Source organism: Cohnella sp. GCM10020058, from assembly GCF_042683485.1.
In the GTDB taxonomy this organism is placed as follows: domain Bacteria; phylum Bacillota; class Bacilli; order Paenibacillales; family Paenibacillaceae; genus Cohnella.
Genome location: NZ_JBHUJV010000020.1, coordinates 1 through 56332 on the forward strand (window position 1 = coordinate 1; position 56332 = coordinate 56332).

Sequence of the window (56332 nt, forward strand, 5' to 3'; positions counted from 1 at the left end):
AACATCGGAAAGCCGGATGAGGGAAAACCTCAAGTCCGGTTTGATGCAGGGGGTGCTGGAAAGTAAAAGGAGGGCTTGCGCCCTCCGATGAAATTTCAGTTCTCTACTCTACATGGTATGAACTGAAACGGCCAATCGTCCTAAGTCTTGCCTTGATTCAGGGTGAATGGCTAGGGGTACGATTGTAACAATTGCTGCTGAGCCGTCCAGGACTTGCTTCAGAAATTCGGGAATTGACATGCAATAAAGAGCAATTACGTATGGTCTGCCTCGCGTGCATGCGCAAGAAGCGGACGCGCTCCGGGAATGAACGCGCCGCGCCGGATGCATAATACAGGCGATGCGGTCAGATCCTGCCGCATGCGTCTCTGACGGAAGGAGCTAAATAGATGGCCATGGCCGATCTGACTCTCCATACGGACAAGTACCAGATTAATATGATGTACGCGCACTGGGTGCAGGGCACGCTCAACGAGCGGGCCGTGTTTGAGATTTACTTCCGCAAGCTGCCGTTCGGTAACGGCTATGCCGTATGCGCCGGTCTCGAGCGGATCGTCCGGTATATCGAGGCGCTCCGATTCGGAGACCGCGAGCTTGCGTATCTGAAACGGCAAGAGGAAAACTATGCGCCAGGTTTTCTAGAAGCGCTCCGCTCCTTCCGCTTCACGGGCAGCCTGCATGCGATGCCGGAGGGAACGCTGGCTTTTCCTAACGAACCGCTCGTTCGGGTCGAAGCGCGCCTCTTCGAAGCGCATCTGATCGAGACGGCCATGCTCAATTTCCTCAATTATCAGACGTTGATCGCAACGAAGGCTTCGCGTATTCGGCAGGTCGCTCCTGACGATATGCTCCTGGAATTCGGCACCCGCAGGGCGCAGGAAGCGGATGCGGCCGTATGGGGAGCGCGCGCCGCCTACGTCGCGGGCTTCCATGCCACCTCGAACATGCGGGCCGGCATGCTGTTCGGGATTCCGTCCAAGGGTACGCATGCGCATGCCTGGGTTCAGGCGTTCGGAACCGAGGAGGAGGCATTCCGCAAATACGCCGAGGCGCTGCCGGATCAGGTGACGCTGCTTGTAGATACGTACGACACGCTTCGCAGCGGCGTGCCCAACGCCATTCGGATCGGCCGTATGCTCGAGGCCTCCGGCAAGCGCATGGTCGGCATCCGGCTTGATAGCGGCGATCTGGCTTACCTTTCGCAGCAGGCGAGAAAGATGCTTGACGATGCAGGGCTCTCCTACGTCAAGATCACCGCGTCCAACGATCTGGACGAGCACATCATCGACAACTTGAAAAGCCAACGCGCGCAAATCGACGTCTGGGGCGTCGGCACGAAGCTGATCACGGCCGCCGATCAGCCTTCGCTCGGCGGCGTGTACAAGATGGTCGCCATCTCGAGAGACGGTACTTACGAACCCGTAATCAAGATCTCGGCCAACCCGGAAAAGGTGACGACTCCCGGTCTTAAGGATGTATATCGCATCATCGGCCGCGACACCGGCAAGGCGGAGGGTGATTATATCGCCCTCAAAGACGAAGAAGACATCCGCGAAGGCCGTCGGATCAAGCTTTTCGATCCGGTGCATCCATACATTCACAAGTACATCGACCGTTACGACGCCCTACCTCTGCTGAAGCCGGTCATCGTGGACGGCGAGCTGGCAGGACCGCTGCCCTCGCTCGAGGAAATCCGCGCATACCACGACGAGCAGATCGGTCAATTTTGGCCGCAATACTTGCGCAAGCTTAATCCTGAGCTTTATCGGGTCAATTTGAGCGAGAAGGCTTGGAAGCTGAAGATGGATTTAATCGCCAGGCATACACAAATTGAACATTTGTAATTTCCATTTACAAACATTAAATGGTAACTGACATATTGATGACATGTAATAGGATAGGGGATCTATAGATTGTGGATAAATCACAAAAGAATTCGCTTTCATTTATCACTTTGCATTGGTAAAGAGAAAACGCGTTAAAGAATAGCCGCTTTTATACACTAAAACGTGTAAAAATTATTTCAACGTTTGATTAAAAAATGTGCAAAATATCATAGATTTCTTAAGAATCTTGCTTTATAATCGCCTAGGAGAGAGAGCATCCGCTAGAAAACTGGAAAAAGTATATGCGATTTATGCTCGATCAAAAATCTGGGGAGGCCAGTACATGAAGACAAGGAAGATTGTGTCAGGTATTCTTACGTTGACGCTGCTCGGTGCTTCGTTGGTTGCTTGCGGCAACAACAATAACAACGCAGGCAGCAGCGCAACCGCCAGCTCCGGTGCAAGCTCGTCCGCGAGCGCGCCAGCCAGCTCCTCCGGCAAGACCGAACTCGTAATGAACTACCGTGCGGATCCGCCGGCGCTTGACGTATCGATCGCGGAGAGCGCTGCATCGTTTACGATTCTCGGCGCTATCAGCGAAGGTCTGTATCGTTTGGATAAAGATTTGCAGCCGCAGCCGGCGCTTGCCGACGGCATGCCGACGATCTCCGATGACGGCTTGGTCTACACGATCAAGCTGAAGTCCGGTCTGACCTGGGCGAACGGCGATCCGCTGACTGCGAAGGACTTTGTTTATTCCTTCAAGCGTACCGTCGATCCGCGCACGAAGGCGACTTACGCTTTCATGGTCGCATGGGTCAAGGGCGGCAACGATGTACTGGCCGCCAAGGACGATGCCGCGATCAAGGCTGCGCAGGACAAGATGGGCGTCGTCGCGAAGGACGACACGACACTGGAGATTACTTTGGACCACCCGGTCCCGTTCTTCACGGCTCAACTGGCGTTCCTGAACTTCTACCCGCAGAACGAGAAGTTCGTCTCCGCGCAAGGCGAGAAGAGCGGCGCAGATGCGGACAAGGTGCTCGGCGCAGGTCCGTTCAAGCTGACCAAGTGGGACCACGAGCAGCAGCTCGTGCTTGAAAAGAACGACAAGTATTGGGATGCTGCCAACGTTAAGCTGACGAAGGTCACGCTGAACATCGTCAAGGATACGTCCACTGGCCTTAACCTGTATGAGACTGGTGCGACAGATTATGCCGACGTCAAGGGCGACCAAATGCTCGCTTACGACGGCAAGCCGGATTTGCAAATGAAGAAGGAGCTCGTGACGGGCTACCTGAACTTCCAAGCGACAAAGGTTCCTGCTTTTGCCAACGCCAAGGTTCGCCAAGCATTCACGATGGCGATCGACCGCGCAGGCGTAGCTAACCTCGTTCTGAAGAACGGCTCCGTTCCTGCGACCGGCTTCGTACCGGCCGGCAACCAGGACGGCAACGGCCAGGACTTCCGTACGGTCGTAGGCGACACCGAGGCTGCTTTCGACGCAGCCAAGGCGAAGCAACTGCTTGCCGAAGGCCTGCAAGAATCCGGCGCTACGCTGCCTAAGCTGTCCATCATGGGCGACGACACGGAGACCGGCAAGAAAATGCTCGAGTACCTCGTTTCCCAATGGAAAACGAACCTGGGCGTAGACGTAACGACCGAACCGCTGCCGCACGCGAACCGTCTGGATCGCGAGCTGTCCAAGAACTACCAGATCGTCAGCACCCTGTGGGGTGCCGATTACAACGATCCGATGACCTGGCTCGACATGTTCCTGACCGGCGGTTCGTTCAACACGCAAGACTGGTCGAACGCCGAGTACGACAAGCTGATCAAGGCCGCTCAACTCGAGACCGACAACGCGAAGCGCGCCGACGAAATGGCGCAAGCGGAGAAGATCCTGCTGAGCGAAGCTGCCGTTACGCCGCTGTACTTCCGTTCCTCGCCGTTCGTCATCAACCCTAAGCTGAAGGATCTGATCCTGCCGCCTTACGGTCCCGATTTCGAATTGAAGTGGGCTCACTTCGAAGGATAAGACAAGCGTCAAGCTTGCTTCACGACTAACGCATCTGGTACAGTCAACGCCAACCATGAGGGAGGCCGTTCTTGAACGGCTTCCTTCATGTGCTTGACGCTCGTAAATTCCTATGAAGGGAGGGTTTTCCATGCTGAAGTTCATCGTGCGCAGATTTATTTATATGGTTATTACGCTCTGGGTCGTCGTTACAGTCACGTTTTTTCTGATGAAGTTGCTGCCGGGCAATCCGTTCGGCGAGAACGCATCGAAGCTGTCGCCCGAGAATCTGCAGATCTTGCGGGAGCAATATGGCCTGGACAAACCCGTCTGGCAGCAATACCTGAAGTATATGGGGAAAGTCGTACAAGGAGACCTTGGCGTCTCTTATCAATACCCGACACGCGAAGTCGTAGGGATCATCAAGCATAATTTCCCGGCATCGCTCGAGCTTGGGATCGAATCGTTGATTTTTGCCGTTATTATCGGCTTATTACTTGGCATTTTCGCGGCGCTTAGGCACAACAAGGCCGGAGACTATACCGCGATGCTCATCGCGATCATCGGCATCTCCGTACCTTCGTTCGTCATCGGGCCGCTGCTCTCATACTTTGTCGGCGTTAAACTCGGCTGGCTGCCTCCCGGCTTATGGACGGGACCTGAACACCGGGTGCTGCCGGCGCTTGCGCTCTCTTTCGGCACGATCGCGATTCTGGCCCGCATGATGCGCGCGTCGATGCTCGACGTTGCCAGCCAGGATTATATCAAGACCGCCAAGTCCAAGGGCATCGGCGGCAATGCGATCGTCTGGAATCACATGATCCGCAACGCCATTTTGCCGGTCGTCACCATTCTTGGTCCGATCGCGGCCAACGTCGTCACGGGAACGCTCGTCGTCGAGACGATCTTCTCCGTGCCGGGACTCGGCCATCAGTTCGTGCAGTCGATTCTGACGACGGACTACACGATGATTGCCGGCCTCGCGATTTTTTACGCGGCTATTCTGATCTTCGTCATGTTCATCACGGATATCGCGTACGGCTTGGTCGATCCGCGTATTCGGTTAGGGAAGGGGAGATAAGGGATGGACAACATCGCCAAGAGCCAATTCGAGCCGGCGGTCAAGTCTGGCGACAGAGAAGCGATTCTTCGCCCTTCCGTCAGTTATTGGCAGGATGCCTGGAGACGCCTTAAGAAAAACAAGCTGGCCATGGCCGGACTTGTCGTCATGATCATCGTCACACTGCTCGCCCTCATCGTGCCTGTCGTCAGCGGCTACGACTACGAGACGCAAAACGCCAGCGCCGTCAACCTTCGTCCGTCCGCCGCCCACTACTTTGGCACGGACGATTTCGGCCGCGATCTGTGGACGCGCGTTTGGTGGGGCGCCCGCATTTCCTTGTTCATCGGCATTATGGCCGCACTGCTCGACCTCGTGATCGGCGTCCTTTACGGTGGCATCTCCGCCTACTTTGGCGGCAAGGTCGACAACATCATGCAACGTTTCATCGAAGTTATTTACTCGATCCCGTACCTGCTGCTCTCCATCCTGCTGTTGATGGTGCTCGGGCCGGGCGTATCGACCATTATATTGGCTTATGCAATCACCGGCTGGGTCTCGATGGCCAGGCTCGTGCGCGGGCAGATGCTCGTGCTCAAGGAGCAGGAGTTCGTGTTGGCCGCCAGAGCGCTGGGCGCGAAGCCGTTCCGCATCATTTTGAAGCATCTGATTCCGAACGCGCTCGGCGTCATCGTCGTGCAGATCACGTTCGTCGTGCCGACGGCCATCTTTGCGGAAGCCTTCCTGAGCTTCATCGGCCTCGGCATCAAGCCGCCGCTTGCATCGCTGGGCAACCTGCTGAGCGACGGCGCGGCCTATATGCGCTATCATCCGCACCGGCTCGTGTTCCCGACGATCGTATTCAGCATGATTTTGCTAAGCTTCAACCTGCTCGGGGACGGCCTGCGGGACGCGCTCGATCCCAAGATGAGAAAATAAGGAGGAGAGTCCGATGAGCACGCCTCTATTGGAAGTAAACAACCTGCGCGTATCGTTCAAGATGCATGCGGGCGAGGTACAAGCGGTTCGCGGCGTCTCCTTTAAATTAGATAAAGGCGAAGTGCTCGCGATCGTGGGAGAATCGGGCAGCGGCAAGTCCGTCACGGCCCAGACGATCATGCGTCTGACGCCGACGCCTCCCAGCTATATTAAAGAAGGTTCGATCGTATACGAAGGCAAGACCGATATCACCAAGCTGAGCGAGTCTCAGATGGGCAAGGTTCGCGGCGCCGAGATGGGCATGATCTTCCAGGACCCGATGACGTCGCTGAATCCGACGATGACCGTCGGCATGCAGATCGCCGAAGGCATCCGCAAGCACGAGAAGCTGTCGAAAAGCGAGGCGCTCTTCCGCGCTGTCGAGCTGCTCAAGCTCGTCGGCATGTCGAATCCGGAAGGCCGCATTCATCAATATCCGCATGAGCTGTCCGGCGGCATGCGTCAGCGCGTCATGATCGCGATCGCGCTGGCTTGCCATCCGAAGCTGCTCATCGCCGACGAGCCCACGACGGCGCTCGACGTGACGATCCAGGCACAGATTATGGACGTCATGCGCGACGTACAGGAGAAGACCGGTACGTCTATCATTTTGATCACGCACGATCTCGGTGTCGTCGCCGAGCTAGCGCAGCGCGTCATCGTCATGTACGCGGGACAGGTTGCCGAACAGGGCAGCCTGCACGATATCTTTTATAATCCTCGTCATCCTTATACCTGGGGACTGCTGAACTCGGTGCCGCGTCTCGACTCCGACAAGAAGAGCGAGCTGTCGTCCATTCCGGGCACGCCGCCGGACCTGTACGCGCCTCCGAAGGGCTGCGCGTTCGCGGCACGTTGTCCGTATGCCATGAAGGTGTGCATGGAGAACGATCCGCCGCTATTCGAGATCGACGGACCGGCTCATACGGCCAAGTGCTGGCTGAACCATCCGGACGCCCCCAAGGTAGAAAGGCCGATCGAGACAGGGGGTGCCGCAAATGTCTAATGCGCCAATTCTGGAACTGACGGATCTGCGCAAGCATTTTAATCTGTCCGGCGGCCGCGTGCTTAAGGCTGTCGACGGCTTGAACTTCAACGTGAAGCGCGGCGAGACGTTCGGCCTCGTCGGCGAGTCCGGCTGCGGCAAGTCGACCGCCGGCCGCACGATCATGCAGCTGTACGAACCGACGTCCGGCAGCATCAAGTTCGACGGCCGCGACGTGAGCAAGCTTACGAAGTCGGAGCGGATCAAGTTCACCAAGGAAATGCAAATGGTGTTCCAGGACCCGTATGCATCGCTTAATCCGCGGATGACGGTCGGCAAGATCATCGGCGAAGGCTTAGAAATTCACGGGCTGGCCTCCGGCCGCAAACGCACGGAACGCGTCGCCGAGCTGCTGGACGCCGTCGGCCTGAACGAAGAACACGCCAACCGGTTCCCGCACGAATTTTCCGGCGGTCAGCGCCAGCGGATCGGCATCGCGCGCGCGCTGGCCATCGAGCCCAAGTTCATCGTGGCGGACGAGCCGATCTCCGCGCTCGACGTATCGGTGCAGGCGCAGGTCGTCAACCTGTTCAAGAAGCTCCAACGCGAGCGCGACCTGACCTATCTGTTCATCGCGCATGACCTGGCGATGGTCAAGCACATCTCGGACCGCATCGGCGTCATGTATCTGGGCAAGCTGGTCGAGGTTGCCGAGTCCGACGAGCTCAATGAGAACCCGCTGCACCCGTACACGCAGTCGCTGCTGTCCGCGATCCCGCTGCCCGATCCCGAGCAGCAAAAGTCGCGCGAGCGTATCATCCTGAAAGGCGAGATTCCGAGCCCGCTGAATCCGCCGAGCGGCTGCCCTTTCCGCACGCGATGCCCGCACGCGATGGACGTCTGCGCCAAGACGATGCCCGAGTTCAAAGAAGCCAAACCAGGCCACTACGTTGCCTGCCATCTCTATTAAAGTAATCGCACGACCCGCGTCGGAGGATACGCCTCCGGCGCGTTTTTTTGTCGCTGCCCCTCTCGGAACCCGTCAACCGGGGCAACCCAGTCAACCGGGGCAACCCCGTCAACCCGTGCGACCCCGTCAACCGGGGCAACCCCGTCAACCGGGGCAACCCCGTCAACCGGGGCAACCCCGTCAACCGGGGCAACCCCGTCAACCGGGGCAACCCCGTCAACCGGGGCAACCCCGTCAACCGGGGCAACCCCGTCAACCGGGGCAACCCCGTCAACCCGGGCGACCCCGACAACCCCGGCATCTCCCAGGCACCCATACTCTTTATGTACTAGTAAGCCTCCTAGGTCCGGTTCCGTAACCTCCGGTAGCTCCGCAAGCTAAACTAGCCCCGAGTAACGTCGAGTAACGCCGAGTAACGCCGAGTAACGCCGAGTAACGCCGAGTAACGCCGAGTAACGCCGAGTAACGCCGAGTAACGCCGAGTAACGCCGAGTAACGCCGAGTAACGCCGAGTAACGCCGAGTAACGCCGAGTAACGCCGAGTAACGCCGAGTAACGCCGAGTAACGCCGAGTAACGCCGAGTAACGCCGAGTAACGCCGAGTAACGCCGAGTAACGCCGAGTAACTCCGAGTAACGCCGAGTAACTCCGAGTAACTCCGAGTAACCCCGATTAACCCCAGTAACCCCGAGTAACCCTCTCCCGCGGGCTCCATTTCAAATAAGTGTCAAAAGGCATTTATTTTTTTCTTCTTCATCAAAATTTGAGGGATAAGGATCAAAAGGCAGTTAATCGTTCAATAATGACTCGTTTTTCGAAGATTTCGTCGAATTAACTGCCTTTTAACAACTATCGCATCCGAAATCACATTTATTCGCTGAATTAACTGCCTTTTGACAACTAATCAATTACTCTGAACGATGTGACTCCACAACGAAAGCCGATGAACGATGAACACAGTAAAGATAATGAGCAACACGAGCACAATAAGCATCATGAGCAGCAATACGACCACAATGAGCATCATGAGCACAATGAGCACGGCCATTCAAAGCCATTTCCAAGCAGCGTCCGTTGCTGCGTACTTTACGATTCGATTTCCTTCCGGCCCGCGAATCTCGGTAAACAAACCTGCCTCACACAACGCGGTAAGCGCACGTTGCGCGGTCCGGTGACCGAGACGCAAATGTGTCAAGACATCGACCGGCCGCAACGGACGTGCGAGTGTAGCAGCCATTCGAATGATCTCGCGCTCGATGAGCTTATCCGTGCCGATCGGGAGCGATTGCGCATGGAAGCGGGCGAGCAGTAGACGCAATAGCGTCACGCACAATTCCGGCCTCGCCGCCACGTCATCATACGCGAAGCTGATGACGTGATAGCCCATCGCGGTCAGAAACGTCTCGCGATTCAGCTCGTTGCAGTATTTCTGCCGGTCCATGTCGCGCACATGCGGACCGAAGCCCTTAATTTCGATGACCAGCTTCACCGCAACGCCGATCCATACAAAATCGCAAAAGTAAGACAAGCCGCGCCAATCCCTCACCTCGTACTCCGGGTGCAGCCCGTCAAAGTGTCCATGCAGCTTCCACCATACGTTTTGACAAAACAGCTTCTCCGCCTCCCGATGTCCGCGTTCCAGTCTACCTCTGCGCTCGCCCGATCTCGCAGACAAATGCTGCGCGATAAAGGCTTTGTGCGCTTGCTCAAATCCCATCGACCCCAACCTCCCGGCAAATAAAAAACGCCCCGCGGCAATCCCCGAAGGGGATGCAGGCGGGACGTTCTTCGTCTCGATAGTTACATTATAGAAGGGGAGCCGCACGACGGCAACCTGTTATTGAACTTGCTCGCTAACTCGTCTTGCTCGCTAGCTCGACTTGCTCGCTAACTCGACTTGCTCGCTAACTCGACTTGCTTGCTAACTCGACTTGCTCGCTAGCTCGACTTGCACGCCTAGCTCGCCTGACAGTCAGATCTTACTTCAACCCCGCCCAAGCCGGCTCCTGGATCTCCAGCCAGCGGTTGCGGATGTCGAGGATCTCGCGGTCGGGGAGCTTGCTCTTGGCAGCATATCCGATATTTTGCCGGAAATGCGCCAGGTTGGTCGTACCTACGATGGCGGTGTCGACGTAAGGGACGGAGAGCACGAAGCGCAGCGCCTTCTCGGCGATGGCGTCGGAGTCGTTTTTCAGGAACGGATAATCGAGCTTTTCCAGCCGCTCCACATAAGGGTCGGGCGCGTTCTCGAGCCCCTGCCGCACCCACACCGCGTTGGCGATCGGCCGCTTCGCGATGATGCCCATATCGCGTTTGGCCGCCTCGCTCACGGTGAGCTGCAGCGCTTCCTGGTCGGCGATGTTGATCGACGTCTCGAGCGCGTCGAAGACGCCTGTGTTCACCGCGTACAACGCATCCGTGCTGTCGCCGCTGTATCCGATATAGCGCGTCAGGCCTTCCCGCTTCAGATCGCGCAGCGCCTCAATCAAATCGCCTTGCCGCAGCACGGCTTCCGAGCAGCTGTGGATCATCATGAGGTCGACGTAGTCGGTCCGCAGGTCCCGCAGCGTACGCTCGATGCTTGGCCGTACGTTGCGCACGTCCCAATCCGGATAGGGAAGGCCGACGCTCTCGCCTTCGCCGAGCTTGCTGAAGACGTAGTATTCGCTGCGCCGGCTCGAGACGAGCTGGCCGATCAGGCTCTCGCTGCGTTTGTAGCTCGATGCGGAATCCAGCACGTTGACGCCCTCATCCAGCAGCGCGTTGAGCAGATCGCCGACCTCGCGGTCCGTCGCCTTTGAGCTATCCATGCCGATCTCGGCGCTGCCGAAGCCGAGCACGGACACCTTCATATCGGTTTTGCCGAATTTACGCGTCTCCAAATCCAATTCCCTCCCGTAATTCGATTGTTGGTCTTGCTACCCCATTTGTACCCTTGATGGCTGCACCTAACGCATAAAAACAGGCATAATGCCGCACAAGCCGCTCACCTCTGGGCTGGTCCCCGCATATGCTGAATCCAGAAACATAGTCGCCTGCCTTTCCTTCCAGCGCGTTTCCCGTTCGTATCCATACAGGGTCGGTTTCGCTTTTCAGAGCGCCAGTGTTAAAATGGAAAGAGCTAGTCCGCATTTCGGAAGGAGATCTGCAAGATGGCGAACACCTATGTGTACACCCGCAGAGAAGAAGTGGCCAACGCCATTACGCATGGATTGGGCGCAGTCCTCAGCGTCTCGGCGCTGACGATTCTAATCGTCTACGCGAGTCTGTACGGGACGGCCTGGCATGTGACGAGCTTCGCGATCTACGGCACGACCATGCTTCTTTTGTATACGGCTTCGACGCTCGTTCACGCGCTCCAGGAGGGTCGACTGAAGGACTTGTTCGAGACCTTCGACCATTCTTGCATTTATTTGTTCATTGCCGGCACATACACGCCGATCTTATTGACCGTGCTTCGCAGCCCGTTGGGGTGGACGCTGTTCGGCCTTGTATGGGGGCTTGCGATCGGCGGCGTTATTTTTAAAGCGTTTTTTACGAAAAAGTTCCTCTACTTGTCCACGTTAGTCTACATTTTAATGGGATGGATGATCGTATTCGCCTGGGGGCCGCTTACTGCGGCTTTGTCGACGGGAGGCATGCAGCTGCTTATCGGCGGCGGATTGCTGTATACGATCGGCGCGATCTTCTACGTTTGGCGCGGCTTTCCTTACCATCACGCGATCTGGCATCTGTTCGTTCTCGGCGGCTCGATCGCGCACTTTTTCGCAATTCTGTTGTTCGTTCTGCGAATTTACTAATATTTCCCCGGAAATTGTAGTAGAATGGCCCATTATACCGTTATTTTTACCGGGGGCAGCGCATGATTAACACATTGATCGCCAACTTTGCTTTGTTGACCGCTTTCCTGTTTTTCTTTAACGCCTTGTACGGCAAATATGAAGCGGACGGCCACAAACCGCGGCGGATTGTCGCCTCCGGAGCCGTCTCGCACGGCGCGTTCGCCCTCGTGCTCATGTACTTCAGCGTACGGCTTGACGCGCATGTGCTTCTCGACTTTAGACAGCTGATGATAATTTGCTCGGCGGCTTTCGGCGGACCGGTTGCAGCGTTGATTACGGCGGGGATCGTCATGCTTGGCCGCATCCTGATGTTTGGAGGAATCAACGAAGCTTCGCTGATCGCATGCGCCTCGGCGCTCGTAGTGGCTGCAGGCAGCGGCGCCATAAGCCGCTGGCTGCCAAGGCGGTACGGGCGCTTCTGGCTGTTGTCGATCGCGCTCTGCATGCTATGCACGACGATTACGTTCAGCATCCTGCTTGGCAAGCAAGCTATGGATGTTTTGCCTCCGTTTTTTCTCATTATGGCGATCGGCGGGATCATTGTCAGCGGTCTGACGGCTTACTTCTCGACGGCCAACCGGCTGCAGCTGGAGCTGCGTTCGAGCGAGCGGCGTTACAGGCAATTACATGGGCTGCAACAATCGATTCTGCAGTCCGCGTCCGACGTGGCGATCGTGGCGGCGGACCTTGCGGGGCGCGTCACGCTGTTCAACAAGGGCGCCGAGAAGCTGCTTGGTTACGATGCCGACGATGTGGTCGGACGCACGATGCCTGAGGTGCATGCGGCTGCCGGCCATGATCGCGCGTCGTCGGACAAGCCCGGCAAGGCAAATACGGGTGCGAGGGACGTCGATGCGCTCGCCGTCTTCGTGCAGCGGATGATGTACGGCAGCGCGGACGAGCAGGAAAGGACGATCGGACGCAGCGACGGAACCGCTTTTGTGGCTAATGTGATCGTGTCGCACGTGCTCGATTCCGATGGCGAAATCATCGGATATATGAGCGTGTCCACGGATATCACGGAGCGCAAGCTCGCCGAGGAAAAGCTGAAGGAGGCGAACAGCCTGCTGCAGAGGCTCTCCCTGCTGGACGGTCTGACGGGCATCGCGAATCGTCGGCGCTTCGATCAGGCGTTGACCGCCGCCTGGGCGTCGTCCGTCTCGGAGGGCTCGCCGCTCGCGCTCATTTTGTTCGATATCGACTACTTTAAAAAGTTTAACGACGCATACGGCCACCAGGCCGGCGACGATTGCCTGGTTCAGGTCGCGGCCGCCGCGACGGCATCCCTGCGTACAGGTGCAGATACCGTGGCCCGTTACGGCGGCGAAGAGTTCGGCGTCATCTTGCCCGGAGCGGAGGCGGCAGAGGCGTTGGTCGTCGCCGAGCGGATCCGCGCCGCCATCCTGGACCTCGCGATTCCGCACATCGGCTCGTCCGAGGGGGTCGTGACGCTTAGTCTCGGCATCGCTTGCCAGGTTCACGGCAGTGCCGACAGCGAGCAGCGACTGATCGCCCAGGCGGATGCGGCTCTTTACGAGGCCAAGCAGTCCGGCAGAAACCGTACCATGGCCGCCAAGGAATCCCTCGGCACGCCTGCGGTCCGCTGACCGCAATTGGATTCATTCTCTCGAATAGGTTTGGAATGCGCTTTCCGCGTTTAATTAGGGGTATGCGCTTTGACCATGCTCGGCGGAGGGGGCGATCGGAATGAAGCATCATGTCAACAGCTGGTCATTTGAAAAATGGATGGGTCCGCTGACTTACGTGGAATGGGATGCGGGCGCTTCGGCACTGACGACGAGCGTCGAGACACATCCCGAGCGGTGGGGGCTGCCCGAGCTGATCGCTCGTCTCGGCGCCGAAGGCTATGGCGGGATCGAGCTTGCTTATCCGCATCTAAAGGACAGCTCGGCCGAGGGCCTGTCCGAATTGAGACGGATCGCGGCGCTTGCGGGGGTGGAGCTGAATTCCCTGCTGCTCGACTTCGGCGATCCGGGAACTGGCGACGCGGCCAGGCGCGACGCGGAAATGGCGCTGTATCGCGAATGGATCGACGCTGCTGCGGAGGCGGGGTTCCGCAGAGTCCGCATCGGAGCGGGCGACGGCGACGACGAGGCGTCGTTTGCCCGCGCTGCCAAGACGCTCTCGCTGCTGGCGGCTTACGCGGGGAATGTCGGCGTCCGGGTCGTCACGGAAAATCTCGGCGGCTTGCTGAGCCGTTCCGAGCGCGTGCTGCGCATGCTGAGCGAGACGGGCGGCAGCGTCGGGCTAACGGCGGACTTCGGCAATTTTAAGCAGGACAAGTATCGTCAGCTGGAAGCCATTCTTCCGCAAGCCGAGACCGTCCACGCCAAGGCGCGGGAGGATGGAGGCGGCCAGCTGGATTCCATGGACTTCAGGCGATGCATTGAACTCGCCAGGCAAGCCGGATACGAGGGGCCGCTCTCGTTGACGTATTTGGGCGAGCGGGATCCGTGGCCGGCGCTTGCCGAGATGCGGGAGCTGGCCGCGCTCAAGCCGGCTGCAGTCCCAAGACCGTTATAGCGCCTGGCACTGCCATCATTCGAAAAACCTCATACCTGCAAGACCGCATCCTGCCCGCGCGCTTCGTCCCTGGAAGTCGCATACATGCGCGTCTTGAACGTCCGCGGGCATAAGTCCGCGGTTTTTTGCTACAATCCGACGCAGTCCGTTGCCTGCACACTTTACAACCAAGGAGGAGATTGGCATGCAGAGAGGATCGACCGCCTTACAGACGCCGGCATTCGTCGCTTCGTACGATTATCGCGCCCAGGAAGGGACGGAGCGTTACTTTGACTACGCGAGGACCGTCGCGAGAATCGCCGGCTTGCTCTCGGAACGCTTCGGCTGCGAATTCAAGCTTTACGACCAGGCGGATCAAGGAGACGTATGGGACGGCTTGGCCGAAGACATCGAATCGGATTATCCGGGACTCGTCCACGTTGCATCCGTCTTCGACCTTGTCGAATCCAGGCAAATCTCCTTTCAGCCGAAGCTCGGCGAGACGATCTACCGGATGCGGCCCTCGGTCCGCAACAATCTGTTCGCTTACCCGGAATACCGCGTCGCGCTGGTCAGGATGCCGATGCTCGTTCATCTGGGGCTGCTCTCTACCGAGGACCTGATCTTTGCGTCCGACGACGAACAGCTCAGCGCCTGTCTGCAGGCGATGCAGCTGCGGCGTTCGGAGGAGCGCAAGATGCATGTTTACACCGACACGCGCGAAGGGCTCCAGCATTGCCGCGAGCCGATCTCCCAGGCGATTCCCCGGGAAGACGTCGTGATGGACGAGACGCTCAAGCAGCAGATTTTCCGCTCCGTGGACGAATTTTTCGGCGGCGACCGGACGTTTTTCGAGCAATACCAGATTCCGTACAAGCGAGGCATCCTTCTTTACGGCAAGCCTGGCAACGGCAAGACGACGCTGGTCCAATCAATCGCCGGCAGCGTAGAGTCGCCGGTTTTCTACTGGCAGATCACCGAATATACGAACAGCGAGTCGATCCGCGAGGTGTTCGCCGCCGCCGTCAAGCAAGCGCCTTCCGTGCTTGTCATCGAGGACATCGATTCGATGCCCGACTCGTGCCGGTCGTTTTTCCTTAATATATTGGACGGCGCGACGGCCAAGGAAGGCGTATTCCTGATCGGAACGACCAATTATCCGCAAAAAATCGATCCTGCGCTGATCAATCGCGCCGGCCGGTTCGATCGGGCTTACGAAGTCAAGCTACCGGACGATGCGCTGCGTCTGGCGTACTTGCGGCGCAAGGGACTCGCCGAATTGGCCGGGGAGGAGCAGGCCGCTCATGCCGCGGAACGTACCCAAGGCTTTTCGCTCGCGCAGCTCAACGAGCTGTACGTATCCGCGGCGTTGCAGAAGCGTTACGACGATCATATCGATCTGGAGCAGCTGGTGCTCGGACTTCGCAACGATCTGGACAAGGCACGCAAGCGGGATTGGCTGAACGGCACGGACTGGGGCGGCGCCTCTAATCGCATTGGATTCCAATGAAATTACTAGGAATTATAAAGGTGTTGCAGGAATTTAGCGATAAGGATCGAATTGTTACATTGTCGAATCTTACCAATTCCCGAGGAGCGTGACTTTACTCATGTCCGAGCAACAATATCAACCCGAAACGCTAGCGGTCCATGCAGGCCAACAGATCGATCCGACGACCTTGTCGCGCGCTGTGCCGATCTACCAAACTTCCTCCTACGGCTTCCGCGACGCGGAGCACGCGGCGAACCTGTTTGCGCTGAAGGAATTCGGCAACATTTACACGCGGCTCATGAACCCGACCTCGGACGTATTCGAAAACCGCATTGCGGCGCTCGAAGGCGGCGCTGCCGCGCTTGCGACGGCATCCGGCCAGGCGGCTATTACTTATTCGATCCTGAATATCGCCGGCGTCGGCGACGAGGTCGTGTCGTCCTCGACGCTGTACGGCGGCACTTATAATCTGTTCTCTACGACCCTGCCCAAGCTGGGTGTCAACGTGAAGTTCGTCGATGCGGCCGACCCGGAGAATTTCCGCGCGGCGATCACCGACAAGACGAAGGCGCTGTACGCCGAGACGATCGGCAATCCGAAAGGCGACGTGCTCGATATCGAAGCAGTCGCCAAGATTGCGCACGAGAACGGCATTCCGCTTATCGTGGACAACACGTTCCCGAGCCCGTATCTTCTCCGTCCGATCGAGTGGGGGGCGGATATCGTCGTGCACTCGGCGACGAAGTTCATCGGCGGCCACGGCACCTCGATCGGCGGCGTGATCGTCGACGGCGGCAAGTTCGACTGGGCGGCCAGCGGCAAGTTCCCTGGACTCACGACGCCCGACCCGAGCTATCACGGCGTCGTCTACAGCGAGGCGGTCGGTCCGATTGCGTACATCATCAAAGCGCGCGTGCAGCTGATGCGCGACATGGGCGCCGCGATCTCGCCGTTCAACTCGTTCCTGCTGCTGCAGGGCCTCGAGACGCTGCATCTGCGGATGGAGCGCCACAGCAGCAATGCGCTTGAGGTGGCCCGTTACCTCGAGAATCACCCGCATGTCGAGTGGGTGAGCTACACCGGCCTGCCTAGCCACGAGTCGTACGAGCTCGCCAAGAAGTACCTGCCGAAGGGGCAGGGCGCGATTCTGACGTTCGGCATCAAGGGCGGCGTCGAAGCGGGCAAAAAGGTCATCTCTAACGTGAAGCTGCTGTCCCACCTGGCGAACGTCGGCGACTCCAAGTCGCTGATCATCCACCCGGCCAGCACGACGCACCAGCAGCTCTCGGAAGAACAACAGAACGCGAGCGGCGTCAGCCCGAACCTGATCCGCTTGTCGATCGGCACCGAGTCGATCGTCGATATTCTGGCGGATCTCGGACAAGCGATCGAAGCGAGCCAGCAATAATTCATCTTTTTTGATTCGAAGACGATCTCTTCGGCTGCCCGTCGGCCGCGGAGGTCGTTTTCCTTTGCGCGGGGAATATATAATGGTTAGGCCTGCAATCGGCGAATGGAAGGCGGTTCGGATATGGAGAGCAAGCTGCGATACCGCAAGGACGGAACGTTTAAGATCGTACAATTTACCGATCTGCACTGGCAGAACGGCGAGTCCGAGGATGGGAAGACGAAGCGGTTGATGGAGCGGATTCTTGGCGAGGAAAAGCCGGACCTGGTCGTCTTTACAGGAGACATCGTCTTCAGTCTGGGCTGCCGGGATCCATACGCATCCATTGCGCAAGCGGTGTCGACGGTAGCGCAGAGCGGGACGCCTTGGGCTGCCGTCTTCGGCAACCACGACAGCGAAGGCGACGTGTCGCGCGCGCGGCTTATGGAAACGCTGGTCGGGCAGCGTGGATGCCTTGCCAGCGCGGGACCAGACGCGATCCACGGCGTCGGCAACTATGCGCTTACAATTGACAATGCAAACGGCGAAACACGTCACGCGCTCTATTTTTTGGACTCCGGCAGCTATTCCGAGCTGGACCGGATCCCTGGCTACGACTGGATCCGCGAGGACCAGATCGACTGGTTCAGAGAGAAGGCCGCGTCATTAAGTTCGAAGAGCGCAGCGCAGCTGAACTCACTCGTCTTTTTTCATATTCCGCTGCCCGAGTACAAGGAAGCCTGGCTGACGCGTCGGTGCGACGGGCGCAGATTCGAAGACATTTCTTGTCCCAAGCTGAATTCGGGCATGTTCGCGGCCATGGCGGAGGCGGGCGGCGTGCTCGGCACGTTCTGCGGGCACGATCATATCAACGACTTTGAAGGGACGCTGCACGGCATCCGGCTGACTTACGGGAGATCGACAGGCTATCATACTTACGGCAGGCTGGGGTTCAAACGGGGAGCGAGGGTGATCGAGCTGCAGGAGGAAGGCGCGCGGTATACCACTTGGATCAGGCTGGCCAACGGCCGGAAGCTGTCCGCACCGAGAATCCACAAGCCCCGCAAAAAGCGGCGGTAAATAAAGGATCAGCGCCCTCGCTTGTGCCCGGCTTGCGGCAGAAGGAGCGGCGCTGATCGGCCTTCCTATTCGGTTGGATCTGGGTATACGGCTTGCGGACCCACTCGCTCCGCAGCGCTTCCGGATTTAACTTGCCTTCGCGTACAGCTTTGCGCCTTGCCTTTTTCGAACCTGACATTCCCATTCGGAAACACCTCCGCTTATCAAGATTAAGCTCGATTGTAACGCATCCTTCCATGTTGGGCAATAGGCATCGGCACGAAGGAGACGCGGTTAAACTTATCGGGCCGATTCGCCCTTTATACCCTTCGCGGACTATAATAGGGAGAACGATAGAGCGAGGAGCGCTGCTTAACGATGCCCCACTTATACTTTAGAGGCCTGTCCGTCGAACAGGTCCAAGCCATCGGCGGTTCGCTGGAGACCGAGCTGTCCGCGATTATCGGCTGCGAGCCGAGCGATCTCATGCTGGAAATCATTCCTACGACATGCGTGTCCGGAGGCCGGATCGCGCCTTCCTATCCCTTTGTCGAGGTCGCCTGGTTCGAGCGCGGCCGGGAGATTCGCGACGCGGTCGCCCGCTGCCTGGACAAGCATATCCGCGACAGCGACGTGCCGGAAGCCGAGGTTGCGTTCCGCAGCTACCGGCCGTCCGACTATTATGCGAACGGCAAGCCGTTCGGCGTCGATCCTGCGGAGGCGGAGCTCGAAGCGCTGCGCGCGGACAACGCCAAGCTGAAGGATGATCTGGCCCGCGCGCGTAAAGCCGCGGCCGCCGCGGCCGCAGGCTCGATGTCGACCCGTCTGCGGGACGCGCTGAGAGAGTAGCCACCGGGAGGATTCGTACATGATCGTTTTTTATTACCTGCTGGCGGTCAATCTGATCGCCTTCATCATTATGGGCTACGACAAGACGAAGGCCATGCACAAGGAACGACGCGTACCCGAGAAGCGGCTGTTCCTGATCGCGACGATCGGCGGTGCGCTCGGCATGCTGCTAGGCATGCGCTTTTTCCGCCACAAAACAAAGCACCGCTCCTTCACGGCTGGCATTCCTGCCTTGCTCGTGCTGAACGCGGTGCTGGTCATGGTTTGGTTCGGTCGCTAGTTTAGCGAGAGGCGGCGAAGTTATCTGGCGTCGTCGGGATCCGGGGCCGGGTCGGTGCCGACGACATCGGCCAGCTTCAGGTCACTCGGCTCATGAATGCCGGCCTCGGCGCGAAGGGCATCGAGCGCTTGCTCTAGATCGTCTTCCTTGACGATAATATAAGGGCTCTCCCAACGGCTCTCGAGCGGCAGCACGTTCAGCGTGTCCGGCTTCATGTCCTTCACGTTATAAATATAATCGCGGAGGATCGATTCGGGAATGTCGGTCTGCACGTTTTTGCCGAGCAGGTCGAGCACCTTGCCCCACTGCAGCATCCCCTGGAACGAAGCGAGCTTGTCGGTGAGCTGGTTGAGCACTTGCTGCTGGCGCGCGTTGCGGGCAATGTCCGAGGATTCGGCGGTGCCGCGGTTCGATTTGCGGTACCGGACGAAGTCGAGCGCTTTGGCGCCGTCCAGATGCTGGTAGCCTTTTTTCAGATCGATGTCGGTGCCGTCTGCGTTATCCACGTAACGCATATCCATGTCGACGTCGATGTCGACGCCGCCGACCGCGTCCACCAGCTTGCGCAACCCGTCGAAGTTGATCATGATCATATAGTCGATTGGGAAGTCGAACAGGTCGCTGTAGAATTCCTTCGTATTCTCCATCGCCGTATCTTTGTCTTTGTTGTAAAAATAGGCGTAGTAGTAGTTTGCCTTGTGAGAGCCTAGGTCCTCCGGCTTAAGCTGAAGGTCGCGGGGCAGGGAGATCAAGCTGGCCGAATTGGTCACCGGATTAAGGCTGCCGAGCATCAGGACGTCCGTATTAAGCGTGCCGCCGCTCCCTTCCCTGTTGTCGATGCCTGCCAGCAGGAAGGTGACGGGCTTCTTGATCAGCGTGCTGTCGCTTGCGTAATCGGCGTCTTCTTGCTGCTCTCCGGACGCCGTGGCGGACGGAGCAGGGGATGGGGCGGGCTCGTTGCCGGCCATGAGCGTGATGGCATGATTCGCTTTGTACACCAGGTATCCGGCGTAGCTTCCGACGACGATCACGAGAGCGCCGACGACAATTCCCGCATATTTTAGCGTTTTGCGCATCAAGGCGCGTTTTTTTTCTGGCGTGTTCATTATGTTCCTCCGCATGATTTGAAATTAAAAAATGAGGCAACCCTTTCTATTTTAGGGCAAACGCCCTAAGAGTAAAGAAAGAAATTCCACATTATTTGACGATTTGAAGACTGAATCGGTTGCGGATTTCGAATGACTGGCGAGATGTTTTGGTAAATGCAATTTTTGTTATAATAAAGATTGTTGAATATAGCTAATGAATTGGATAACGAATAGGGGGATATCTATGAGCAAGCCTAATAATTCGGCGATTCGTCATCAGGTCATCTTCGATCTGAAGCATGGGAAGGGGTCTGCGGAGGCGGATCGATTCCTGAAGGACGGTTGGCGTATACTTACCTCGATTCCGGCCGTTCGAAACTTCGAGGTTTTAAATCAAGTCAGCCCCAAAAACGATTATACATACGGCTTCTCTATGGAATTCGCATCGCAGGCCGATTATGACAGCTACAATGCGCATCCTGCCCATGTCGCGTTCGTAACCGAGCGATGGGAGACCGAGGTCGCGCGTTTTCTGGAGATCGACTTTGTCCGGGAGACAGGCGCGGAGGAAGGACAAGGCGATGCAAATTAATCTGTCGGGCCAAACCGCGCTCATCACCGGCGCTTCCGGTCAGCTGGGCCGCGTGATGGCGCGCACGCTGGCGGGCTGCGGCGCGAACGTCGCGATTCACTACCGGGGCAACGTCGCCAAGGCGGAGGAGCTGAAGACGGAGCTCGAAGCAATGGGCGTGCGCGCGTTGGCCGTGCAGGCGGACGTAACCAAGCTGGACGACGTGCTGGCGATGAAGGATGCGGTAAAAGCCGGACTGGGCGCCGTCGACATCGTCGTCGCCAACGCAGTCATCCAGTATCAATGGACGAGCGTACTGGAGCAGGCGGTGGAGGACTACGTCGGCCAGTTCGAATCCTGCGTGCTGCAGAGCGTGCATCTGGCCAAGGCGTTCCTGCCCGACATGATCGCGAAGGGCGGCGGCAGGCTGATCGGCATCAACACGGAATGCGCGATGCAGAACTTCCCGACGCAGTCCGCGTACGTCGCGGGCAAGCGCGGCATGGACGGCGTGTACCGGGTGCTGGCCAAAGAGGTCGGCGAACATCAGATCACCGTCAACCAGGTTGCGCCGGGCTGGACGATCAGCGAGCGGGACCGGACGGACGGCACGGAGCGCAGCGAATCTTACGAGAGCACGGTTCCGCTCAAGCGGCGCGGCACCGACCAGGAGATCGCCAATGTCGTGGCGTTCCTGGCTTCGGATCTTGCGAGCTTCATCACCGGCGCTTATGTGCCGGTCAGCGGCGGCAATGTCATGCCGGCGATCTGAACCGCCGGGCGGTCAGTTGGCGCCGTCGCGCCATACGCGATCCAAGGCGTTGTCCGGCCGAATATCGGCTGGAGAATAACGCGCCGGAATCATGGATTTCCGCGCCGATATCGGTTATGCTGTCGTTGACGAAATGACCGATCGATCTAAAGGCGGGACGCGACATGGACATCCTGAACGAATTGCGGCACATAGATGAACGGAGATTGCTGGAGTGGCTCGATCAATACCGCGCGTACGGCCCGCTTCCGGGCATTCTACTCACCTTCTTGAAGTCATTTGTGCCGCCGCTGCCGACCATCCTTATCGTAGGCGTAAATGCGGCGGTGTACGGACTGTGGCTGGGCTTTCTCTATTCCTGGATCGGTATCGTGCTCGGCTGCATCGTTACGTTCGCCGTCATCCGCAAGATCGCGGACCGTCCCTATTGGCAGCGGTGGGCGGAGCGTCCGCGGGTGAGGAAGGGCATGCGCTGGGTGCGCCGCAACGCGTTCAGCTACGTGTTTTTACTCAGCTTATTTCCGGTGGGCCCCTTCGTCGTCATCAACATCGCTGCAGCGCTGGCCCGCATGCGATTCCGCTCGTTTCTGGTCGCGATCCTGCTGGGCAAGGCCGTCATGGTTTTCGTGATCTCCTTCATCGGACACGATCCCGCGCAGTTCCTCCGCCATCCGGAGCAAGCGCTGTACGCGCTGCTGTTCGTTGCCGCTACCTGGTGGATCGGCCGCTGGGTCGAGACTTATGGGATCAAAAGGACGGAACGGCGAGAGGGAGTTGTCGTAGAAGAGGAGAGGCCTGCCTAGCATCGTGCTCCCAGTAAGTTTGCTGCTCTGTAAGCGAGAAATGTGCGGCTAAGATGCAGCGTGAAGCACACGCCGTTCGACTCTTCGGAGCGAGCGGCGTTTTTGCGTTCAGTTTCTTGAGTCAGGCCGAGGAGGGTAGATTGTGGACGCTGATGCGCAAATCGCAACAATTCATCGAGAACCAACGTAGAGAGGCTCGCGGTTGAGACGGGAGTTGCTGGAGAGAGATCTCTACGGGACCCGCATTTTACGATCAAAGCTGCTGTTCGAACCGCTTTTCACTGCCCAACGCATGCCAGGCTCTCAACATTGGAGAAGCTTCTGCGCGAAGGCACTTGCGTTCGTTATATAAAAAGCAACTGCTTCGTCCTATCGGAAACGGTAATCGGCGTCATCATTATTATCAAATTACGGACGAGGGCCGGGCATGCTTTTACTGACTGGTAAATAAAAAACCAACCCCGCACCAGCGGGGTCGGGGACTTTACAATCAATCCTGCAGCCTGCCGCGCGCCCACACGCCCCGCAGCTCGAGCGCTTCGTCCAGCAGGAGCACGTCCGCGCGTTTGCCGGCTTCGAGCGAGCCGGTGACGCCGCCGAGCCCGAGCTGGCGGGCGGGGTTGCCGCTGGCCATGGCACTGGCGGCCGGGATGTCGATGCCGACCTCGCGAACCATGTGGCGGAAGGCGCCGATCATTGTGAGCGTGCTGCCCGCAAGGTTGCCGCCGTCCTTCAGGCGGGCGACGCCGCATGTCATGACGACGGGCAATCCGCCGAGCTCGTAGCCCTCGCCGTCCGGCATGCCTGCCGCCGCCATGGCGTCGGTGACGAGAATGACCTTGCCGCTGCCTTTGGCGCGGGCAAGCACCTTGATCGCGGCACGATGGACGTGATGGCCGTCCGCGATGACCTCGGCGCTGATCCGGTCGTCGGACAGCACAGCGCCGACGGTGCCTGGATTGCGGTGGTGGAGCGGCGTCATCGCGTTGTACGTATGGACCGCGTGCCGCAGGCCGCGGTCCGCGGCGGCGACGATCTGCTCGTAAGTCGCGTCGGTATGCCCGGCCGACGGCACGATGCCGTGCGAAGCCAGCCGCTCGATATAGTCGAACGCGCCGGGCAGCTCAGGCGCCAGCGTCTGCAGCTTGAGGACGCCGGGATAACGCGAGACCCATTCGTCCAGCCATTCCGGCTGAGGCGGTCCGATGTAGTCCGGATTTTGCGCGCCTTTCCACTTGAGGCTGACGAAGGGACCTTCGAGATGCACGCCCAGCACCTGCGCGAACGGCATATCGCCCGACATATACCGGCTCGCCCGGTCGATCATGGCCGTCAGCTCCTCGCGCGTTGCGGTGAGCGAGGTCGCCAGCATGCCGGTCGTCCCGTGCTTGGCATGGAACCGAGCGATCGCGCCGATGCCAGCCAGCGACTCGTCCGCATCCATGAAGTCATGCCCGGCGCCGCCGTGCACGTGGACGTCGACGAAGCCGGGGAGCACCCAGCCCCCTGCGCCGTCGACTCGCTTTGCGCTTGCCGCCGCAGCCGGCAGCGGGTCGGAAGCCCCGCCGATCGCGACGATGTCCGCGCCCCGCAGCCAGATCCAGCCGCCGTCGAGGACGGCGCCGGGCGTGACGATGCGGGCGTTCGCGATCAGCGTTTCGCCGATCCCGTCGCTGCCGCTGCTGCCGACCTGTCCAGCCAGGCCGCTCATGACAGATGCCTCGCGGCGGCGCGGTCGAGCAGCACCGTCAGACGCGGATGCGTCTGCAGCAGCGAAGCCGGCACGTCGGTCGTAATCGGGCCGGTCAGCGCCCGCTTGGCGATCTCCGCCTTGTCTGCGCCGCGGATGACGAGCAGGATCGACTTGGCCTTGAGAATGCTGCCGATCCCCATTGTGATCGCCTGCTTCGGCACGTCGTCGATCGAATCGAAGTAGCGGGCATTCGCCTTCAGCGTCTCCTCGGCGAGCGTCACGACATGCGTACCGCGCACGAGGTCGGTATCCGGTTCGTTGAAGCCGATATGGCCGTTATGCCCGATGCCGAGCAATTGGAGGTCGATCTGGCCCGAGCGCTCGATCATCTCGTCGTATGCCGCGCATTCGGCATCGGGATCCGCGGCGTTGCCGTTAGGCAGATGCGCGCTCTCCGAAGGGAGGTCGATATGGTCGAACAGGTGCTGTCGCATGTAGGTGTGGTAGCTCTCGGAATGATCCTCCGGCAAGCCGACATACTCGTCGAGGTTGTAGCTGACGGCGTTGCGGAAGCTCACGAGCCCTTGCTTGTAGTTGCGTACGACCTGCTCGTAGATGCCGACGGGCGTCCCGCCGGTTGCGAGGCCGAGAACGGCCCGCGGATTCGTCTGCACCAGGCTTACGATGATGTTCGCGCCCGCTTCGTTCAGCTTTTCGTTCTCGTCGAATACCAACAGATTCATGACGGATTTCTCTCCCTTTTACCTGTATATTGGCGCACGGTCTGGAACGATCGCTCCAGTCTCGGCACATACTCGTCAAAGTGCTCGCTCACGAGACCCGTGAAGAGCACGTCTACCACGTGAAGCTGCGCGATTCTGGAAGCCATGTCGCCTCGCCGCATGCCCGCCTCCGAAGATGAGGTGAAAAGGCGAATCGAGGCGTGCGAGGACAGCGTCGATTGCCCGAAACGCGTGATGGAGATGGTCGTGGCGCCCCGCTCTGCGGCATAGCGCAGTGCGTCGATGATCTCGAGCGTCTCTCCCGAGTAAGAGATGCCGACGGCGACGTCCCGTTCGGTTAACGATGCCGCTGAGGTCAACTGCATATGATGGTCGGAGAAGACGGCGGCCGCCTTGCCGATTCGAATCAGCTTGTGAAAAAAATCCTCCGCAACGAGCCCGGATGTCGCCACGCCGTACAAATCGATCCGTCCTGCGCCGTGCAGCGCCGAGATAGCCGCGCGCAGCTGCTGCAGGTCGAGCAGGTTGGTCGTATCGGTCAGCGAGCGGACATGGTTTGCCGTAATGGCCGTTACGATGTCCGCGAGCGGATTGCCGGCGACGATATCCTGATACTGCCCGACCGCCGGCTGGCTCGCCAGCTCCGCCGCCAGCTTCATCTTGAAGTCGGCGAAGCTCTGGAACTGCATCGCGCGGCAGAAGCGGGACACGGTGGCCGAGCTCGCGCCGGTCCATTCGGCGAGCTTGGAGATCGTCATCCCGACCGCTTCCTGCGGATGCCCGAGCAGCTTCTCGGCCAGCTCGCGCTCCTTGGGATGCAGCGTGTCCAGCCGGTCCTCGATCGCTTGCAGAATGCCCATGCGCGCCCGCCTCCTTTTTTCATAAGAAAATAAGTTACTTATATTTCGGATTATATATGAAAAAAAATTTCTTGTCTATCCATAGCCTGTGACTATCAACTTGATACTTTGTATGTATTTCTATCAATAAACCAGCTTTGATAAGCTGTCATTAAATCAAAGTTTTTTTCGGAGAGGCGGTCATTCGCATGACAAAGGACCGAATCGACATCGGCCGTAAAACCGAACTGGACGGCAAATTAAAAAACGTGCTGAACGCGCGCACCCTGGCGGATTCGTTCCCGCTCCTCGCTCGGCGAGTAAAGCCGGGACTTCGGGTTATCGACGTCGGCTGCGGAACGGGCGCGATCACGCGAGGCATCGCCGAAGCCGTCGGCCCGCAAGGCGTCACTATCGGCGTCGACAGCAACGCGGCGTTGATCGCGGAGGCGCGCGCCATGCACGTCGGCACGCCGGGCCTGACCTTTGACGTTTCGGACGTCTACAGCTTGGCGCCGGACGGCGCTTTCGACATTGTCGCCGCGTCCCGGCTGCTCGTTTGGCTGTCGGATCCTGGATCGGCGATGGCGAGTCTGGCCGGCGCGGTCCGGCCGGGCGGCACCGTGCTGATCGCGGATTATAACCATGAGAAAATCCAATGGTACCCGGAGCCGCCGGACAGCATGAAAAAGTTTTACGCGGCTTACCTGAAGTGGCGCTCGGACAAAGGCTTGGACAACGCGGTCGCAGATCGGTTACCCGCTTTGATGAGCGACGCAGGCTTGCGGGACATCTGCGTTTTTCCGCAGCACGAGGAGATGAGGCGGGACCAGCCGGACTTCGAGGCAAGCGCGTCCATCTGGGCGGACACGGCGGCCAGCAGGGGCCCCCAGATGGCAAGGGACGGATACGGAACGCAGGAACAATGGAAGCGGGCGGAATCCGAGTACAGACGTTGGGTGGCGGAGGAGGCGGTCTCGGTCAAAATGTATATGCTTGCGGCGGAAGGCTTCAAATCCCACTAATACGCTCTCCCCGTGATCCGGTCGCATCCGCGGCCTCGCCGTTCCCGACGGAACGGCTTTTTTTATCATTGTCCCGAAAAAGACGGATTTGAGGGGTGAAAAGTGGAGTTCGCCGGGTTGCCCGAATCGGGCCGCGGGTGAAAAATGGAGCCAAGACGGATCTCGCGCCGCCGAAGCGCGGCCGTTAGAAGACCGTCGTAAACAATCGCTGCCGGCGAAAGGAGGAAGCGCATACCGTTTTGACGGCGTCTACGAACAGACAGGCATCGCTTGCACGGCACTCATCCGCACGATTGAGGAGGAACATGACAAGTGAATTACGCTAAAGCCTGGAAAGTCTGCCTGATTGCGCTTTTGACCCTGGCTGCAGCCCTCGGCGGCATCTCGTTTGCGCCGGGCCAAGCTGCTGCGGCAACATCCTTTTCCAACGTAGCCTTGAATACGACGACGCCGGCCGAGTACGACAAATTCGAGATTAAATTCGACCTGAGCTCGACCTACGCCAACCCGTTTAATCCGGACGAAGTCGACGTGCGCGCCTACTTTACGACGCCAAGCGGGCAGACCGAGGTCGTACCGGGTTTCTACAACGCGAACTCATCCCCGAGATGGGCGGTGCGCTACGCGCCGCGGCAGACGGGAAGCTACAGCGTGTACCTGAAGGTCACGGACGGCAGCGGCACGGGGACGTCGTCCACGTATACGTTCACGGCAGGCGGACCCGGCGCGAACCGCGGCTTCATGGGCGTGAGCGGCAGCCGGTTCGTCGACAGCTACGGCAAGCAGTTGACGCTGATCGGTACGAACTACGCATGGGGCGAGCCTTCCGAGATTTTGGCCGCCATGCCGCAGTATAAGGACGCCAAGATGAACATCATGCGCGTATGGTACAGCGTCTGGTGGGGCAATTACGCACCGGAATGGGGACCGACGTCCACGACGCAAAACGGCATTACGATGTCCTACGACGGCGTGGGCAAGTACCAGCTCGAGAACCAGGCGCGCATGGACACGCTGATGGACACGGCCGCAGCCAATGGCATCTATGTCATGCTCACGATGAACAGCTTCGGCGATTTCTACTACGACTGGCCGCAGAACGCCTACAACACGGCCAACGGCGGACCTTCCTCCTGGAGCGAGAACAACACGGACTTCTGGACGAATCCGACCGCAATCGCTTATCAGAAAAAGCTGCTGCGCTACGTGTTCGCCCGTTGGGGTTATAGCCGTGCGCTCGGCATGCTGGAGTACTGGAACGAGTCCGACAATCGCGTGGACACGGACGCGACGACGCGCGCCAATTGGCATGCGTCTGTCGACAACTACTGGAAGAGCCTCGATTTCTACAACCATCCGACGACGACCAGCTTCGCCTGGAAGGATCACCAGGAATTCGGCCAGACGACCTGGGAAAACCTGACGACGATGAACGTCACGAACTACCACGCGTACGACAGCGCGTCGAACGTGATCGACAAGTGGGAGACCGAACTGAAGCACTTTAACTCGGCCTTCGGCGGACGTCCCGCATTCGTCGGGGAGGTCGGCATCAGCGGCGGGGGCGAGGATCCGAACGACGCCTCGGTGCAGCGTTACGTGCATGACGGCCTATGGGCTCCTATCTTCCGGGCCGGCGCGGCCGGCGGCAATCTGTGGTGGGAGTTCGCGGGCAATACCGGCTTCAACGTGCCCGCGAATATTAAGGCGCTGCATACCGCGCTGGCGAATTTCGTGCAGCCGGATGAGCAGTACCTGATCGGGATGCCGTTCACGGATCTCGGCGCGCAAGCCAACTCGACCAAAGCGGGCGGCTACAAAAACGCGGACCGCGCGCTGCTCTGGGTGAACGATACCCAGTCCAACTATACGGTCGGCAGCCCGCGCACGGTCACCGGTCTGTCCGTCTCGCTGACGGGCATGAACAATGGCACCTATGACATTACGTATTTCAACACGGTGACGGGCACGAATGTGTCCACGGCGACTGCGACCGCATCCGGCGGCACCGTGACGCTGAGCATTCCTTCGTTCACGCGGGATATCGCGGTGAAGGCCGTTCGTCAAGGCAGCACGACGCCGGACACGACGGCGCCAAGCGCCCCGACGAACCTGGCTTCGCCGTCGAAGACGGAGAACACGGTCAACCTGACGTGGAGCGCTTCGACCGACAATGTCGGCGTAGCGGGCTACGACATCTACCGCGGCGGCACGCTGATCGGTTCGACGACGGGCGCAGGCTCCACGTCCTATACGGCAACGGGGCTGACGGCCAACACCGCCTACAGCTTCACGGTCAAGGCGAAGGACGCCGCAGGCAACGTCTCCGCGGCAAGCGGCGCGCTAAGCGTGACGACCTCCGCCCCGGACACGCTAGCGCCGACGGCGCCGACGGGCTTGACTTCGCCGTCCAAGACGGACGTCACGGTCACGCTCTCCTGGACGGCATCCACGGACAACGTCGGCGTCACCGTCTACGACGTCTATCGCGGCGGCACGCTTGCGGGCTCGACCAGCGGCACTTCCACGACGTTTACCGATACCGGCCTGACGGCTTCCACCGCCTATTCCTACACGGTGAAGGCGCGCGACGCGAAGGGCAACGTCTCGGCGGCCAGCTCCGCCTTTAGCGTTACGACGCTGCCCCCGATCCCGGCGAACCTGCTGGCGAATCCGGGCTTTGAAGCGGACGGCGGCGGCCAACCGGCCAGCTGGACGTACGAGCAAAGCTACTATGCTTCGCGCGATACGTCGGTGAAGCGGACCGGCAACGCCTCGCTCAAGGAATCGAGCACGACCGGTCCTTGGCACGGCGTCTACCAGGACGTGAATGCGACCGCAGGCTCCGCTTATACGTTCGACGGCTACATTAACATCGCGTCCAACACGACGACGGCGGCGAGCGTCAAGGTACAGTTCCTGAACAGCGGTGGTACCGTGCTGGCCGACAATACGGTTGCATCGTACGCCGCAGGCTCCACGACGACCGGCTTCGCGAATATGCACGGCACGTACACCGCGCCGGCGAACACCGCGAAGGCGCGCATCTACATCTACTTGACCGACCACCGCGGAACTTTGTATTTCGACGACTTCGCGTTGACGGGCGGTTCGGGCGGCGGCGCGGACACGACGGCGCCGAGCGCGCCGACGGGACTGACTTCGCCGTCCAAGACGTCGACGAGCGTGAATCTTTCCTGGACGGCAGCTACGGATAACGTCGGTGTGACGGGCTACGATATTTACCGCGGTACGACGCTGGCAGGCTCTACGACGGGCGCGACGACGTACACGGCGACGGGTCTGACGGCAAGCACGGCATACAGCTTCACCGTCAAGGCGAAGGACGCGGCGGGCAACGTCTCGGCGGCGAGCGGCGCGCTGAGCGTGACGACCAACGCCGCGGCGGACACGACGGCGCCGAGCGCGCCGACGGGACTGACTTCGCCATCCAAGACGTCGACGAGCGTGAATCTTTCCTGGACGGCAGCTACGGACAACGTCGGCGTGACGGGCTACGATATTTACCGCGGTACGACGCTGGCCGGCTCTACGACGGGCGCGACGACGTACACGGCAACGGGCTTGACGGCAAGCACGGCTTACAGCTTCACCGTCAAGGCGAAGGACGCGGCGGGCAACGTCTCGGCGGCGAGCGGCGCGCTGAGCGTGACGACCGACGCGGCAGCGGGCGGCACGAATCTGCTGGCCAACCCCGGGTTTGAGACCGGCAACGGCAGCGGCAAGCCGGCGGCCTGGACGTGCGAGCAGGATTATTACTGCTACAGCGACACGTCGGTCAAACGCTCCGGCAGCACCTCGCTGCGCGTGGACGGCACGACCTCGCCTTGGTTCGCGATCTATCAGGAGGTGAATGCCAGCGCAGGTACCGCCTATACGATGGATGGCTACGTCAACATCGCGTCCAACGCGGGCACCCGCCTCGACTTCAAGGTGCAGTTTCTGAACGGCGCGGGCAGCGTTCTCTCCGAGAGCATGGTCGCCACCTACAACAACGCAACGACCAGCGGCTTCGCGAACGTGCATGGCGGCGCCTATACCGCACCGGCCAATACGGCCAAAGTGCGCGTGTACCTGTATATTACGGGACTGAACGGCACGTTTTACCTCGACGACTTTTCGCTGACGTAAACGGTTGATAAAACGTTCGGCTCGCAAAAATAGAAACGCCCGCCTTCCGCATGCTAGCGGAAAAGCGGGCGTTTTTGCCGATAAGCGGATACTGCGGGTATTTCAGGCATTGCGGATATTGCAGGCATTGCGGATGAGGCGAATTAATAGCTTTTCTTGTAATCCACGATGTTTTTCGCAGGCGTTCCTGTCTTCAAATAAGCTTCCAGGTTTTCCACGAACAGGTCCGCCATGCGCGCTTTGTACTGGTCCGTCGCGCCGCCGATGTGGGGCGTGATGATAACGTTGTCCAGCATCCACAGCGGATGGTCGGCGGGGAGCGGCTCCGGATCGAAGACGTCGAGTCCGGCGCCAGCGATCGTACCGTTTTGCAGCGCTTCGGTCAGGGCCTCCGTGTCGACCGCAGTTCCGCGTCCAATATTGATGAAAAGGGAGGACGGCTTCATGGCCGCGAACCGCCCGGCGTCGAACAAGCGGACGGTCTCGGCGGTATGCGGCAATACGTTTACGACGATGTCGCTCTCGGCGAGCACCGTGTCCAGCTGTTCCGGCGTATGCATGGCATCGATGTGCGGAGCGGGGCGGCCGCTTCGCCGCAAGCCCAATGTCCGCATGCCGAACGCTTGCGCGATGCGCGCAATCTCCGCGCCGATCTCGCCGGCGCCGATGACGGCAAGCGTACGTCCGCGGAGCTCGCCGTAGCCTTCAGAACGCGCCCACTTGCGCTCCGTCTGATTGCGTACGGCATGATGCAGTTTGCGGGTGAAGGCCAGCAGCATTGCGAATACCGTCTCGGTCATCTGCACCGGATGAACGCCGCTAGCGGTAGTAAGCACGACGCCGCGCGCTTCGAGCTCGCCAAGGGGAAGATTGTCGACGCCGGCTGAGCCTGTCTGCACCCATTTCAGCTTGCCGGGGTTCCCGGCGCCCTTCCCCCAAGCCGCCTTCCACCACCCGCACAGCACCTCCGCTTCCTCCAGCAGGCCGGGGTCCAGGTCCGCCGGTCTGCCGAAGATGACGTTGCAGCCGGGCGCCGCGGCTTGAATCCGACGTTCCTGCTCGGAGTCGAATCCGAACAGGCTGACGATCGTGCGCATATCGATTCCTCCTTCCGATTTCTCCTATTGTACCGCGGCTGACGGTTTTCCCAAAATAAAAGGACCGAGCCGGCCCTTGCGGGCGGTTCGGTCCGGCGCGGAGGACGCGTTCCGGCTTAGTCGTAAGGCAGCAGCTTGGCGAGCGATTCGCTGTCTTTCTTGGACAGCTTGACGTAGCCGGAGCCTTTTTCCTTCACGAGCTCGTAGGCGTCGGCATTGCCGGCCCAAACGTAATAGACGTCCGTCTCCCGGTCGCCGGCCAGCGCCGACAATCTATACGAAGGGGCGGAAGGCATGGCGACGCTCTCCTTCCTTTCCCAGTCGGCATCGTCCAGCACGGCTTCGACCTGTTTGGCGTTCTCTTCGCTGATCTGCATGAACGGCTTATACATGCTGCCCGAAGGCAGGCTGATCAGAAAACCGGGCGCGTCTGCATTTTCGCCTGCGGAAGCTGCCGGGGTGGACGCAGAAGCGGAGGCGGAAGCCGAAGGAGCGGCTTCGGTCGCCGTCGGCGAGCCGGGCTCGGTTGCCGTCGCAGAAGCGGACCCGGAGGCGGATTGGGTGGTACCGGGCGACATTGAAGCGGAGGCTGTCGGGTCCGCGTTTTTATCGTGATTCGTGCAGCCGGCTGCGGCTAGCGACACGGTTAGGAGCAAGGCTGCAGTCGTGATTCGAAGTTTCATGGCGGTTCTCCCCTTCCGGAACGTGATACCTTTTAGACGAATGTCGGACAAGGGAAGTTGCGGATGTGGGAAAAAGAGGAAAATAAAGAGGGGCTCTCATCCTGCAGCGCCGAAGCGAAGTCGGCTCCTGCCGCATCCGGCGGACATGCTATACTGTTGGTTACATAGAAGAGAAAAAGGAGGCGTTCGCATGTCGGCGATGCCGGTGGATCGGACGATCCCGGATATTAAGGCCGCGCTGCGGGAGCGGGGAGGCGCCGTGCTGGTCGCCGCACCGGGCGCGGGCAAGACGACGCGGGTGCCGATCGCATTGATGGGGGAGCCGTGGCTCGCGGGTCGCAAGATCGTCATGCTGGAGCCTCGGCGCATCGCCGCCCGCAGCGCGGCCGAATACATGGCGGCGGGACTCGGGGAGCGCGCGGGAGAGCGCGTGGGATATCGGGTCCGTATGGATACGAAGGCAGGTCCGAAGACGGTCGTCGAGGTCGTGACCGAGGGCGTGCTCACGCGGATGCTGCAGCAGGACCCGTCGCTTGCGGACGTGGGGCTCGTGATTTTCGACGAGTTTCACGAGCGGAACTTGAACGGCGATCTCGGGCTTGCGCTCTGTCTGCAGGCGAAAAGCCTGTTCCGCGACGATCTGCGCCTGCTCGTCATGTCCGCTACGCTCGAGCCGGAGCCGGTGGCCGGGCTGCTCGGCGGAGCGCCCGTCATCGAGAGCGCAGGCATCATGTATCCGGTCGAGACCGTGTACCTCGAACGGCGATCCGACGCGCCGGTCGAACGTTTGGCCGCGGAGACGACGGCGCTTGCGCTTGCGCGGCATGACGGCGATGCGCTCGTGTTCCTGCCGGGCTACGCCGAGATCCGCCGCACGGCGGCCGCACTGTCGGCGCGGCTTCGCGGCGCCGGCGTGGAGGTCGCGGCGCTTCACGGCAGCATGTCGCCGGGGGAACAGGATCGGGCGCTCGCGCCGGCCGCAAACGGCGGGCGCAAGGTCGTGCTCGCGACGCCCGTGGCCGAGTCGAGCCTCACGGTCGAAGGCGTGCGCATCGTCATCGACGGGGGACTGATGCGTGCCCCCCGCTTTTCGCCGCGGACCGGCATGTCGCGGCTCGAGACGGCGCGCATTCCCGTGTCGTCCGCCGATCAGCGCCGCGGCCGGGCGGGCCGGGTCGCGCCGGGCGTCTGCTACCGGCTGTGGACGGAAGAAGAGCACCGGCAGCTGGCGCCGGCCGGGACGCCGGAAATACGCGAGGCAGACCTCGCGCCGTTGGCGCTGGAGCTGGCCGTGTGGGGCGTGTCCGATCCGGCGGAGCTGGATTGGCTGGACGCGCCGCCCGAGGCGGCATATGCGCAGGCGCGGGAGCTGCTCGCGGCGCTTGGCGCGCTTGGCGCGGACGGCGCGCCGACGCCGCACGGCGCGGCCATGGCCCGCTTCGGCGCACATCCGCGGCTCGCGCATATGATGCTGCGCGCGCGGCCGCTCGGACTCGGGGCCGATGCCTGCCGGATCGCCGCGCTGCTTGGAGACAGAGACCCGCTGCAAGGCGGCGACGCGGACCTGTCGCTGAGGCTTGCCGCGCTGGCAGCGGGGGACGGGCGCATCGAAGCCGGCCGCAGGGAGCGCCTGCTGGCCGAGGCGCGCCAGTTCGAGGCGCAACTCAAGTCGGCTGGCGGCGAGACAGCCGGCGCCGGTTCAATCGCGGGAACCGCCAAGGTCGCGAGCGCGGGCTCGGCTGCGGGAACCGTCTCGGTCGCGAGCGCAGGCTCGGCTGCGGCAACCGCTTCGGGCGCCGGTACAGGCTCCGATGCGAGAACCGCGGGCCGTTCCGCGCAGCAGTCCGCGTACGATTGCGGCTTGCTGCTGGCCTTCGCCTATCCGGACAGGATCGGCAAGCTTCGCGGGGGCGGCAAATATACGCTGTCGGGCGGCAGGGGCGCCTACGTGCCCGAGGGGCAGCCGCTTGCCGGAGAAGCCTGGATCGTCGCAGCGGAGCTCGACGATCAGGGAACCGAAGGGCGGATCCGGCTGGCCGCGCCGCTGCGCGCCGACGATCTCGAGCGGCACTTCGCAAATCTCATCGCCGAGCGGCGGACGATCGCCTGGGAGTCTGGCGCAGGCGCCGTAAGGGCGCGGCGGACGGTCTATCTTGGCGCGCTGACGCTGCGCGAAGGACCGATCCCCGATCCGGATCCGGCAGCCGTAACCGATGCGCTGCTGAGCGGTATCCGGCTTGAGGGGCTTGAATTGCTGCCATGGTCCAAGGTTTCCCGTCAATGGCTGGAGCGTGCGAGATTCGCGGGGCTTCACGATCCAGCCGGTTGGCCGGACCTATCCGATGCTGCGCTGCTTGACGGGCTGGAGACTTGGCTGAGCCCGTTTGCCGTCGGCATGCGAACCAGAGGGGACCTGCAGCGTCTAAATATGGCAGAGGCGTTGTCCTCCATGCTCTCTTGGGAGCAAAGGCGGAGGCTGGACGACGAGGCGCCTACGCATGTCGCCGTTCCGAGCGGCTCCCGCCTGCCCGTCGATTACGGCGATCCTGCCGCGCCGGCGCTGCATGCGAGGCTTCAGGAGCTGTTCGGCTGGCCTGCGTCTCCGCGCATCGCGGGAGGAAGGGTGCCGCTCACGCTGCATCTGCTGTCCCCGGCTCAGCGGCCGGTTCAGGTCACGCGCGACCTGGCCAGCTTTTGGCGGGAGGCTTACTTCGAGGTGCGCAAGGATTTGAAAGGGCGCTATCCCAAGCATTACTGGCCCGACGATCCTTTGCAGGCGCAAGCGACGAGCCGGGCGCGTCCCCGAACATAGTCTCCCTTTTTTTTCCTATCATGTGATATGATCGGTTCAGGCGCATGAACGCGGCTTTATCGTCTGATGCGATGTCGATCGGGAGGTTGCTCGATGAAAATCTTCTTTATTTTCGTTCTTCTTTCATGGCTGCTTGGCAATCCGTTTCTGGCTCTAATCGTAATGCTCGTTATTTTATACCTGCTCGATCGGCGATTTTTGGGCATCACTCCGAGTCTGCTCAAGCCTTTTAAGCGGCGCAGCCGCGTAAGCAAGCTGAGGCGCCAGCTGTTGCTCAATCCTCACGATACGCCCGCTAAGTCTGAGCTGGCGCACGAGCTGATCGGGATGCGCAAGTTCGGGGAGGCGCGGAGCTTGCTGACGGGCATGGAAGACCGGATGGCGCAATCCGCCGAATACTGGAGCGATCTGGGGCAATGCGAGCTGGAGCTGGGGCAATTGGAGGCCGGGGAAAAGCATATGCTCGAGGCGCTCGAGCTCAATCCGCGCGTCAAGTTCGGACTGCCTTATCTGCTGCTCGGCGATGCCTGGGCAGGCAAGGACGACGCGAAGGCCGCTTCTTATTTGCGGGCGTTTCAGGACGTGCACGCTTCGTCGTGCGAGGCTTATTACTTGTTGGGGAAAATCTACGAAAGGCTGGGCGACCGGGCTGCCGCGAAGCAGGCCTACCGGGATTGCGTGGGCGTCTATCGCACCCTTCCCCGATATATGAAGCGGCGTGAGCGCAGGTGGGCGCTGCTCTCATCCGTTCGCAGCCGCTGAAGCGTATGGCTTGACGACGATGCGGCATTTAAAATGCAGCGGGACCATCGGTCGCGGTCCCGCTGCAGACCATTATTTTTCAATCCGCCAGCGCGTCCTCTTCTTCGGCTGCGTCATCTTCCGCCACGGCTTCGGCATCGTCTTCCGCCACGGCTTCTGCAGCATCTTCCGCGTCCGATTCGGCTGCCTCTTCAATTTCGATCGATGCGGCAGACGCTTCTGTTTGGACAGCCCAGTCGTCCGTCAGTACGGCGTCTTCGACGGCGGGTGCCGCCTCGACTTCTGCTTCTTCCGAATCGTCAGCGGACGCGACGGCCTCGGTATCCTCCGCGGAAGCCTCCTCGCCAAGCTCTTCCGTATTCGCTTCCAATACCTCTTGGTCCAGCTGCTCTTCGTTCGTACTCATAGCGCTCTGCCTCCTTGGCGATGTTTGGGGCATGTCCCCGACTTCAAAATAACACGAAGGTCCCGGTCTGAATACGGGTGTAAAATGACGCTATTTGTCCGGAAGACTCGAAATGGCCGTCTGTAATCAAATTGTAATCCGATCCGACTTGAACCGACAAAACCTCCCCCTCGCGGCGTTTGATACAATTCGACGAGCGAGACCCGAATGAGGCCGGACGCTGACGAAATTGACATCCATAGGCCGTTCACTTATATTGTGCGAATAAGAACCTAAGAGAGTACGGAGTTGAAGCGTATGAGCGGGGCCGGACGCAATCGGCAGGGCAAACCGAAGCAGCATAAAGGACAGCAGCAGGGAAGCCGGGGGACGGCGCAGGGCTCTCGCTTTGGCGGCGACGCGAATCAGCGGCGGGGCCGGGGCGGCCCGGGGGCGGGTAGCCCGGGGAGCCGCAGAGGCCCATCGGAGCAAACGCGGGGCGGTACGGGAGCGGGCAGGGCGGGGAGCCGTAGAAGCGAAGCGGAGCAACCCCGGAGCGGGGCAGGCAGGAACGGATCGGACCGGCCGGCAGCAAGTCGGAACGGTGGCGGGCGAGGCGGACGCGAGCAAACGAGACCGGATGCTGCCAGAGGCTTTTCCGGGGCCGGTCGCGGAAGCGCCGGAATACGAAGCCGCGCGAAAGGAAACCCGGCTGCGGACGGCTACGGCGCAGGCAGCAGGGGCGGCGGCCGGTCGGAGCCGCATGCGGCCGTGCTTGCCGGCATGGACGATTCCATGCTCAAGCTCGGGCGCCGCAAGGCCGAATGGATGGAGCTTCGCCTCCCGGGAGAGCTGGCCGCAGCGCCGCTGCCGCAGATCATGAAGCATACGCCGCTGGCGCCGAAGCTCGTTTCGAAGCTCGTGCAGACCAAAGGCATCTTGCTGCAAGGCTCGTCGCTGCGACTCGCGTTGTTCCCGCGCGAAGCCCGCGATTTTCCGCCGGACTGGATGGAACTGAACGTTCTGTATGAGGACGACTTCACGCTTGTCGTGAACAAGCCTTCCGGCTACGAGGTTCATCCAAGCGAGCGCGGTCAGCGGGGAACGCTGGCGCACGGCGTCGCCTCTTATTACGAGATGAGCGGGCAGGACGTGCGCATCAGGCATATCCACCGCATCGACAAGGAGACGACGGGGCCCGTTTTATACGCTAAAAACGAATTCGCCCACTACCAGTACGACAAGGCGATGCGGGAAAAAGGGATCGAGCGTATCTATCTCGCGCTGGCGGAGGGAGAGCTTGCCCAGGCTCGCGGCACGATCAACCTGCCGATCGGACAGGATCGCCATCACTCGACGCGACGCCGGGTGAGCGAGACCGGAGATCCGGCCGTCACGCATTACGAGGTCGTCGAGCGGTTCGAAGGCTTCACGCTTGTACGCCTGCGTCTGGAAACCGGCCGTACGCACCAGATCCGCGTGCATCTCGCCGCGATCGGGCATCCGCTGGCGGGCGACGGTCTGTATGGCGGCAAAAGGACGATCATCTCCCGGCAGGCGCTGCACGGCGAGCGGTTGATCTGGCCGCACCCTTGGACGGGAGAGCGTCTGTCGGTCCGGGCTCCGCTGCCTGCGGACTTCGAGGCGGCGCTGGCCAAGCTGCGCGACGGAGAATGAAGATTTGCTTGCTTCTTTTCACCGCGAGTTGTATCTTATAAGCAATTGATAGATTGTAATGGTCCTGAAGCACAGGCCGTTCGTCGGATTTCATCCGGCGGGCGGCCTGTTTTAATTTTACTAAGGGAGAGATGGACATGGGTGAGATGGGCATGAGCATGGATCAGGCGTTCGAACGCGCGTACGATAACATGATGGAAAAAGCGATTAAGGCGAGCGCGGGCGAGAGGAAACGGAGGCTGCTGCTGGACAGGTTCAACGAGAAGCTGTTGGCTAGGCATGTTTGGTGGGAGGTAAGAGGCGACCTGGAGGGACTGATTCCCGAGCTGGAAATTAAAGATTTGAAGGACGGAACGCGCTTCAGCGACTAAGGCTTTCATCATCCGATCCGAAGTCGTAGGGGGTTACTGATGGAGGCGGATGCCTTCGGTACGCACCTGCGCGACGTGAGCCGGTGGAAATATGCCGACAATCTGGAGAGACAGAATCATTTGCTCATCGACGGCTGGCACCTGCTCCGTTTTTCGCGCGACGACATGATCGAAAAGCCAAGGCGCTGCCAGCAGACGCTGCTCTCCGCGCTATCCGCCTGGAACTTCATCGCTCCCAAGGACCGGCCGAGGTTGAACGTGTACGAACGGGCGATTTTGCACGATGCGCGGGAGCAAGCGGGGATCGTCAGAATTGGGGAGTTAGTCGAACAACTGCAGGTCAGCTACAGATCGATTGGTAGGCATACGCTCGCACTAGAGCACAAAGGGCTCGTAATTTTAGACCGCTCTGCCGGTGGGGAAATCATGAAACTAACGTCCGCCGAGAACTAATAACGCGCATCTTATGAAAGTACCGTCGAGGGAAAGCGCATGCGGCGGCATACGAGCACAGGTAGCTGAAGTACTGTCGAGGGAAAGCACCTGCTCAAAACACGAAGAGTCCCCCGCCTAAGCAGGGGATTCTCTACAGCCTTCAGCGGCACAGCGCCGCGGTCATTAGATAAGCAATGGTGGACTCGGCGCCGCAGTTGACGTTGGGGCCGTTCTCCTGGAGGCCGTCGCAGCCGCTGCCGTCGCTAGCATCCGCCATGATGGCGCCGAGATCGTTGTCGCCGAAAAACCACTGCAGGCAGCGATTGCGCGCGACGCGCAGCTGTGCCGCGTAATCGGCGACCTCGATCGCATGCGCGTCGGCTTCGCTTGCCGTTTTGGCGTCGCCGCGCTCCTCGGTCTGTCCGTCCTCCGTCTCGGAGCGGACAGCGAGCGCGATCCCGACCTCCGGCGCCCGGATGGCGCCGGCACCGCGGAACCCGCCCGTGCCGCGGTCTCCGCCCGGTGAACGCGCATCGGCTAAGCCGCCTTTCGAAGAGGCGCCTTGATCGTAGGCAAGCAGCAGCGCGACCCCTTGCTTGCCCGCTTCCTCGAGGGCGACGGCGCCCTCCTCGAGCGCCAGCGCCAGCTTGAAGATCTCGAGCGGCTGCTGGTCCCACTTGCTGCTGCGCTTGCGCGTGCGCCAGCCGGCATTGCCGACCGGGCGGAACCAGCCTTCCTCCGCTGTCATCGCCGCTTGCAGGGAAGAAAGGCTGTCGAGCCCGATCTCAAGCGCTTCCGGCGCATGCGTCACGCGGTAGGAGCGCAGCAGCGCCCAAGGCAGCACGCCGTTGCCGTAGCTCATCTGCGTCTCGAACCAGCGCCATTCCTCGTCCGATTGGCGGAGAAACGTATCGATCAGCTCGTCTTGGAAACGCACGACGTGCGTCTTGAGCTGCTCGCGCCAGCCCGGCTTGAAAGAGATCGCGCCGAGGCGCTCGCTTTCGAGCGCGTGCGCGCAGGCTGACAGCGCGTATGCCTTTCCGCGCAGCGAGCCGAGTTGTCCGAGCGTCGGCATCGCGCATTCGAACATCGCTTTTGCAGTGTCCTTGTGCGAATCCGGCAAGCCGACCCAAGCGCTGACGCAAGCCCATATCGAGCGTCCCTGGCAATCGTACGAGACCGATTCGGCTTCGGGGGAACGATCGTAGGCGACGTTGTTGTGCCACCAGCCGTCTTCCTTTTGCTGCCATAGCATGAACGATAAATAAATGGATGCCAGATCAAGCAGCTGATTGCGATCGGCTTCGTTTACTTCCGAGCCGGGCACGTCCCGCAGCCATTCGGTGACAGCCCATAACGAACGCGCATTGTCGTCCGTCGTATAGCCTTCGCGTCTGCGGGGCGTCCGCCCGAGCGCATGCTCGAGCAGTCCCGTATCGTCCGTCATTCGGCGCAAATGGGTAAAAGAGGGCGGATGGCTCCGCCCCTTCGGGTTAGATAACATCGGCCATCCTCCAGCGCTTCTCCGCAGCGGTCCGTTCAAGCAGCTGCAGGTATTCTTGGCCCACGACGGGCCATTGCATGCTCTTGCCGATCTCGGCAGCCGTTTTTTCGCATAGCTTGAGCTGCTCCGGGTACGAGAAGAGCTCGATCAGCTTCACGCCCCAAGCTTCGACATCGCCGTAAGGGAGCAGGAGCTCCTCGCAGCCTTGAAGCAGATCTTTTGCGTAAATATAAGGCGTGCTGAGCACGGGCCGGCCAAGACCGACCGCATAAGCCAGCGTACCGCTCGTAATCTGCTGCATGCCTGGATACGGCGTTACATACAGATCGCAAGCTTGCAGCAAGGAAGTCAGCTCTTCCTCGGGAATATAACGATCGATCATGCGCACATGATGCTGCAGGCCAAGGTCTTCGATGAGCGCATTCAGCTCTTCGCGATAGGCTTCGCCTTCGTGTCTGCGCACCTCGGGATGCGTCTGGCCGGCCAGCACGTAAAGAAGGTCGGGAACGGCCTTGACCGCGGCAGCCATGGAGCGCAGGATCAGCTCTACGCCTTTGCTGCGGCTGAGCAGCCCGAATTGGAAGACGACCTTGCGCTGCTCCCAGCCGTATTCGCTGCGCGTCCGGATGCGATCCGCCTTGCTCGGTACCGGCGTTCCGTGCGGAATGTAGGAGATTTTCTCGAGCGGGATGTCGAAGTTGTCGTTCAGGTAACCGATCGCTTTGCGATTCATGACGTGAATACGGTCGCTTCGCTTCGCGATTTCGGCCTGAACGGCCGCATAGGGCTCTTGCGGGTTTTCAAATACCGTATGGAAGGTCGTAACGACGGGTTTGTTGAGACGACTCAGCAATTCGAGCGCATAGGAGCCGGCTTCTCCGCCGAAAATCCCGAATTCATGCTGAAGCGAAATGACGTCAATCGCGCTTCGGTTCAAATAATCTGCCATTTTGCGGTATTCTTCTCTATCGTTTTTTAGAAGAGGATAGTGCCAGCTTTCATTATAGAGCTCCAACTCGTCTTCGTTGCACATCGCCACGACCGGATCTGGAAATATGCCGTTGTGCGCAGCGCGAACCGCATCCCGAAGATGATGCGTGTAAGTGGCCAGGCCGCATTTCTTCGGTACGTAGGTGCTCACATAAGCGATTTGAAAAGTTTTTGGACTCATTAATGTCGCACCTCCAGCTTATTGTAGCTAATCTCATAATTCATAAAGAAGCTTCGGCGACGGTGACGCCGGAGCCGAATACATGCTCGCTGAGCCGCGACGAATCGTTGACGACGGATCGTGCAGGGACGATCGTTCTCGAAATTCTCGCACCTTGACCGACCGTACAATAGGGACCAATGACCGTGTACGGACCGACGATCGCTTTGTCGCCGATCTCGGCATAGTCGCCGATCACGACGGGAGGGACGAGCAGCACGCCTTTTCCGATGACCGCGCCTTTGCCGATCCAAATTCCTAATTCGTTCATTTCCGTACCGCTGATCGAAAGCGGAAGCTTGCGGTCGAGCAGGTCCCAATGAAGCTGGACGTAGCTCTCGGGCGTAGTTGTCATCATGCAATAGGTGTCCGGTATGTAGCCGGAGATCTTGCTTCCATTGCCGATCAGGAGAGGAAATGTTTCGTTTTCCAATGAGACGCATCGTCCCTCTGGAATTAGCGACAGCGCGGATTTACTCATCATATATACGCCAGAGTTGATAAGGTTAGACGGCGCATTCTTGAGGCTTGGCTCCGGGACGAGCGTAAGGACATCCGATTCTGAACCGACCGTGGCAACGCCGTAAGGCGAATCCCGTCCGCCGGGTATCAGGCAAATCGTTGCCAGCGCTGCCCGGTTGGCGTGGAACGCCATGACATCGTCAAGTCGAAAAGCGTGTACGGCGCCCGCATGCAAAACGATGAACCGCTCCTGCAGCAGCGGCTCGGCCAGCTTGATCGTACCTGCCGTTCCAAGCGGCTCAGAGCCGGGCAGGTATGCAATACGCATGCCGTATCGGGTTCCGTCTCCCAGCAGGCTTTTAAGGTCCGCTTCGTCCTGCATCCCGACGGCTACGATAAGGTCGACAATGCCCTGCTCGCGGCCTTGCGCAATCCAATGCTCGATCCAAGGGCGATTGGCGATCGGAATCGACCAGCCGCCCGACAAGCCAGCCGCCGGATTTGCGCCGAGTAACATTGCTTGCATAGGCGTATCGACCTCCGAGAACGGGGTATTGCCATCGCGAATACGACGCAAGCGGCATGTTCTTAATTAACGCATTTCGGCCGCCATGAAACAGGAATTGTCAGAAAAACAATTGTTTCGCACCTCCTTTCCGAACGTTATAGAGGGACAAACACAACAAAACGGCAACCTTTTCGGAAAGATTCCGCGAAGGTTGCCGTCAGGTCACTCAAGCATTGAAGTCGATGATTTGGGCCAAGCGCTTCATCTATAATGAGCTTATATTTGAAGCTTTAATCTATCGGCGACCGTTATAGATTCCGGCGACGGCCGAAGATGAGGGAGATGACGAACAGCACAAGGAACAGGAAGAAGAGGAATTTGGCTACGCCTACGGCTGCGCCGACGATACCGCCGAATCCGAAGATGGCCGCGACGATGGCTACGAGCAGGAAAATAAATGCCCAGTATAACATAAGAACGCCTCCTAGTATGGATGATGGTCATACCTCAGCGGGATCGTGGCGGGTTGGGAAGGCCGAGCTTGTTCAATCGAACGGCTCTACCGCCTTGCCGAACGGGTGCGGCTCTTGTCCGCGGTGTATTCAAATCGCCCTATCGGCCCCGCTAGTTTCGAGCGTCGGTATGATCTTGCTGCATCCTTACCACTGCCCCAACCGGCTGAATCACCCTGGGACGAAGGCAAATTAATCCTACATTAACTTCATGATTTTAAATGTGCGAGCGGTAAAAGCTTCGGCGCAGAGATGCCCCGTACATCGTTTCGCGGTCAGGCGGCAAGGGTAATTGACGATATGCAAGAGAGAATGAAATTCCCTAGAAAGGAAGGTGGTACGCATGAGCAATCAGGCATTGATGGCTTGGAGCGTCGTCGTCGTCGCGATCAGCTTCGCCGCCCTCTGCGTATACTTGATTGTCACCTTGAAGGCGGCCCGGGAGACGCTGGTCTCCGTCCAAGGCACGATCAAAGAAGCGAATCAGACGGTTGGGATGCTGCATACCAAAGTCGAGGACTTGACCAACAACGTCAAAGTCATCTCCGAGGACGTGAAGAACAAGATCCGTTCGACGGACGACTTTTTCCAGGCTGCCCGCAACGCAGGCACGACGCTGAAGGAGACGACGGGAGCGGTAAGGGATATCTCGTCGACCTTGTCCCGGGCGGTAAGACAGCAGGTGGCTGCGCTCGAACCCGGCCCGGAGCATAAAAAGACGTGGACCGAATGGTTTAAGATCGGCATGAACGTCGTATCCGCCATTCGCAGCGCCAAACAGCAGAATAAGGAAGAAAAAGCGGTTCTTGCTGCCGAACAGCACGAAGAGGAGCACCGTTTGTACGACAGCGCCGCGTATGTGCCGGAACCGTTTCAACCGGGTTCGCACCGGGTATATAACGGTCACAGTCACAACTGAAGATTTAAAGGAACGCAATATCGCAATAACGCAGACGATACAAGAAGAACGACAAGGAGGAATCTAACATGGATAGAGCGTACGCCAAACTGGTAAACAACGGACTCGAAGCGTTTGACACGGTAAAGGATCTGCATCGCCAAGGCTATCGCGAAGAAGAAATTTACGTGCTGGCGCACGGCGAGAGCCGCACGGACCGGATCGCGGACGTGTCGAACGCCAACACGATCGGCGCTTCCGAAGAAGGCGTGATTCAATCCGTGGCCAACTTGTTCAGGGATCGGGGCGACGAGCTCAGGTCAAAAATCAAGGCGCTCGGATTCGACGCCGATGAAGCGGAGCAGTACGAAGCGGAGCTCGATCGGGGCAAGGTGCTCGTTCTGGCGAAGCATTGAGCATTTGAAGCTGCACGGATCGCTTTCCAAGGTTAGGGAAGCTGGTTGACGGGAATAAGGAATGAGAGGCTTTTGCCTGCTCATTCCTTATTCCCGTTTGCCGGCTTTGCTTTACAGCGACCATCCGCTGCGATAACTTTAACGTATGATACAGGCGAGGAGAATTGGACAAATGAGCATTTTGGTCGTAGACGACAATCCGATGAATGTGATGGTTGTCCGGGAGATGCTGAACCGGTCGGGATATGAGGATGTGCAGATCGCCTATTCAGCCGATGAGATGTTCGATATACTTAGGTCGGACAATCGCGGCGTTCAGGCGCCAACGTCGGTCAACCTGATCCTGCTCGACCTGATGATGCCCGGCATGGACGGTATCGAGGCATGCGGCTTGCTTCAGAAGGACGAACGCTTGCGAGATATTCCGGTCATCATGGTGACCGCGATCGGCGACTCCCGCAAGCTTGCGGAGGCGCTGGACGCGGGGGCGACGGACTACGTAACCAAGCCGATCAACAAGATCGAGCTGCTCGCGCGGATCAGGTCGGCCCTTCGCCTGAAGTCCGAGCTCGACTGGCATAAAGAGCGCGATCGAAGGCTGCATGAGGAACTGAGTCTGGCCAGGCAAGTCCAGGAAGCCGTCATGCCCAACGACGTGGACGGCGAGAATCTGAGCGTGGAGGCATATTTCCGTGCGTCCGAGGGATTGGCGGGAGACTTGTATGCCTGGCATGCGCTCGATTCCAAGCATTATTTGATCGCCATCATGGACGCGATGGGACACGGGATCTCATCCTCGCTGATCAGCATGTTCACCGCGTCGGTGCTGCACGAAGCGATGCGCACGACCGTAACGCCGAAGCGGATCGTCCAGGAGCTCAACCGCCGCTTGCTGCAGCTGCAATATGAGAACGAGATGGTTCAATACTACTGCACCGGCATTTGCGCCTGGATCGATTTGGAGAACGGGATCATCGAATACGTCAACGCCGGCCACCCGCCAGGGCTTCTTGCGCGAGGCGACGGCGGTACGCAGCAGCTGGGCGCGACGGCGCCGCCGATCGGCATGTTCGAGCAGATGGACGTGCAGATGGAGACGACGAACATTCGGACGGGAGACGTCCTTCATTTATTCACGGACGGTTTGCTCGATCTGTTCCCGGGCGACATGGAGCAGCGAATCGAACAACTCATGGGTACCATTCTCGAAGCCGCGGGCGATCACAAAGCGCTCGAGGACCTGCTGGTCAGGGAGTCCCTGGACCGGCGGCCGGACGACCGCTGTCTGGTTCGAGTCGAGGTTAAGAAGGCGCTGCGTTAGAGCGGCATAAGTTCAGCGGCATTCTTACATAGCGAGCTTGACCGATCAATTGCAAAGACGCTGTCTAAGCAACCGGCTTTTCTCAGCGGCTAAAGGTGTGTGGTATTACATTGACCGATTTTTTAGATATCAGTCCGTATGACGAGCGCCTGGAGAAAATCGAGATCGAAGGTCTTCTCGAAGCGTTGTTTAAGCGATACGGATACGATTTCCGCAATTACGCCTATCCGTCGCTGCGTCGTCGAATCTGGCATCGCGCATCGATCGAGCAGCTCGATACGATATCTTTGCTGCAGAATCTGGTGCTTCACGATCGCGACGCTTTCGAGCGGCTGCTGGCGGATCTGGTCATTCCGGTGACGGAAATGTTCAGGGATCCCGGGCTGTTCAAGGTTCTTCGAGCGCGCGTGATGCCGATCTTGAAGCAAGCCTCATTCATTCGCGCCTGGCATGCGGGCTGCGCAACTGGCGAGGAAGCTTACTCGATGGCGATCCTGCTGGACGAGATCCAGATGCTGAACCATGCCCGCATCTATGCGACGGATATCAGCGAGACCAGCTTGCAGCGCGCCCGGCAAGGCTTGATCGCGCAGGAGCGCATGAGCCTTTACGCGCATAACTACGAGCTGTCCGGGGGCAACGAGCGGTTCGATTCCTTCTACGAGACGAATCACGGGCAGGCGATGCTGCATGCCAAATACCTCGAACGAATCGTCTTTGCCGAGCACAACCTTGTGACGGATCGTTCGTTTAACGAGTTCCAGATCATTTTTTGCCGCAACGTCATGATCTACTTCGATGCCGGACTACGGGAGCGCGTCCATTCGCTGCTTTACGAGAGCTTGTCTCCAGGCGGTTTTCTCGTGCTGGGCAACAAGGAATCCGTCGCTTTCACGAGCTTCGCCGGGCGTTACGAGACGTGGAACGACGAGTACCGAATCTACCGCAAACCGCGCTGAATAAAGCCGTTATCGCGCTTGGAGCACGGTTCAAAGAGCCATCCCTCGGGTAAAATTACAAAAAGGCGAAGGATTCGTTTGCCGCCTATAAGGAGGGAATGGCCGTGGGAATCACGATCGGTATTTTTGAAAGTGAACAACGTGTCCTCGACGCCGTGGAGCTGCTTCGCGCGAACGGCGCGCATAAAGGCGATGTCCGCGTCATCGTCAAGAGCGAGGAGAACGTGCCGCTTCTGTCCGGCAGCGACACGATCCAGGTCGAGAGCATCACCGGAATCAAGGAAGCCAGGGATCACTCCTATGGCAACCGGGATGGCGACGGTTCTTGGGGCGACGAGGGCGTAGTTCCGCTTCCGGCAGCCGGCCTTCTGGCGACGCCGCAGGTCAGCGGAACGGGCGGATACGTAGGCGGCGTCGTTCCGGCAGGCATCGCGGCGGCGGGCATAGCCGCTCCGTCCGGCGGATTGCTGAACTTAGACGGCGACGGTCCGGGTACCGGCGACGTGCTGTCGGATCTCGGCTTGCCGGACCGTGACGCGAGCCGGCTGGCCGGCGAGGTGAACGACGGCCGCTATCTCGTCGTCGTCGGCGAGCGTTCCGACGATCAGGCGAGCAGCTTGCTGAGTCAAGCGGGCGCTGTCGAAGTTCTCCATTGACAGCAAGCGCCGTAAAAAAGAACCGGTCTGCGCTACTTCGGCAGACCGGTTCTTCGATTGCGGAGTCCGACGAGATCGTCCAGCGGATGCGCTATACCTTGCACGGCGTCCAGCAGCACTTCGCTTGCGAGCATGCTGTATACGGCGCCGTTGCCTCCGTATCCCAGCGCCACATATCGGCCAGGGCGGTCGGGGTCTTCCCCGATCCAGGGCAGGTTGTCATCGGATTCGCCGAATGTGGCGTTCCAGGCGAATTCCGTTTCGAGCGATAAGTCGGGGAACAATTTGCGGGCCGCCTCAAGCAGGGATTCTTCATATTTTTTTAACTCGCTCTGGGAGGCGATGGGCTGACGGATGTCCTCATCGAAGCCACCGATGACGACGCGACCTTCCTGTGTCGTCCGGGCATATAAATAAGGCCTTGCCGTCTCCCACAGCAGCCATCTTTGATGCCAATCCGCCAATGAGGGCACGATACGCGTCGCTATTGCGCTGGTACGGGCAAATTGGACGCCGAGGCCGCCGACTCCGGCGATCTCCGGTTGATAGCCGACTGCATAGATGACAGAGGACGCCTTAATCGTACCGCTCGACGTGCGACACAACAAATCGCCCTTCGGTCCTTCGACGGAACCCAGGGCTGTACGCTCGTAAACGCGCGCGCCTCTCCCCGCCGCTTGCTCGGCGAGTCTGATCGCCATTCGGTGGGGGTTCACCTCGCCGTCGCCGTTCGTCACGATAGCCGCAGGTTTGGCGAAAGGAAAAATGGCGCGAATATCGGCCTCTTCCAGCCAATCGACGCTGAAGCCATGCGCGTGGAGCGTTTCGTATTCTTTTTTAAGCTTCGGGACATCGGCGGCGGAACTGGCAAAATAAAGACTGCTGCGTCTTTTAAATGCAACGTCCTCGGGGAGGGTTTCTGCAAGCTGGCACAGCCGCTCTACGGCGCTTTTGCAAGCGGTGTAAAATTGCACGGCCCGATTGTCGCCGAGTTGGGACAAGAGGTCCGTCAACATGATATCATTGGAATATTGAAGCAAACCGGTGCTGGCGGCAGAACTGCCCGAGCCGATCTGTCCTTCGTCGATCAGGACGACAGACAAGCCGGCAGCGGCCAGAGCGCTACCGACCAGCGTGCCGGTCAAGCCGCCGCCGACGATCAGTACGTCGCACCGCTCGGATGTGCCGGAGAGGGGCGGATACCGAACGGGCTCGCCGCCGGCGGACGGCCAGAGCAAGGAACCAAAGTGTAGCGGTTGCAATGGAACGCCTCCGTCATTAGGGATTCGTCCAAGTATGTCCGAAACGGTCTTGGATTAGACGAGCGGCAGCAGGTAGTAAATAATTAAGTACAGCACGCCGAAGAAAATAATCAAATATGCGGCATACTTGATGAAGGTCGACCAAACCATGCTGGAATCCGACTTCTCCTGCACCTCGTGCCTTTCAATGTCGACGTCCTTGTTCATGATGTTCAGCTCCCTTGTGATAATTTTATCCAGCGTTGGGTTATGCTTCTTTACCCGGCCCCGGACGGCCCCAAACAACAGGTATTTCGCTTAAAAAAGCTGTTTCAATAGACGAGGTCGATGGGTAATAAAATTTATGAATAACGGAGAGGGGTTTCGTATGCAAAACGATAAATTGACTTTTCAAACAGAAAATCTTGACGGCCTTACCGTCGTTCGGATCGCAGGCGAACTCGACCTTGAGGTTGCGTCGCAGATGAGGTCCGTGATGGAGCCCCTGATGGAATTGTCCGACCGCAAGCTTGTACTTAATCTTCGGGATCTCAAATACATCGATAGTACCGGCATCGGCATTTTGATCAGCATCGTGAAGGCTCGCCATTCCCGTAACGCCCCATTCGGAGTAGAAGAAGTGCCTTCGACGATTCAAAAATTATTCGACATGACGGGGATTACCCCGTTCTTGGCCGCTTCTCCCAATGCTTAACGCGAGCGAGCAATTACATTCCGAAGGGAACGAGGACGAAACAACGATGAGAAACGATGGGACAGTGACGCTTACGGTACCCGCCAAAGCCGAGTTCGTTGATATTATCCGATTGACCTTGTACGGCATAGCCGCCAAGATGAAGTTTTCATTCGAAGAGATCGAAGATATGAAGGTTGCCGTCTCGGAGGCTTGCAATAACGCCGTTTTGCATGCCTACGACCATTCTCAGCCGGGCCAGATCGAGGTATCCTTCACCATCATGAACGAAGACCGTCTCCAGATCGCGGTTAGCGATTCCGGCGTCAGCTTCGAACAGGTGACCGATCGGTCCACGTCCACCTTGCATGGAAAGTCCATCGAAGAAATCCAGTCGGGCGGATTGGGACTTTACCTGATGCAAGCGTTGATGGACGAAGTGGAGATTCGAAGCAATCAAGGCACAAGCGTCATCCTAACAAAACGGCGGCTGGCGCAAGAAACGGTATGAGTCTTCAATCGAGCGCCCGTCTGCCCGACGACGCGATCTTGAAGCTGCTGGAGTACCAAAAGACGCTGCGAAACGAACTGGCCGAAGAGCTGATACGGCACTACGAGCCGCTCGTTCGCATGGCTGCGCATAAAATGTCGCGCAGCCATCTGAGCTTGCAAGAGGATCTGTTCCAAGTCGGCCGGATGACGCTCTTCAGGCTGCTGAAGCAGTTCGACCCTGATCTGGGCATGCCGTTCGAACCTTATGCGATGAAGAGCATCGTGGGACAGATGAAAAATTATCTGCGCGATAAGTCCTGGTACATTCAGGTGCCGAGACGCATCAAGGAAAAGGGACTCGTCGTACAGCAGGCGATCGATGAGATGACCGTACGCCTCGAACGCTCGCCGAGCGTAGAGGAGATCGCCGAGTTTCTGGAGATGAGTGTCGAGGATACGCTTGAGGTGTTGGCCGGACGCGAGCTGCATCATTACGTTTCCCTCGACACCCCCGTATCCCAGGAAGAAAATACGGCCACGCTCGGTGAATTGATCGGCTCAACCGCCGACGATTTTGCCGGTGTGGACCGCCGTATCGACCTGCAGGAAGCGATGATGAAGCTGAAGCCCGAAGAACGGCAGGTGCTCCTGCTCCTGTACGAGGAAGGGCTGTCCCAGCGGAGTGCGGCCGATCGGCTGCAGGTATCGCAGATGAGTATCTCCCGGATTCAGCGTCGCGCCATCGAAAAGCTGAAGGGCTGGCTTACCGAGCCCGACGAAGACGAAGACTCCGATTAATTTCCAACTCCATAGACTGTTTCTACCGTCCGTCCGCCGGGTAATAATCGGTAAGCTACACCATTCACTTCGCCGAAGGCGGTGGACATGATGACAGTCAAATATCGAATCGAATGCTTCGAATGCGACATCGTGGTCAGGCAAAAAGACGAGGCCCATACACTTAGCATCCAATCCCGCAAAACGCCACTTGGCAACGGCAACCGGTTAGCCGAATATGCATCCGAGCAAGAAGCTGTACACGCGGCGGATCAGCTCTGCCAGTCGTACACCATTGCAAGGGAATTCGGCTACCATCTCTCCGGAGGAGAATTCGTCAGAGACGGCGTTCCTTCCATCGAAGTCGTATCGCTGCTCAGTCAGGAGCTCGACGCATCCGATCTGAAGTCGCTTCTCAATAGGGAAGCCATCAAGCACGGCATTCAGGAGACAGGATGAAACCGGTTGCAACATAAATGAGGGCCTCTGCGGAGGCCCTTTTTTAATTCTTTATTAATGCTTTTTCAATCCTTTTTTAATCACTGTATGGCTTGATTTCCTTGGCTTTCCTTTTTACTCATGCGGCTGCGAATTGTGGGCAGATAAGAGCGCGTTCGGAGTGCCTGGGGCCTTTCGGGTATTTGGCGGATCAAAAGCCTGCATTTGAAGTCAATTTCATAAACATTTTTTACCAGAACAAATCCGAACTTTTAATACAAAATAGAACCTCTGAGATTCGGAAATAAGTCCAAAACCGAACGTTATTCGTCAAGTCTTATGATTAAGTTTGTTTAAACTAGCGACTTTTTGAATTATGAAATTGACTTTTTGTACATGTATTTTCAACCGATCCGCGACATGGGACGAAATACATGCAAATATGCAGGTAAATCCAAAGCATAAGCCGTAAATCGGCTAATGGAGGAAAATAACTGCGCATTTGCATCTAACTTGTCCAAAAGGGGCGAGATCGGCCGAAATGGATGTATATTTGCAGGCATTGGCGAAAGGACGGCGGGCGACGAGAGACCAAACTCTCGGAACAGGTGGCTGTTGAGCTATCGATCGGCGTTCGCTCGAATTCAGTTTTTGAATATCCGCAAAAACCGAAGTACCCGATAGAGCTATCTTCCTCAGACGGGTTTCTTAGGTAGGCTGTTATCCATTCAGCCGTCGGGATCCGTCTGTCAGAATGGTAGCTAGCTCTAGCTAGCGTGGCGAGGCAAGGATCGCTGACTATAGCCCACTAAAACGTTCGCTAAGGCAGCCACTGAAGCGGGCGCTATAGCAGCTTCTCAGGCTTTCTCCTGGATCGGGTCGCTGACAAGACCTTCCTCGCTCAGCTCGCTGCCGGTCTTGACACGTTCCATGTCGCGTCCTAGGCGCTTCAGATCGTCGAAATCCTGCACCATCGAGCCGTTCATCGCTTCCTCGACCGGGCGCGTCTCGATCGGGCCGGAGGGTCTGCTATCTTCATCAGGCCGGTAAGCGACGCTCTGGCGTTCCGTCTTGTCAGGCTGATTGCCGGTGCCTTCCGCTACGTCTTCCCGCAAGTCAGGTTGTTTGGGTTCTTTCAACTGGATCGCCCCTTTACGAAAATTCGCACAGACAAAAGCCAATCCCGAGCGGGGCTCGGGGTTGGCTTTTGAAGGTTATTCAGTTCGGCTTCGTGGATTCCTGAAGGGATCCGGTAATGTCGTCCTTGGCGGAGCTTATGCCGTCCTTCGCGTTCGACAGTGCCGATTTGGTCTGGCTGATCATATCCGAAGCGGATTGGCCGACTTTGGAGGCCAACTCCTGGGTCTTGGTTCCGGTTGTGGAAGCCCATTCCTTGGATTTATCCATGGACTTGCTGTATGCGTTCATCAGATCCTGGCGCGTCTCTTTACCGGGTTTCGGAGCCAGAAGCAACGCTGCCGCTGCGCCAACTACGCCGCCGATTACAACACCTTTTACCATTCCTGCCATGTGAATTCCTCCTTGTAATGGCATCGCCATTTTGTTATATGTGTTAACGTCCTGCATGAGCTTTTTTACCCGGGCGAGTACGCGCTGAATCATTGCGGACTTTTCGCAAGGCGCGCTTTAGACTACAATAGGTAGCAGATGATCAAAGAGGGCGAGGACGTTCATGGAATCACAAGAATACGGCGGCAGCCTGTCTTCGTACAGCTGGAGCCGCAGCGAATCCGAGCGGGACAGAAGGCCTTGGGGCAGGATCGATTTTATTCTGATCGGGATTCTGATGCTCGTCTCGGCCTGGTTGTCGCTTCACGACCTGGGCAACCGGCATGCGCCTCAGACCTTTTGGCGGCCCGACGTATCCGGAGAAGGATTCGTGGCGGACTTTGGGGAGACGCGCCAGGTCGGCCGCATCAGTCTGTATGAGGGACCGGGCGCAGCAGGTGAGACGCAGATCGAATCGTCTACCGACGGCATCCATTGGTCGCCATATCTCACGGTCGAGCACAAGACCGGACGGGTATTCACCTGGATGGCGGAGGACAAGCCTGTCAGTGCGCGGTATATGAAGTTTACGGCCAAGCGCACCGGGTACAGTCTGTACGAGGCCGGCTTTTTCGAGGCGGATACGAAGGCGCGAATCGCCATCGCGAATATCGAGCCTGCCGGAACCAAGGGAGAGACCTCGGCCGGCGGCGGAGAGCAGGTTTTCGACGAGCAGGACGAAGCGCCTTACCGGCCGGACTATCGCAACAGCATGTATTTCGACGAGATCTATCACGGTCGTACCGCTTACGAATTCATCCATGAGATCCAGCCCTACGAATGGACGCATCCGCCGCTCGGCAAGTGGCTGCTCACGTTCGGCATTCGTCTGTTCGACATGACGCCGTACGGGTGGAGGTTCATGGCGGCCGTGTGCGGCACGCTGATGGTGCCCGTGTTTTACGCAGCGGCCAGGGCGATGTTCCGCAGCACGAGGTATGCATTCATCGCGGCGCTGCTGCTGGTGCTGGAAGGCTTCCATCTCGTCCATTCGCGGATGGCCAACGTCGATATTTTCGGCGTGACCTTCACGATATTGATGTATACGTTTATGTACAAGTACGGAGAGAAAAAATGGGAAAGCGGCGGCTTCGGCCGAAGCTTCGGCTATCTGGCGCTGTCCGGCATCTTTTTCGGATGCGCTTCGGCTGTCAAGTGGAACTACATGTACGGCGGCGCGGGCCTTGCCGTCCTGTTGTTCCTGGCGCTCTTCAGGCGCTGGCGCGAGTCCCGCTGGGAATATGGCAGCTCGTATTTCAAAAAACTAACGCTGACGCTTTTGTCGTGCGTAATCTTGTTCGTGGTCGTACCTGCGGGGATCTATGCGGCTTCGTACATTCCTTATGAGAAGGCGACCAAGGCGGACGACGGACTAAAGGATCTGCCGCGCTACCAAAAGGATATTTACAATTATCATAAAGGCGTCAAGGAGAAGCATCCGTACTCGTCCAAATGGTATACGTGGCCCGAGATGCTGCGTCCGGTCTGGTACTACGGCGGCAAGGATCTGGCGAAGGGGGATGCGCAGAGCATCGCGGCCATCGGCAATCCGTTGATCTGGTGGGGCGGCTTGGCGGCCATGCTGCTGTCCTGGTGGCTGGGCGCGCGCAAAAGGGACAAGGCGGTGCTGACGATCGCGGTCATGTATTTGTCGTTTTACGTGCCCTGGATGGTATCGCCGCGCAGTATTACCTTCCTGTACCACTACTTCCCGATGGTGCCGCTGCTGATCCTGTCCATCGTGTGGATGCTCCGCTGGCTGGAGCAGCGCTGGTACTATGGCAGGACGTTCACCGTGCTCGTCATAGCCGGAGCTGCCGTATTGTTCGTCTGGTTCTATCCCGTCCTGACCGGCATGACCATCAGCCGCGAGTGGATGAACTTCGGCATACGCTGGCTGCCGAGCTGGGGATTCTGATCGATATTCGTCCTGAAGTTCAGGCAAGCTGAGGAGGGAGCCGCATGGCTGCTGTGGTGACGCTGTCCGTCGTCGTCCCGATGTACAACGAGGAAGAAGTCATTGAGACTACCTATGGGAAATTGACCGAGGTGCTGGAGGCGACCGGGGAGAGCTACGAGCTCGTGTTCGTTAATGACGGCAGCCGGGACAGGACGGCCGCCATCGTGCGCGGGATCTGCGCCCGGGATGCCAGAGTGAAGCTGCTGGACTTCGCCCGCAACTTCGGCCACCAGATCGCCGTGACAGCGGGGATGGACCACGCTTCGGGGCGAGCTGTCGTACTGATCGACGCGGATCTGCAGGACCCTCCGGCATTGATCCCGCAGATGCTGACGCTCTGGCGCGAAGGCTATGACGTCGTCTACGGCAAGCGGATCTCGCGGCAGGGCGAGACCTGGTTCAAAAAAACGACCGCCAAGTGGTTCTATCGCACGCTGGCGGCGATGACCTCGGTCAACATTCCGGTCGATACCGGCGACTTCAGGCTCATGGACCGCAAGGTTTGCGACGCGCTGAGCGGCATGCGCGAACGCAGCCGCTTCATCCGCGGGATGGTGGCCTGGGCGGGCTTTCGCCAAATCGGTCTCGAGTATGCGCGCGAAGAGCGTTTTGCCGGCGAGACCAAGTACCCGCTGCGCAAGATGGTCCGGCTGTCGCTGGACGCGATTACCTCCTTTTCGACCAAACCGCTCAAGCTCGCCGGCATCCTCGGATTCCTGCTGTCGGCTGCGGGCTTCATTTACCTGATCGTCGTCATTTGCCAACGCATCTTCACCGACACGACGACCGCGGGATGGACGTCGCTTATCGTCATCAGCCTTTTTTTCCACGGGATCACGCTATCGCTGCTCGGCGTGCTGGGCGAGTATATCGGCCGCATCTACGAGGAGTCCAAGCGGCGCCCGCTGTATCTGGTGTCGGACAAGCTGAACTTCGAGGGGACGGAGGACGTTTCCCGCGCGCCTCGGGAGCTCACGCCTTACGAGCTGCGCAGATGATTGCGCCGTAATCTATAAAAAAGGGACATCGCGAGCGCTATACGCGCTCTGCCATGTCCCTTTTTTTGCTGACTTATTGCGCTCGCTGAATGGCGTCATCGCCGTCCTTCCCGGCCGCCTCGCGCAGCAGCTCGATCATATGGCGTATCGCGGGATCGCGCCATTTTTTGCGGTGAATGACGATCTGGGTATAGAAGGTGATGTCCGGGTGCGAAAAAGGAAGCCGGATCAGCCTGCCCTCCTCGAGCTCCCGTACGACTGCGATCCGCGGCAGCAATCCGATGCCGAGGCCATAGGACACGCACTGCTTGATCGCCTCGAGGCTGCCGAATTCATGGTGGACGTCGTACGCGACGCCGTGCTTGCCCAGCAGCTTTTCGAACGCGTTGCGATAAGTGCACGTATGCTCGGTCGCGATATAAGATTGACCGTTCAAGTCTGCGGCGCAGATCTGGACGGCCTGCTGCAGCCGGTGACCCGGGCTTGCGACGAGCACCAGCTCCTCCTCGCGCAGCTTGATCGTCTCGATGTCCTCTTCCTG

General features: G+C 59.1%; 53 protein-coding genes (1 of these 53 cut by a window edge). 35 read left to right on the plus strand and 18 right to left on the minus strand.

Going from position 1 to position 56332, the window contains the following annotated elements; all coding sequences use genetic code 11:
• The first annotated feature begins 389 nt into the window (after nucleotides 1-389).
• From ACFSR7_RS32485 to ACFSR7_RS32510, 6 genes are all read left to right on the plus strand, one after another.
• The gene (locus ACFSR7_RS32485) at nucleotides 390-1844 is read left to right on the plus strand and encodes a nicotinate phosphoribosyltransferase (protein ID WP_378168812.1); all 1455 of its coding nucleotides are present in this window, start codon (nucleotides 390-392) and stop codon (nucleotides 1842-1844) included.
• Nucleotides 1845-2169: 325 nt separating this feature from the next.
• Nucleotides 2170-3864, plus strand: a complete 1695-nt coding sequence (locus ACFSR7_RS32490) for a peptide ABC transporter substrate-binding protein (RefSeq protein ID WP_378168813.1) — start codon at nucleotides 2170-2172, stop codon at nucleotides 3862-3864.
• 130 nt (nucleotides 3865-3994) lie between these two features.
• Nucleotides 3995-4924 carry an ABC transporter permease gene (locus ACFSR7_RS32495; protein ID WP_378168814.1) on the plus strand — a complete coding sequence of 310 codons (930 nt, stop codon included), beginning with the start codon at nucleotides 3995-3997 and terminating at the stop codon, nucleotides 4922-4924.
• A 3-nt stretch (nucleotides 4925-4927) separates the two neighbouring features.
• On the plus strand, nucleotides 4928-5842 hold the full coding sequence (locus tag ACFSR7_RS32500) for an ABC transporter permease (RefSeq protein ID WP_378119687.1): 915 nt from the start codon (nucleotides 4928-4930) through the stop codon (nucleotides 5840-5842).
• 13 nt (nucleotides 5843-5855) lie between these two features.
• Nucleotides 5856-6887, plus strand: coding sequence for an ABC transporter ATP-binding protein (locus tag ACFSR7_RS32505; protein ID WP_378168815.1), 1032 nt, complete (start codon nucleotides 5856-5858; stop codon nucleotides 6885-6887).
• The gene (locus ACFSR7_RS32510; RefSeq protein WP_378168816.1) at nucleotides 6880-7836 is read left to right on the plus strand and encodes an ABC transporter ATP-binding protein; all 957 of its coding nucleotides are present in this window, start codon (nucleotides 6880-6882) and stop codon (nucleotides 7834-7836) included. The genes ACFSR7_RS32505 and ACFSR7_RS32510 overlap by 8 nt, the downstream gene beginning before the upstream one ends.
• Before the next feature lie 1048 nt (nucleotides 7837-8884).
• Here the strand turns inward: ACFSR7_RS32510 and ACFSR7_RS32515 are convergent.
• Both ACFSR7_RS32515 and ACFSR7_RS32520 read right to left on the minus strand, forming a co-directional pair.
• Nucleotides 8885-9553, minus strand: a complete 669-nt coding sequence (locus ACFSR7_RS32515; RefSeq protein WP_378168817.1) for a DUF559 domain-containing protein — start codon at nucleotides 9551-9553, stop codon at nucleotides 8885-8887.
• 262 nt (nucleotides 9554-9815) lie between these two features.
• Nucleotides 9816-10718: an aldo/keto reductase gene (locus ACFSR7_RS32520; protein ID WP_378168818.1), complete on the minus strand. Its 903-nt coding sequence runs from the start codon at nucleotides 10716-10718 to the stop codon at nucleotides 9816-9818.
• A gap of 270 nt (nucleotides 10719-10988) precedes the next feature.
• Here ACFSR7_RS32520 and trhA point away from each other — a divergent pair, with 270 nt between their 5' ends.
• The 8 genes from trhA to ACFSR7_RS32560 all read left to right on the plus strand — a co-directional run bounded on the left by trhA (nucleotide 10989) and on the right by ACFSR7_RS32560 (nucleotide 19268).
• Nucleotides 10989-11636 carry a PAQR family membrane homeostasis protein TrhA gene (trhA, locus tag ACFSR7_RS32525; protein WP_378168819.1) on the plus strand — a complete coding sequence of 216 codons (648 nt, stop codon included), beginning with the start codon at nucleotides 10989-10991 and terminating at the stop codon, nucleotides 11634-11636.
• 62 nt (nucleotides 11637-11698) lie between these two features.
• Complete coding sequence (locus tag ACFSR7_RS32530) at nucleotides 11699-13285, plus strand: GGDEF domain-containing protein (RefSeq protein ID WP_378168820.1); 1587 nt, start codon at nucleotides 11699-11701, stop codon at nucleotides 13283-13285.
• 100 nt (nucleotides 13286-13385) lie between these two features.
• Nucleotides 13386-14222 carry a sugar phosphate isomerase/epimerase family protein gene (locus ACFSR7_RS32535; protein WP_378168821.1) on the plus strand — a complete coding sequence of 279 codons (837 nt, stop codon included), beginning with the start codon at nucleotides 13386-13388 and terminating at the stop codon, nucleotides 14220-14222.
• Between the two features lie 184 nt (nucleotides 14223-14406).
• Nucleotides 14407-15711 (plus strand): AAA family ATPase, encoded by a 1305-nt coding sequence (locus tag ACFSR7_RS32540; RefSeq protein WP_378168822.1) that lies wholly within the window; start codon nucleotides 14407-14409, stop codon nucleotides 15709-15711.
• Between the two features lie 100 nt (nucleotides 15712-15811).
• The gene (locus tag ACFSR7_RS32545) at nucleotides 15812-17101 is read left to right on the plus strand and encodes a homocysteine synthase (protein ID WP_378168823.1); all 1290 of its coding nucleotides are present in this window, start codon (nucleotides 15812-15814) and stop codon (nucleotides 17099-17101) included.
• A gap of 123 nt (nucleotides 17102-17224) precedes the next feature.
• A complete protein-coding gene (locus ACFSR7_RS32550) occupies nucleotides 17225-18160 on the plus strand; it encodes a metallophosphoesterase family protein (RefSeq protein ID WP_378168824.1) in 936 nt (311 codons plus the stop codon).
• Between the two features lie 357 nt (nucleotides 18161-18517).
• Nucleotides 18518-18988, plus strand: coding sequence for a DUF1904 family protein (locus ACFSR7_RS32555; RefSeq protein ID WP_378168825.1), 471 nt, complete (start codon nucleotides 18518-18520; stop codon nucleotides 18986-18988).
• Between the two features lie 19 nt (nucleotides 18989-19007).
• Nucleotides 19008-19268: a DUF1294 domain-containing protein gene (locus ACFSR7_RS32560; RefSeq protein ID WP_090108560.1), complete on the plus strand. Its 261-nt coding sequence runs from the start codon at nucleotides 19008-19010 to the stop codon at nucleotides 19266-19268.
• A 20-nt stretch (nucleotides 19269-19288) separates the two neighbouring features.
• Here the strand turns inward: ACFSR7_RS32560 and ACFSR7_RS32565 are convergent, their stop codons facing one another.
• Entirely contained in the window at nucleotides 19289-20374 is a 1086-nt protein-coding gene (locus ACFSR7_RS32565) for an LCP family protein (RefSeq protein ID WP_378168826.1), read from the minus strand.
• A gap of 226 nt (nucleotides 20375-20600) precedes the next feature.
• Between ACFSR7_RS32565 and ACFSR7_RS32570 the strand changes: the two genes are divergently transcribed.
• The 3 genes from ACFSR7_RS32570 to ACFSR7_RS32580 all read left to right on the plus strand — a co-directional run bounded on the left by ACFSR7_RS32570 (nucleotide 20601) and on the right by ACFSR7_RS32580 (nucleotide 22502).
• Nucleotides 20601-20948: a Dabb family protein gene (locus ACFSR7_RS32570; protein WP_378168827.1), complete on the plus strand. Its 348-nt coding sequence runs from the start codon at nucleotides 20601-20603 to the stop codon at nucleotides 20946-20948.
• Nucleotides 20938-21699: an SDR family NAD(P)-dependent oxidoreductase gene (locus ACFSR7_RS32575; protein ID WP_378168828.1), complete on the plus strand. Its 762-nt coding sequence runs from the start codon at nucleotides 20938-20940 to the stop codon at nucleotides 21697-21699. Before ACFSR7_RS32570 ends, ACFSR7_RS32575 begins: the two co-directional genes overlap by 11 nt.
• 164 nt (nucleotides 21700-21863) lie before the next feature.
• Complete coding sequence (locus tag ACFSR7_RS32580) at nucleotides 21864-22502, plus strand: TVP38/TMEM64 family protein (RefSeq protein ID WP_378168829.1); 639 nt, start codon at nucleotides 21864-21866, stop codon at nucleotides 22500-22502.
• A gap of 490 nt (nucleotides 22503-22992) precedes the next feature.
• Here the strand turns inward: ACFSR7_RS32580 and nagA are convergent, their stop codons facing one another.
• From nagA to ACFSR7_RS32595, 3 genes are read right to left on the minus strand one after another with little or no spacing between them, the layout of a single operon-like run.
• Nucleotides 22993-24213, minus strand: a complete 1221-nt coding sequence (nagA, locus tag ACFSR7_RS32585; protein WP_378168830.1) for an N-acetylglucosamine-6-phosphate deacetylase — start codon at nucleotides 24211-24213, stop codon at nucleotides 22993-22995.
• Nucleotides 24210-24938 carry a glucosamine-6-phosphate deaminase gene (gene nagB, locus ACFSR7_RS32590; RefSeq protein ID WP_378168831.1) on the minus strand — a complete coding sequence of 243 codons (729 nt, stop codon included), beginning with the start codon at nucleotides 24936-24938 and terminating at the stop codon, nucleotides 24210-24212. Before nagB ends, nagA begins: the two co-directional genes overlap by 4 nt.
• A complete protein-coding gene (locus ACFSR7_RS32595; protein WP_378168832.1) occupies nucleotides 24935-25798 on the minus strand; it encodes a MurR/RpiR family transcriptional regulator in 864 nt (287 codons plus the stop codon). The genes nagB and ACFSR7_RS32595 overlap by 4 nt, the downstream gene beginning before the upstream one ends.
• Nucleotides 25799-25986: 188 nt before the next feature.
• Between ACFSR7_RS32595 and ACFSR7_RS32600 the strand changes: the two genes are divergently transcribed.
• Together ACFSR7_RS32600 and ACFSR7_RS32605 are read left to right on the plus strand one after the other, a co-directional pair.
• A complete protein-coding gene (locus tag ACFSR7_RS32600; protein WP_378168833.1) occupies nucleotides 25987-26802 on the plus strand; it encodes a methyltransferase domain-containing protein in 816 nt (271 codons plus the stop codon).
• Between the two features lie 312 nt (nucleotides 26803-27114).
• A complete protein-coding gene (locus ACFSR7_RS32605; protein WP_378168834.1) occupies nucleotides 27115-30954 on the plus strand; it encodes a fibronectin type III domain-containing protein in 3840 nt (1279 codons plus the stop codon).
• Nucleotides 30955-31097: 143 nt separating this feature from the next.
• Here ACFSR7_RS32605 and ACFSR7_RS32610 read toward each other — a convergent pair whose 3' ends face one another.
• The gene (locus ACFSR7_RS32610) at nucleotides 31098-32051 is read right to left on the minus strand and encodes a D-2-hydroxyacid dehydrogenase (protein ID WP_378168835.1); all 954 of its coding nucleotides are present in this window, start codon (nucleotides 32049-32051) and stop codon (nucleotides 31098-31100) included.
• A gap of 116 nt (nucleotides 32052-32167) precedes the next feature.
• Nucleotides 32168-32734, minus strand: a complete 567-nt coding sequence (locus tag ACFSR7_RS32615; protein WP_378168836.1) for a hypothetical protein — start codon at nucleotides 32732-32734, stop codon at nucleotides 32168-32170.
• A 190-nt stretch (nucleotides 32735-32924) separates the two neighbouring features.
• Here ACFSR7_RS32615 and hrpB point away from each other — a divergent pair, with 190 nt between their 5' ends.
• Nucleotides 32925-35546 (plus strand): ATP-dependent helicase HrpB, encoded by a 2622-nt coding sequence (hrpB, locus tag ACFSR7_RS32620; protein WP_378168837.1) that lies wholly within the window; start codon nucleotides 32925-32927, stop codon nucleotides 35544-35546.
• Between the two features lie 93 nt (nucleotides 35547-35639).
• Nucleotides 35640-36308 carry a tetratricopeptide repeat protein gene (locus ACFSR7_RS32625; protein WP_378168838.1) on the plus strand — a complete coding sequence of 223 codons (669 nt, stop codon included), beginning with the start codon at nucleotides 35640-35642 and terminating at the stop codon, nucleotides 36306-36308.
• Nucleotides 36309-36387: 79 nt separating this feature from the next.
• On the opposite strand, the gene ACFSR7_RS32630 is transcribed toward ACFSR7_RS32625, so the two are convergent.
• Nucleotides 36388-36714, minus strand: coding sequence for a hypothetical protein (locus ACFSR7_RS32630; RefSeq protein ID WP_378168839.1), 327 nt, complete (start codon nucleotides 36712-36714; stop codon nucleotides 36388-36390).
• 297 nt (nucleotides 36715-37011) lie between these two features.
• Here ACFSR7_RS32630 and ACFSR7_RS32635 point away from each other — a divergent pair, with 297 nt between their 5' ends.
• From ACFSR7_RS32635 to ACFSR7_RS32645, 3 genes are all read left to right on the plus strand, one after another.
• The gene (locus tag ACFSR7_RS32635; protein ID WP_378168840.1) at nucleotides 37012-38370 is read left to right on the plus strand and encodes an RluA family pseudouridine synthase; all 1359 of its coding nucleotides are present in this window, start codon (nucleotides 37012-37014) and stop codon (nucleotides 38368-38370) included.
• Nucleotides 38371-38507: 137 nt separating this feature from the next.
• The gene (locus tag ACFSR7_RS32640) at nucleotides 38508-38741 is read left to right on the plus strand and encodes a hypothetical protein (protein WP_378168841.1); all 234 of its coding nucleotides are present in this window, start codon (nucleotides 38508-38510) and stop codon (nucleotides 38739-38741) included.
• A gap of 39 nt (nucleotides 38742-38780) precedes the next feature.
• Nucleotides 38781-39194: a hypothetical protein gene (locus ACFSR7_RS32645; protein WP_378168842.1), complete on the plus strand. Its 414-nt coding sequence runs from the start codon at nucleotides 38781-38783 to the stop codon at nucleotides 39192-39194.
• Between the two features lie 142 nt (nucleotides 39195-39336).
• Here ACFSR7_RS32645 and ACFSR7_RS32650 read toward each other — a convergent pair whose 3' ends face one another.
• From ACFSR7_RS32650 to ACFSR7_RS32665, 4 genes are all read right to left on the minus strand, one after another.
• Nucleotides 39337-40680 carry a hypothetical protein gene (locus tag ACFSR7_RS32650; RefSeq protein WP_378168843.1) on the minus strand — a complete coding sequence of 448 codons (1344 nt, stop codon included), beginning with the start codon at nucleotides 40678-40680 and terminating at the stop codon, nucleotides 39337-39339.
• A complete protein-coding gene (locus ACFSR7_RS32655; RefSeq protein ID WP_378168844.1) occupies nucleotides 40670-41851 on the minus strand; it encodes a glycosyltransferase family 4 protein in 1182 nt (393 codons plus the stop codon). Before ACFSR7_RS32655 ends, ACFSR7_RS32650 begins: the two co-directional genes overlap by 11 nt.
• 40 nt (nucleotides 41852-41891) lie before the next feature.
• The gene (locus ACFSR7_RS32660) at nucleotides 41892-42878 is read right to left on the minus strand and encodes a nucleotidyltransferase family protein (protein WP_378168845.1); all 987 of its coding nucleotides are present in this window, start codon (nucleotides 42876-42878) and stop codon (nucleotides 41892-41894) included.
• A 290-nt stretch (nucleotides 42879-43168) separates the two neighbouring features.
• Nucleotides 43169-43333: a DUF1328 domain-containing protein gene (locus ACFSR7_RS32665; RefSeq protein WP_378119625.1), complete on the minus strand. Its 165-nt coding sequence runs from the start codon at nucleotides 43331-43333 to the stop codon at nucleotides 43169-43171.
• A gap of 382 nt (nucleotides 43334-43715) precedes the next feature.
• On the opposite strand from ACFSR7_RS32665, the gene ACFSR7_RS32670 reads away from it, so the two are divergent.
• The 5 genes from ACFSR7_RS32670 to ACFSR7_RS32690 all read left to right on the plus strand — a co-directional run bounded on the left by ACFSR7_RS32670 (nucleotide 43716) and on the right by ACFSR7_RS32690 (nucleotide 47622).
• Nucleotides 43716-44291 (plus strand): DUF948 domain-containing protein, encoded by a 576-nt coding sequence (locus tag ACFSR7_RS32670; RefSeq protein ID WP_378168846.1) that lies wholly within the window; start codon nucleotides 43716-43718, stop codon nucleotides 44289-44291.
• A gap of 68 nt (nucleotides 44292-44359) precedes the next feature.
• A complete protein-coding gene (locus ACFSR7_RS32675) occupies nucleotides 44360-44686 on the plus strand; it encodes a YflT domain-containing protein (protein ID WP_378119621.1) in 327 nt (108 codons plus the stop codon).
• Nucleotides 44687-44858: 172 nt separating this feature from the next.
• Nucleotides 44859-46007, plus strand: coding sequence for a PP2C family protein-serine/threonine phosphatase (locus tag ACFSR7_RS32680; protein WP_378168847.1), 1149 nt, complete (start codon nucleotides 44859-44861; stop codon nucleotides 46005-46007).
• Nucleotides 46008-46117: 110 nt separating this feature from the next.
• Nucleotides 46118-46966 (plus strand): CheR family methyltransferase, encoded by an 849-nt coding sequence (locus tag ACFSR7_RS32685; RefSeq protein ID WP_378168848.1) that lies wholly within the window; start codon nucleotides 46118-46120, stop codon nucleotides 46964-46966.
• A gap of 104 nt (nucleotides 46967-47070) precedes the next feature.
• Nucleotides 47071-47622, plus strand: a complete 552-nt coding sequence (locus ACFSR7_RS32690; RefSeq protein ID WP_378168849.1) for a hypothetical protein — start codon at nucleotides 47071-47073, stop codon at nucleotides 47620-47622.
• A 32-nt stretch (nucleotides 47623-47654) separates the two neighbouring features.
• Here ACFSR7_RS32690 and ACFSR7_RS32695 read toward each other — a convergent pair whose 3' ends face one another.
• On the minus strand, nucleotides 47655-48884 hold the full coding sequence (locus ACFSR7_RS32695; RefSeq protein ID WP_378168850.1) for an NAD(P)/FAD-dependent oxidoreductase: 1230 nt from the start codon (nucleotides 48882-48884) through the stop codon (nucleotides 47655-47657).
• A 54-nt stretch (nucleotides 48885-48938) separates the two neighbouring features.
• Nucleotides 48939-49091, minus strand: coding sequence for a hypothetical protein (locus tag ACFSR7_RS32700; protein WP_277532908.1), 153 nt, complete (start codon nucleotides 49089-49091; stop codon nucleotides 48939-48941).
• 160 nt (nucleotides 49092-49251) lie between these two features.
• Between ACFSR7_RS32700 and ACFSR7_RS32705 the strand changes: the two genes are divergently transcribed.
• From ACFSR7_RS32705 to ACFSR7_RS32720, 4 genes are all read left to right on the plus strand, one after another.
• A complete protein-coding gene (locus ACFSR7_RS32705; RefSeq protein WP_282910340.1) occupies nucleotides 49252-49578 on the plus strand; it encodes an STAS domain-containing protein in 327 nt (108 codons plus the stop codon).
• Between the two features lie 46 nt (nucleotides 49579-49624).
• A complete protein-coding gene (gene rsbW / locus ACFSR7_RS32710; protein ID WP_378168851.1) occupies nucleotides 49625-50068 on the plus strand; it encodes an anti-sigma B factor RsbW in 444 nt (147 codons plus the stop codon).
• Nucleotides 50065-50847: a sigma-70 family RNA polymerase sigma factor gene (locus ACFSR7_RS32715; protein WP_378168852.1), complete on the plus strand. Its 783-nt coding sequence runs from the start codon at nucleotides 50065-50067 to the stop codon at nucleotides 50845-50847. Before rsbW ends, ACFSR7_RS32715 begins: the two co-directional genes overlap by 4 nt.
• A 90-nt stretch (nucleotides 50848-50937) precedes the next feature.
• Nucleotides 50938-51285, plus strand: coding sequence for a hypothetical protein (locus tag ACFSR7_RS32720; RefSeq protein ID WP_282910337.1), 348 nt, complete (start codon nucleotides 50938-50940; stop codon nucleotides 51283-51285).
• Nucleotides 51286-52121: 836 nt separating this feature from the next.
• Here the strand turns inward: ACFSR7_RS32720 and ACFSR7_RS32725 are convergent.
• Together ACFSR7_RS32725 and ACFSR7_RS32730 are read right to left on the minus strand one after the other, a co-directional pair.
• Nucleotides 52122-52403 (minus strand): hypothetical protein, encoded by a 282-nt coding sequence (locus ACFSR7_RS32725; RefSeq protein ID WP_378168853.1) that lies wholly within the window; start codon nucleotides 52401-52403, stop codon nucleotides 52122-52124.
• Between the two features lie 79 nt (nucleotides 52404-52482).
• A complete protein-coding gene (locus ACFSR7_RS32730) occupies nucleotides 52483-52794 on the minus strand; it encodes a YtxH domain-containing protein (RefSeq protein WP_378168854.1) in 312 nt (103 codons plus the stop codon).
• Nucleotides 52795-52957: 163 nt separating this feature from the next.
• Here ACFSR7_RS32730 and ACFSR7_RS32735 point away from each other — a divergent pair, with 163 nt between their 5' ends.
• Both ACFSR7_RS32735 and ACFSR7_RS32740 read left to right on the plus strand, forming a co-directional pair.
• A complete protein-coding gene (locus ACFSR7_RS32735) occupies nucleotides 52958-54751 on the plus strand; it encodes a glycosyltransferase family 39 protein (RefSeq protein WP_378168855.1) in 1794 nt (597 codons plus the stop codon).
• A 44-nt stretch (nucleotides 54752-54795) separates the two neighbouring features.
• A complete protein-coding gene (locus ACFSR7_RS32740; protein WP_378168856.1) occupies nucleotides 54796-55791 on the plus strand; it encodes a glycosyltransferase family 2 protein in 996 nt (331 codons plus the stop codon).
• 73 nt (nucleotides 55792-55864) lie between these two features.
• Here ACFSR7_RS32740 and ACFSR7_RS32745 read toward each other — a convergent pair whose 3' ends face one another.
• On the minus strand, nucleotides 55865-56332 hold the 3' portion of the coding sequence (locus ACFSR7_RS32745) for a LysR family transcriptional regulator (RefSeq protein ID WP_378168857.1). It continues 444 nt past the right edge of the window; the window shows 468 of its 912 coding nt (coding positions 445-912); its start codon lies off the right edge, out of view; it ends in the stop codon at nucleotides 55865-55867.

What these genes read in the sequence shown, in the direction of transcription:
- ACFSR7_RS32640 (WP_378168841.1), top strand. Translation starts at nt 38,508, where the DNA reads ATGGGTGAGATGGGCATGAGCATGGATCAGGCGTTCGAACGCGCGTAC.
- hrpB (WP_378168837.1), top strand. Translation starts at nt 32,925, where the DNA reads ATGTCGGCGATGCCGGTGGATCGGACGATCCCGGATATTAAGGCCGCG.
- ACFSR7_RS32565 (WP_378168826.1), bottom strand. Translation starts at nt 20,374, where the DNA reads ATGAACACGCCAGAAAAAAAACGCGCCTTGATGCGCAAAACGCTAAAA.
- ACFSR7_RS32655 (WP_378168844.1), bottom strand. Translation starts at nt 41,851, where the DNA reads ATGAGTCCAAAAACTTTTCAAATCGCTTATGTGAGCACCTACGTACCG.
- ACFSR7_RS32660 (WP_378168845.1), bottom strand. Translation starts at nt 42,878, where the DNA reads ATGCAAGCAATGTTACTCGGCGCAAATCCGGCGGCTGGCTTGTCGGGC.
- ACFSR7_RS32680 (WP_378168847.1), top strand. Translation starts at nt 44,859, where the DNA reads ATGAGCATTTTGGTCGTAGACGACAATCCGATGAATGTGATGGTTGTC.
- ACFSR7_RS32560 (WP_090108560.1), top strand. Translation starts at nt 19,008, where the DNA reads ATGATCGTTTTTTATTACCTGCTGGCGGTCAATCTGATCGCCTTCATC.
- ACFSR7_RS32545 (WP_378168823.1), top strand. Translation starts at nt 15,812, where the DNA reads ATGTCCGAGCAACAATATCAACCCGAAACGCTAGCGGTCCATGCAGGC.
- nagB (WP_378168831.1), bottom strand. Translation starts at nt 24,938, where the DNA reads ATGAATCTGTTGGTATTCGACGAGAACGAAAAGCTGAACGAAGCGGGC.
- ACFSR7_RS32635 (WP_378168840.1), top strand. Translation starts at nt 37,012, where the DNA reads ATGAGCGGGGCCGGACGCAATCGGCAGGGCAAACCGAAGCAGCATAAA.
- ACFSR7_RS32615 (WP_378168836.1), bottom strand. Translation starts at nt 32,734, where the DNA reads ATGAAACTTCGAATCACGACTGCAGCCTTGCTCCTAACCGTGTCGCTA.
- ACFSR7_RS32550 (WP_378168824.1), top strand. Translation starts at nt 17,225, where the DNA reads ATGGAGAGCAAGCTGCGATACCGCAAGGACGGAACGTTTAAGATCGTA.
- ACFSR7_RS32625 (WP_378168838.1), top strand. Translation starts at nt 35,640, where the DNA reads ATGAAAATCTTCTTTATTTTCGTTCTTCTTTCATGGCTGCTTGGCAAT.
- ACFSR7_RS32555 (WP_378168825.1), top strand. Translation starts at nt 18,518, where the DNA reads ATGCCCCACTTATACTTTAGAGGCCTGTCCGTCGAACAGGTCCAAGCC.
- ACFSR7_RS32570 (WP_378168827.1), top strand. Translation starts at nt 20,601, where the DNA reads ATGAGCAAGCCTAATAATTCGGCGATTCGTCATCAGGTCATCTTCGAT.
- ACFSR7_RS32630 (WP_378168839.1), bottom strand. Translation starts at nt 36,714, where the DNA reads ATGAGTACGAACGAAGAGCAGCTGGACCAAGAGGTATTGGAAGCGAAT.
- ACFSR7_RS32580 (WP_378168829.1), top strand. Translation starts at nt 21,864, where the DNA reads ATGGACATCCTGAACGAATTGCGGCACATAGATGAACGGAGATTGCTG.
- ACFSR7_RS32700 (WP_277532908.1), bottom strand. Translation starts at nt 49,091, where the DNA reads ATGAACAAGGACGTCGACATTGAAAGGCACGAGGTGCAGGAGAAGTCG.
- ACFSR7_RS32720 (WP_282910337.1), top strand. Translation starts at nt 50,938, where the DNA reads ATGACAGTCAAATATCGAATCGAATGCTTCGAATGCGACATCGTGGTC.
- ACFSR7_RS32675 (WP_378119621.1), top strand. Translation starts at nt 44,360, where the DNA reads ATGGATAGAGCGTACGCCAAACTGGTAAACAACGGACTCGAAGCGTTT.
- ACFSR7_RS32595 (WP_378168832.1), bottom strand. Translation starts at nt 25,798, where the DNA reads ATGGGCATTCTGCAAGCGATCGAGGACCGGCTGGACACGCTGCATCCC.
- ACFSR7_RS32740 (WP_378168856.1), top strand. Translation starts at nt 54,796, where the DNA reads ATGGCTGCTGTGGTGACGCTGTCCGTCGTCGTCCCGATGTACAACGAG.
- ACFSR7_RS32540 (WP_378168822.1), top strand. Translation starts at nt 14,407, where the DNA reads ATGCAGAGAGGATCGACCGCCTTACAGACGCCGGCATTCGTCGCTTCG.
- ACFSR7_RS32510 (WP_378168816.1), top strand. Translation starts at nt 6,880, where the DNA reads ATGTCTAATGCGCCAATTCTGGAACTGACGGATCTGCGCAAGCATTTT.
- ACFSR7_RS32735 (WP_378168855.1), top strand. Translation starts at nt 52,958, where the DNA reads ATGGAATCACAAGAATACGGCGGCAGCCTGTCTTCGTACAGCTGGAGC.
- ACFSR7_RS32495 (WP_378168814.1), top strand. Translation starts at nt 3,995, where the DNA reads ATGCTGAAGTTCATCGTGCGCAGATTTATTTATATGGTTATTACGCTC.
- ACFSR7_RS32650 (WP_378168843.1), bottom strand. Translation starts at nt 40,680, where the DNA reads ATGTTATCTAACCCGAAGGGGCGGAGCCATCCGCCCTCTTTTACCCAT.
- ACFSR7_RS32645 (WP_378168842.1), top strand. Translation starts at nt 38,781, where the DNA reads ATGGAGGCGGATGCCTTCGGTACGCACCTGCGCGACGTGAGCCGGTGG.
- ACFSR7_RS32505 (WP_378168815.1), top strand. Translation starts at nt 5,856, where the DNA reads ATGAGCACGCCTCTATTGGAAGTAAACAACCTGCGCGTATCGTTCAAG.
- nagA (WP_378168830.1), bottom strand. Translation starts at nt 24,213, where the DNA reads ATGAGCGGCCTGGCTGGACAGGTCGGCAGCAGCGGCAGCGACGGGATC.
- ACFSR7_RS32535 (WP_378168821.1), top strand. Translation starts at nt 13,386, where the DNA reads ATGAAGCATCATGTCAACAGCTGGTCATTTGAAAAATGGATGGGTCCG.
- ACFSR7_RS32600 (WP_378168833.1), top strand. Translation starts at nt 25,987, where the DNA reads ATGACAAAGGACCGAATCGACATCGGCCGTAAAACCGAACTGGACGGC.
- trhA (WP_378168819.1), top strand. Translation starts at nt 10,989, where the DNA reads ATGGCGAACACCTATGTGTACACCCGCAGAGAAGAAGTGGCCAACGCC.
- ACFSR7_RS32500 (WP_378119687.1), top strand. Translation starts at nt 4,928, where the DNA reads ATGGACAACATCGCCAAGAGCCAATTCGAGCCGGCGGTCAAGTCTGGC.
- ACFSR7_RS32490 (WP_378168813.1), top strand. Translation starts at nt 2,170, where the DNA reads ATGAAGACAAGGAAGATTGTGTCAGGTATTCTTACGTTGACGCTGCTC.
- ACFSR7_RS32530 (WP_378168820.1), top strand. Translation starts at nt 11,699, where the DNA reads ATGATTAACACATTGATCGCCAACTTTGCTTTGTTGACCGCTTTCCTG.
- ACFSR7_RS32485 (WP_378168812.1), top strand. Translation starts at nt 390, where the DNA reads ATGGCCATGGCCGATCTGACTCTCCATACGGACAAGTACCAGATTAAT.
- ACFSR7_RS32730 (WP_378168854.1), bottom strand. Translation starts at nt 52,794, where the DNA reads ATGGCAGGAATGGTAAAAGGTGTTGTAATCGGCGGCGTAGTTGGCGCA.
- ACFSR7_RS32705 (WP_282910340.1), top strand. Translation starts at nt 49,252, where the DNA reads ATGCAAAACGATAAATTGACTTTTCAAACAGAAAATCTTGACGGCCTT.
- ACFSR7_RS32610 (WP_378168835.1), bottom strand. Translation starts at nt 32,051, where the DNA reads ATGCGCACGATCGTCAGCCTGTTCGGATTCGACTCCGAGCAGGAACGT.
- ACFSR7_RS32715 (WP_378168852.1), top strand. Translation starts at nt 50,065, where the DNA reads ATGAGTCTTCAATCGAGCGCCCGTCTGCCCGACGACGCGATCTTGAAG.
- ACFSR7_RS32575 (WP_378168828.1), top strand. Translation starts at nt 20,938, where the DNA reads ATGCAAATTAATCTGTCGGGCCAAACCGCGCTCATCACCGGCGCTTCC.
- ACFSR7_RS32515 (WP_378168817.1), bottom strand. Translation starts at nt 9,553, where the DNA reads ATGGGATTTGAGCAAGCGCACAAAGCCTTTATCGCGCAGCATTTGTCT.
- ACFSR7_RS32665 (WP_378119625.1), bottom strand. Translation starts at nt 43,333, where the DNA reads ATGTTATACTGGGCATTTATTTTCCTGCTCGTAGCCATCGTCGCGGCC.
- rsbW (WP_378168851.1), top strand. Translation starts at nt 49,625, where the DNA reads ATGAGAAACGATGGGACAGTGACGCTTACGGTACCCGCCAAAGCCGAG.
- ACFSR7_RS32670 (WP_378168846.1), top strand. Translation starts at nt 43,716, where the DNA reads ATGAGCAATCAGGCATTGATGGCTTGGAGCGTCGTCGTCGTCGCGATC.